This window comes from Blautia sp. HCN-1074, assembly GCF_037890165.1.
GTDB lineage: Bacteria > Bacillota > Clostridia > Lachnospirales > Lachnospiraceae > Blautia_A.
Genome location: NZ_JBBKBP010000007.1, coordinates 115,343 through 173,013 on the forward strand (window position 1 = coordinate 115,343; position 57,671 = coordinate 173,013).

At 41.0% G+C, this 57,671-nt stretch carries 46 protein-coding genes, 3 tRNA genes, 3 pseudogenes and 1 riboswitch (2 of these 53 running past the window's edge); of the genes and pseudogenes, 41 read left to right on the forward strand and 11 right to left on the reverse strand.

Translation table 11 applies throughout. The features are described 5' to 3' along the window. From WKT11_RS08320 to WKT11_RS08345, 6 genes are all read left to right on the forward strand, one after another. A protein-coding gene (locus tag WKT11_RS08320; protein ID WP_340283738.1) for an Ig-like domain-containing protein crosses the window boundary here: on the forward strand, positions 1-1,483 show its 3' portion. Its footprint begins 872 nt before the window's first position; only the last 1,483 of its 2,355 coding nucleotides appear in the window; its start codon lies beyond the left edge, outside the window; its stop codon occupies positions 1,481-1,483. A gap of 204 nt (positions 1,484-1,687) precedes the next feature. Continuing rightward, positions 1,688-2,191 carry a DUF6106 family protein gene (locus WKT11_RS08325; RefSeq protein ID WP_117675822.1) on the forward strand — a complete coding sequence of 168 codons (504 nt, stop codon included), beginning with the start codon at positions 1,688-1,690 and terminating at the stop codon, positions 2,189-2,191. Positions 2,192-2,300: 109 nt separating this feature from the next. After that, positions 2,301-3,758, forward strand: a complete 1,458-nt coding sequence (gene guaB / locus WKT11_RS08330; RefSeq protein ID WP_117675824.1) for an IMP dehydrogenase — start codon at positions 2,301-2,303, stop codon at positions 3,756-3,758. A 209-nt stretch (positions 3,759-3,967) separates the two neighbouring features. Beyond that, entirely contained in the window at positions 3,968-4,876 is a 909-nt protein-coding gene (locus tag WKT11_RS08335; protein ID WP_445291933.1) for a peptidoglycan recognition protein family protein, read from the forward strand. Positions 4,877-5,109: 233 nt separating this feature from the next. Continuing rightward, positions 5,110-5,190, forward strand: a riboswitch (ZMP/ZTP riboswitch). A gap of 59 nt (positions 5,191-5,249) precedes the next feature. Then, positions 5,250-5,963, forward strand: a complete 714-nt coding sequence (locus WKT11_RS08340; protein ID WP_117675826.1) for an IMP cyclohydrolase — start codon at positions 5,250-5,252, stop codon at positions 5,961-5,963. A 129-nt stretch (positions 5,964-6,092) separates the two neighbouring features. Continuing rightward, complete coding sequence (locus WKT11_RS08345; protein ID WP_340283741.1) at positions 6,093-7,277, forward strand: phosphoribosylaminoimidazolecarboxamide formyltransferase; 1,185 nt, start codon at positions 6,093-6,095, stop codon at positions 7,275-7,277. Positions 7,278-7,672: 395 nt separating this feature from the next. Here WKT11_RS08345 and WKT11_RS08350 read toward each other — a convergent pair. Then, positions 7,673-7,745: transfer RNA gene (locus tag WKT11_RS08350), tRNA-Gly, on the reverse strand. 243 nt (positions 7,746-7,988) lie between these two features. Between WKT11_RS08350 and WKT11_RS08355 the strand changes: the two genes are divergently transcribed. Beyond that, on the forward strand, positions 7,989-9,086 hold the full coding sequence (locus tag WKT11_RS08355; RefSeq protein WP_117844480.1) for a 3D domain-containing protein: 1,098 nt from the start codon (positions 7,989-7,991) through the stop codon (positions 9,084-9,086). Between the two features lie 256 nt (positions 9,087-9,342). Here WKT11_RS08355 and WKT11_RS08360 read toward each other — a convergent pair whose 3' ends face one another. The 3 genes from WKT11_RS08360 to WKT11_RS08370 form a co-directional block, all read right to left on the reverse strand. Further along, entirely contained in the window at positions 9,343-10,626 is a 1,284-nt protein-coding gene (locus WKT11_RS08360; protein ID WP_117675832.1) for an O-acetylhomoserine aminocarboxypropyltransferase/cysteine synthase family protein, read from the reverse strand. 319 nt (positions 10,627-10,945) lie between these two features. Next, a tRNA-Phe gene (locus tag WKT11_RS08365) sits at positions 10,946-11,018 on the reverse strand. 235 nt (positions 11,019-11,253) lie between these two features. Beyond that, positions 11,254-12,438 (reverse strand): iron-containing alcohol dehydrogenase, encoded by a 1,185-nt coding sequence (locus WKT11_RS08370; RefSeq protein WP_118629074.1) that lies wholly within the window; start codon positions 12,436-12,438, stop codon positions 11,254-11,256. 579 nt (positions 12,439-13,017) lie between these two features. Between WKT11_RS08370 and WKT11_RS08375 the strand changes: the two genes are divergently transcribed. The 7 genes from WKT11_RS08375 (at position 13,018) to WKT11_RS08405 (ending at position 23,253) form a co-directional block, all read left to right on the forward strand. Next, positions 13,018-14,385, forward strand: a complete 1,368-nt coding sequence (locus WKT11_RS08375) for an extracellular solute-binding protein (protein ID WP_243118031.1) — start codon at positions 13,018-13,020, stop codon at positions 14,383-14,385. 295 nt (positions 14,386-14,680) lie between these two features. Continuing rightward, positions 14,681-15,583, forward strand: coding sequence for a carbohydrate ABC transporter permease (locus tag WKT11_RS08380; RefSeq protein ID WP_118611330.1), 903 nt, complete (start codon positions 14,681-14,683; stop codon positions 15,581-15,583). 3 nt (positions 15,584-15,586) lie between these two features. Further along, entirely contained in the window at positions 15,587-16,435 is an 849-nt protein-coding gene (locus tag WKT11_RS08385; protein WP_118629072.1) for a carbohydrate ABC transporter permease, read from the forward strand. Positions 16,436-16,556: 121 nt separating this feature from the next. Next, entirely contained in the window at positions 16,557-18,344 is a 1,788-nt protein-coding gene (locus WKT11_RS08390; protein WP_118629070.1) for a sensor histidine kinase, read from the forward strand. Beyond that, positions 18,337-19,896, forward strand: a complete 1,560-nt coding sequence (locus WKT11_RS08395; RefSeq protein WP_340283752.1) for a response regulator — start codon at positions 18,337-18,339, stop codon at positions 19,894-19,896. The genes WKT11_RS08390 and WKT11_RS08395 overlap by 8 nt, the downstream gene beginning before the upstream one ends. An 80-nt stretch (positions 19,897-19,976) precedes the next feature. Then, the gene (locus tag WKT11_RS08400; protein WP_118629066.1) at positions 19,977-22,097 is read left to right on the forward strand and encodes a glycoside hydrolase family 3 C-terminal domain-containing protein; all 2,121 of its coding nucleotides are present in this window, start codon (positions 19,977-19,979) and stop codon (positions 22,095-22,097) included. An 85-nt stretch (positions 22,098-22,182) separates the two neighbouring features. Then, a complete protein-coding gene (locus WKT11_RS08405) occupies positions 22,183-23,253 on the forward strand; it encodes a hypothetical protein (RefSeq protein ID WP_340283755.1) in 1,071 nt (356 codons plus the stop codon). Positions 23,254-23,439: 186 nt separating this feature from the next. On the opposite strand, the gene WKT11_RS08410 is transcribed toward WKT11_RS08405, so the two are convergent. Continuing rightward, positions 23,440-25,014 (reverse strand): glycoside hydrolase family 43 protein, encoded by a 1,575-nt coding sequence (locus WKT11_RS08410; RefSeq protein WP_118629062.1) that lies wholly within the window; start codon positions 25,012-25,014, stop codon positions 23,440-23,442. A 339-nt stretch (positions 25,015-25,353) separates the two neighbouring features. Between WKT11_RS08410 and WKT11_RS08415 the strand changes: the two genes are divergently transcribed. From WKT11_RS08415 to ade, 8 genes are all read left to right on the forward strand, one after another. After that, positions 25,354-26,262, forward strand: a complete 909-nt coding sequence (locus WKT11_RS08415; protein ID WP_118247221.1) for an NAD(P)/FAD-dependent oxidoreductase — start codon at positions 25,354-25,356, stop codon at positions 26,260-26,262. Positions 26,263-26,518: 256 nt separating this feature from the next. Beyond that, complete coding sequence (gene trxA / locus WKT11_RS08420) at positions 26,519-26,821, forward strand: thioredoxin (protein ID WP_118247220.1); 303 nt, start codon at positions 26,519-26,521, stop codon at positions 26,819-26,821. Between the two features lie 6 nt (positions 26,822-26,827). Further along, complete coding sequence (locus WKT11_RS08425; RefSeq protein WP_118629060.1) at positions 26,828-28,492, forward strand: B12-binding domain-containing radical SAM protein; 1,665 nt, start codon at positions 26,828-26,830, stop codon at positions 28,490-28,492. Positions 28,493-28,632: 140 nt separating this feature from the next. Beyond that, complete coding sequence (locus WKT11_RS08430) at positions 28,633-29,316, forward strand: AIR synthase-related protein (RefSeq protein ID WP_118247218.1); 684 nt, start codon at positions 28,633-28,635, stop codon at positions 29,314-29,316. 108 nt (positions 29,317-29,424) lie between these two features. Beyond that, positions 29,425-29,925: a tRNA (cytidine(34)-2'-O)-methyltransferase gene (locus WKT11_RS08435; protein WP_117675858.1), complete on the forward strand. Its 501-nt coding sequence runs from the start codon at positions 29,425-29,427 to the stop codon at positions 29,923-29,925. Positions 29,926-29,994: 69 nt separating this feature from the next. Further along, complete coding sequence (locus WKT11_RS08440) at positions 29,995-30,579, forward strand: TetR/AcrR family transcriptional regulator (protein ID WP_118247217.1); 585 nt, start codon at positions 29,995-29,997, stop codon at positions 30,577-30,579. A gap of 225 nt (positions 30,580-30,804) precedes the next feature. Then, a complete protein-coding gene (locus WKT11_RS08445; RefSeq protein ID WP_178760957.1) occupies positions 30,805-32,781 on the forward strand; it encodes an oleate hydratase in 1,977 nt (658 codons plus the stop codon). A gap of 465 nt (positions 32,782-33,246) precedes the next feature. Then, positions 33,247-34,971: an adenine deaminase gene (gene ade / locus WKT11_RS08450; RefSeq protein WP_118247216.1), complete on the forward strand. Its 1,725-nt coding sequence runs from the start codon at positions 33,247-33,249 to the stop codon at positions 34,969-34,971. 153 nt (positions 34,972-35,124) lie between these two features. Here the strand turns inward: ade and WKT11_RS08455 are convergent, their stop codons facing one another. Genes WKT11_RS08455 through WKT11_RS08465 form a run of 3 tightly spaced genes read right to left on the reverse strand, consistent with a single transcriptional unit; the run spans position 35,125 to position 39,628 of the window. Then, a complete protein-coding gene (locus WKT11_RS08455) occupies positions 35,125-36,537 on the reverse strand; it encodes a sensor histidine kinase (protein ID WP_340283769.1) in 1,413 nt (470 codons plus the stop codon). Next, positions 36,534-37,235, reverse strand: a complete 702-nt coding sequence (locus tag WKT11_RS08460; protein ID WP_117675866.1) for a response regulator transcription factor — start codon at positions 37,233-37,235, stop codon at positions 36,534-36,536. Before WKT11_RS08460 ends, WKT11_RS08455 begins: the two co-directional genes overlap by 4 nt. A gap of 11 nt (positions 37,236-37,246) precedes the next feature. Beyond that, on the reverse strand, positions 37,247-39,628 hold the full coding sequence (locus WKT11_RS08465; RefSeq protein ID WP_340283771.1) for an endonuclease MutS2: 2,382 nt from the start codon (positions 39,626-39,628) through the stop codon (positions 37,247-37,249). A gap of 416 nt (positions 39,629-40,044) precedes the next feature. On the opposite strand from WKT11_RS08465, the gene WKT11_RS08470 reads away from it, so the two are divergent. The 4 genes from WKT11_RS08470 (at position 40,045) to rlmD (ending at position 44,089) form a co-directional block, all read left to right on the forward strand. Continuing rightward, a tRNA-Leu gene (locus tag WKT11_RS08470) sits at positions 40,045-40,129 on the forward strand. Positions 40,130-40,360: 231 nt separating this feature from the next. Then, positions 40,361-41,644 (forward strand): S1C family serine protease, encoded by a 1,284-nt coding sequence (locus tag WKT11_RS08475; protein ID WP_340283773.1) that lies wholly within the window; start codon positions 40,361-40,363, stop codon positions 41,642-41,644. 103 nt (positions 41,645-41,747) lie between these two features. Continuing rightward, on the forward strand, positions 41,748-42,695 hold the full coding sequence (locus tag WKT11_RS08480) for a 3'-5' exoribonuclease YhaM family protein (RefSeq protein ID WP_117675872.1): 948 nt from the start codon (positions 41,748-41,750) through the stop codon (positions 42,693-42,695). Positions 42,696-42,700: 5 nt separating this feature from the next. Then, positions 42,701-44,089: a 23S rRNA (uracil(1939)-C(5))-methyltransferase RlmD gene (rlmD, locus tag WKT11_RS08485; RefSeq protein WP_340283776.1), complete on the forward strand. Its 1,389-nt coding sequence runs from the start codon at positions 42,701-42,703 to the stop codon at positions 44,087-44,089. Between the two features lie 292 nt (positions 44,090-44,381). Here the strand turns inward: rlmD and WKT11_RS08490 are convergent, their stop codons facing one another. Further along, positions 44,382-44,912: a helix-turn-helix domain-containing protein gene (locus WKT11_RS08490; protein ID WP_009247529.1), complete on the reverse strand. Its 531-nt coding sequence runs from the start codon at positions 44,910-44,912 to the stop codon at positions 44,382-44,384. A gap of 448 nt (positions 44,913-45,360) precedes the next feature. Between WKT11_RS08490 and WKT11_RS08495 the strand changes: the two genes are divergently transcribed. From WKT11_RS08495 to WKT11_RS08560, 14 genes and pseudogenes are all read left to right on the forward strand, one after another. Further along, positions 45,361-45,549, forward strand: a complete 189-nt coding sequence (locus WKT11_RS08495; protein ID WP_009247528.1) for a transcriptional regulator — start codon at positions 45,361-45,363, stop codon at positions 45,547-45,549. Next, positions 45,550-46,641, forward strand: coding sequence for a site-specific integrase (locus WKT11_RS08500; protein ID WP_009247527.1), 1,092 nt, complete (start codon positions 45,550-45,552; stop codon positions 46,639-46,641). Next, the gene (locus WKT11_RS08505) at positions 46,631-46,966 is read left to right on the forward strand and encodes a plasmid mobilization protein (RefSeq protein ID WP_009247526.1); all 336 of its coding nucleotides are present in this window, start codon (positions 46,631-46,633) and stop codon (positions 46,964-46,966) included. Before WKT11_RS08500 ends, WKT11_RS08505 begins: the two co-directional genes overlap by 11 nt. Next, entirely contained in the window at positions 46,956-48,110 is a 1,155-nt protein-coding gene (locus WKT11_RS08510) for an AAA family ATPase (protein WP_009247525.1), read from the forward strand. The genes WKT11_RS08505 and WKT11_RS08510 overlap by 11 nt, the downstream gene beginning before the upstream one ends. 355 nt (positions 48,111-48,465) lie before the next feature. Next, complete coding sequence (locus WKT11_RS08515) at positions 48,466-49,605, forward strand: plasmid recombination protein (protein WP_019190307.1); 1,140 nt, start codon at positions 48,466-48,468, stop codon at positions 49,603-49,605. A gap of 26 nt (positions 49,606-49,631) precedes the next feature. After that, on the forward strand, positions 49,632-50,009 hold the full coding sequence (locus WKT11_RS08520; protein ID WP_009247523.1) for a TnpV protein: 378 nt from the start codon (positions 49,632-49,634) through the stop codon (positions 50,007-50,009). A gap of 453 nt (positions 50,010-50,462) precedes the next feature. After that, positions 50,463-52,007: an ATP-binding cassette domain-containing protein gene (locus WKT11_RS08525; protein ID WP_009247522.1), complete on the forward strand. Its 1,545-nt coding sequence runs from the start codon at positions 50,463-50,465 to the stop codon at positions 52,005-52,007. 84 nt (positions 52,008-52,091) lie between these two features. Next, positions 52,092-52,589, forward strand: coding sequence for a nucleotidyltransferase domain-containing protein (locus WKT11_RS08530; protein WP_009247521.1), 498 nt, complete (start codon positions 52,092-52,094; stop codon positions 52,587-52,589). Positions 52,590-52,807: 218 nt separating this feature from the next. Beyond that, a pseudogene (locus WKT11_RS08535) lies at positions 52,808-53,068 on the forward strand (23S rRNA (uracil-5-)-methyltransferase RumA); the annotation flags it as partial. A 31-nt stretch (positions 53,069-53,099) separates the two neighbouring features. After that, the gene (locus WKT11_RS08540; protein ID WP_340283779.1) at positions 53,100-53,471 is read left to right on the forward strand and encodes a TnpV protein; all 372 of its coding nucleotides are present in this window, start codon (positions 53,100-53,102) and stop codon (positions 53,469-53,471) included. A 211-nt stretch (positions 53,472-53,682) separates the two neighbouring features. Beyond that, a complete protein-coding gene (locus WKT11_RS08545; protein WP_015560106.1) occupies positions 53,683-53,835 on the forward strand; it encodes a hypothetical protein in 153 nt (50 codons plus the stop codon). Positions 53,836-53,859: 24 nt separating this feature from the next. Next, positions 53,860-54,714, forward strand: coding sequence for a hypothetical protein (locus WKT11_RS08550; RefSeq protein ID WP_118247211.1), 855 nt, complete (start codon positions 53,860-53,862; stop codon positions 54,712-54,714). Between the two features lie 273 nt (positions 54,715-54,987). Beyond that, positions 54,988-55,404, forward strand: coding sequence for a YjdF family protein (locus WKT11_RS08555; RefSeq protein ID WP_118247210.1), 417 nt, complete (start codon positions 54,988-54,990; stop codon positions 55,402-55,404). Positions 55,405-55,465: 61 nt separating this feature from the next. After that, complete coding sequence (locus WKT11_RS08560) at positions 55,466-55,846, forward strand: DUF4825 domain-containing protein (protein ID WP_117675885.1); 381 nt, start codon at positions 55,466-55,468, stop codon at positions 55,844-55,846. Between the two features lie 140 nt (positions 55,847-55,986). On the opposite strand, the pseudogene WKT11_RS08565 reads toward WKT11_RS08560, so the two are convergent. Together WKT11_RS08565 and WKT11_RS08570 are read right to left on the reverse strand one after the other, a co-directional pair. Continuing rightward, positions 55,987-56,646 (reverse strand): annotated as a pseudogene (locus tag WKT11_RS08565) (MobQ family relaxase); the annotation flags it as partial. Beyond that, positions 56,627-57,248, reverse strand: a pseudogene (locus WKT11_RS08570) (replication initiator protein A). The pseudogenes WKT11_RS08565 and WKT11_RS08570, both read right to left, overlap by 20 nt. A 284-nt stretch (positions 57,249-57,532) precedes the next feature. Between WKT11_RS08570 and WKT11_RS08575 the strand changes: the two are divergent. Beyond that, positions 57,533-57,671, forward strand: partial view of a response regulator transcription factor gene (locus WKT11_RS08575; protein ID WP_118247209.1) — the start only. 536 nt of this gene lie beyond the right edge of the window; the window shows 139 of its 675 coding nt (coding positions 1-139); it begins with the start codon at positions 57,533-57,535; its stop codon lies beyond the right edge, outside the window.

The window sequence follows — 57,671 nt, forward strand, 5'->3', positions numbered from 1 at the left end:
GACAGTTCACACCTGTGGAAAAGTAACGATTACCGCAAGCGACAGTGCAGGACATAAAGTAGAGACTACACTGGAAGGAAAACATAATTGGGATAATGGAAAAGTTACAAAAAAGGCAACTGCATCTACCAAAGGAGAGAAGGTATATACTTGCCAGAATTGTCATTTAACCAGAACGGAAGAAATTCCTCCACTTACAACAGATACGCCTGGCAAACCGGCATTGGACAAGATTTCTGCCCTTTCTTATAATAAGATCCAGATCAGCTGGAAAAAATCCCTGAATGTATCCAGGTATGTCATTTATTACAGAAAGACAGGAACTGCCAAATGGACACAGCTTGCTACAGTGAAATCTGGTGTAACGAAATATGTCCATACATCTTCTAAGAAATATCCAATCATAGTAGGACAGAAATATGATTATACAGTGAAAGCGTATAATCAGGTTTCAGGAAAATACAGTACCTATGACACAAAAGGCTTAACTGTAAAAACAGTTCCTGAAACTCCACAGCTGGTAAAAGCTGTAGTTAATTCTGATAATACAGTCACTGTCAGCTGGAAAAAAGCAGGGGGCTGTAATGCCTATAGAATTTTCCGCAAAACGACTATGAGCAATTGGATACAGATTGGATCTGTAAAAGCATCTGCGTTAAGTTTTACAGATAAGAATCCGGTCGCTGATATGAAGAATACTTATACAGTAAAAGCTTATTACAGCAAAACCAAAACTGCCGGAAGATATGATGAACAGGGAGTAAGTGTAAATCTGAGTAAAACAGAAAGACCGGTCACACCGACACCTGCACAGCCGGCAGTCCCGACACCGATTCCGATTCCGCCGGGAGTACATCCGACACTGATGACAGATATAACCTTAAGTCGACGTTCTATCACCATGACATCTAAAGGAGATAGGGTATTTCTTGATTCTATGGTTCTGCCGTTCAGAGCTTATTATAAAATGCTTGGATGGGTAAGCAGTGATCCGTCTGTAGTATCGGTAGATGGATATGATTATCTGGCTTCTTCAAGTACAATGCTTACGGCTGTGGGAAATGGAACAGCAGTAGTTACAGCTTATGCGCTGGATGGTTCCGGACTGACTGCTCAGTGTAAAGTAATCGTAGATTATAAAGATGACAATGGAACTTCAGAACTGCCTTCTATTCCGGATGATCAGAATACTCAGGTAATCAAAGTGAAATCGATCAAATTAAGCCAGACATCCGTAACAATCACAGACAAGAAGAAGCATTATGTTATAGAAGCAACCTACAGTCCATCCAATGCCACAGTAAAGGGATGCAGATGGACCACGAGTGATAAGTCTGTTGTACTGGTAAACAGTGGATGGGCAACGGAATTCAGTAAACATTACCTCACACCTGTGGGAAATGGAACTGCGGTAATTACAGCTCATGCGCTGGATGGTTCGGGTGTGGTTGCAAAATGTGTGGTAACAGTAAATATGAAATAAGTGTACCTGCTCAATGCTTCACAGCTACGGGTCAAAATCCATGGAATATCATCTTTTGTGATGAGATTTTCTAAACTGACAAAATCTGGGGGACTGCCGCATAGACGGCAGTCCCTTTTTGTGCTATAATACCTATTAAATCATCCGGGTTGCTGAAAATTTGATTCAGACTACCGGAAAAACAGAAGAAAAGGAGCAAAGAAGATGAGTGACCTGTATTCAGAATTATTGGTAAAACGGGAACACACAATCAAAGACAGCTTTGTAAAGTATGGCCTGATTGTGTTGACAGCAATCGCAGTAATTGCCGGACTGATTATCACTCCATTAATATGGATCGTAGCTGTAGCACTTGGAATTGCATGTTATTTCGTAATTCCTAAAACAGACGTAGAATACGAATATCTGTTTATCAACGGCGATTTCGACATCGATATGGTAATGGCGAAAACAAAAAGAAAGAGAGTAAAGAGTTTCAAATTATCAGAGGCAGATCTGGCTGCACCGTTAAATTCCCACAGAATGGACTATTATAACGGAAACCAGAAGATGAAAGTACTGGATTTTTCATCAGGAAATTCAGAGCATAAACGCTTCGGAATCATCACAAGACTGGACGGAGAATTATGCAAGATCATCCTTGAGCCAGACGAGAAACTTGCACAGGCTATGAAAAATTCAGCACCGAGCAAAGTTTTTTTGGATTGACATAGAAACTGATTTTTGTTACACTTGTTGAAAATAAAAGGGCCAGTTAATGGTTCCTTTTTATATTACAATAGTAATTCAATTTCATATACGCAAGGGAGGAAATGCAATGGGTACTATCATTGGTGAAGGTATTACTTTTGATGACGTTCTGTTAGTTCCAGCATATTCAAAGGTAATTCCGAATCAGGTAGACGTTACAACGTACTTAACAAAGAAGGTTAAACTGAACATTCCTATGATGAGTGCAGGAATGGATACAGTAACCGAGCATCGTATGGCAATCGCCATGGCGAGACAGGGTGGTATTGGTATTATCCACAAGAATATGTCCATTGAAGCTCAGGCTGAAGAGGTAGATAAGGTAAAACGTTCCGAGAACGGTGTTATCACAGATCCTTTCTATTTATCTCCTGAACATACACTCAAGGACGCAGATGAGTTAATGGCGAAGTTCCGTATCTCCGGTGTGCCGATCACAGAAGGCAGAAAACTGGTAGGAATCATTACCAACCGTGATCTGAAATTTGAGACAGATTTCGATAAGAAGATCAAAGAGTGCATGACTTCAGAGGGACTGATCACAGCCAAAGAAGGAATCACACTGGAAGAAGCCAAGAAGATTCTGGCGAAATCCCGTAAAGAGAAATTACCCATTGTAGATGATGACTTTAATTTAAAAGGTTTAATTACTATTAAAGATATTGAGAAACAGATTAAATATCCTCTGGCAGCAAAAGATGATCAGGGACGTCTTCTCTGCGGTGCAGCAGTAGGAATTACAGCTAACGTACTTGCACGTGTAGATGCACTTGTAAAAGCATCTGTAGACGTAATCGTAATCGACTCCGCTCATGGACATTCAGAGAACATACTTAAGGCTGTCCGTGAGATCAAAGATGCATATCCGGATCTGCAGGTAATCGCAGGTAACGTTGCAACAGGCGCTGCAACAAAGGCGCTGATTGAGGCTGGCGTTGATGCAGTTAAAGTTGGTATTGGACCTGGATCTATCTGTACAACACGTGTCGTTGCAGGTATTGGTGTTCCACAGATCACTGCTGTTATGGATTGCTACGAAGTGGCAAAAGAATACGGAATCCCGATTATCGCAGACGGTGGTATTAAATATTCTGGAGATATCACAAAGGCTATCGCAGCCGGTGCGAATGTCTGCATGATGGGAAGCATGTTCGCAGGATGCGATGAGAGCCCGGGAACATTCGAACTGTATCAGGGTAGAAAATACAAAGTATACCGTGGTATGGGATCTATTGCAGCTATGGAGAACGGAAGTAAAGACCGTTACTTCCAGGAGAATGCGAAGAAACTTGTTCCGGAAGGTGTCGAAGGACGTGTTGCTTACAAGGGACATGTTGAGGATACTGTATTCCAGCTTATGGGTGGTCTCCGTTCCGGTATGGGATACTGTGGTGCTGAGAATATCGAAAAACTTAAGACAACAGGCAGATTTATCAAGATTTCTGCTGCATCTCTTAAGGAATCTCATCCACATGATATTCATATCACAAAAGAGGCTCCAAACTACAGCGTAGATGATAAATAATAAAGATTTACAATAATAAATGCCCCGGTTGGCTGCTGGTGGAAGGAAAGCAAATACCTTCCGGCATATGCTGACAGGGGTGTTTTTTGTATCAAGAAATCAACTTGTCGGCACACTAGAAGATAAAAAAAGTCTCCATATATGACGGAGAGAAATTATATCGCTAAGGCGGTTATTGCAGGTATAGAATCCTGTAAGAGAAGGTAAAAATGCAAAAACAGATAAACAAAACTAAGAAATCAAGTAAAAAAGGCACGAAAACTGCGGCGAAGTCAGGGAGCGCAAAGAAGACGGGGAGAAAAGCAGGAACTTCAAAAAATGCAAAATCAGCCACACTCTATGAGGCGAAAAAAACGACTGTCAGAAAGAAAAGGGGAAAGAGCAGCAGAATAAAACAGAGAAATCAGCGAGTGTTTATAGCTGTCCTGTTAATTATTATCGTGCTTTTAGCTGGATGGATCGTGCTGAATCGTGCCGGAGAAAATGGATGGAGTATTGGGGATTTTTTACATAATTCGGATGACATGGTTTCTGATACAGAACAATCAGAAACATCCTCAGGAGACGATTCATCCGGTGGACCAGAGCAGTGGCAGAAAGAGGGAGCACCTTATATTGATGTGGAACTGCTCACACCAAATGAGTATTCCAGACCACAGATTCCTATCGAAAGTGTAAACTATATTGCAATTCATTACACTGCAAATCCAGGAGCAACAGCTATTGCAAACAGGAATTATTTTGAGAATCTGGCAAATACCCATGATACGAAGGTAAGCAGCCATTTTGTGGTGGGACTGGACGGAGAGGTGGTGCAGTGTATCCCTACTTCTGAAATGTCTTATGCGACGAATTCGCGCAATGTAGATACAATCTCAATCGAATGCTGCCATCCGGATGAAACGGGGCAATTCAATGATTCAACATATGATTCTGTAGTGAAACTGACAGCATGGTTATGCGTGCGGTTTGGGCTCACATCCGAAAATGTGATCCGCCACTATGATGTTACCGGAAAGGACTGCCCGAAATATTATGTGGAAAATCCGGATGCATGGCTTCAGATGAAAGCTAATATTGCAGCGCAGATCAATGTAGATTATGGATTGCAAGGATAATGACAGTAACGCAACAAAAATTTATTCCCAATTGACTATAGTAATAGAAACTTGGCTTGTATGTTTTGAAATTTTTTTATATATGTCAGAGCATCAAGTGGTCAATATACTTATGGGGATAGTAATGGGTGAACAATAATAATCACACAGAAAATAAGTACCGCACAAAAAAATTTGCCTTGAAATCCGCAAAAAAGTATTGTACTATAATAGCAACGTGTGAATTTTCACAACAGTACCTGCATGACTGGCGGAAGTAGGATTACCTACAGGGAGTGCAGTGTGTATATGAGCCGACCGCCTGGGCAGCCTGGAGAGAAAGGGTTTCCCAGGCTTTTTTTGACCTTATTTTTAATGAAAAGGAGAAAAAATTATGGAAATGTTATCACTGGAAAAAGAACTGAAAGAGAATTCCTATCCGGGAAGAGGAATCGTAATCGGACGTTCTGCAGACGGTAAGAAAGCAGTGACAGCTTATTTCATCATGGGCAGAAGCGAGAACAGCAGAAACAGAGTATTTGTAGAAGATGGAGAAGGAATCCGCACACAGGCATTTGATCCATCCAAACTTACAGATCCGAGTCTGATCATTTATGCACCTGTACGTGTACTGGGAAACAAAACAATCGTGACAAACGGAGATCAGACAGATACTGTTTATGAGGGAATGGATCATCAGCTTACTTTTGAACAGTCCTTAAGAAGCAGAGAATTTGAGCCAGACGGACCAAACTATACACCTCGTATTTCCGGAGTTATGCATGTAGAGAATGGAAAATTCAGTTATGCAATGTCAATCCTCAAGAGCAACAACGGAAATCCGGACGCATGCAACCGTTATACATTTGCATATGAGAATGCGATTGCCGGTGAGGGACATTTTATTCATACTTATAAATGCGATGGAAATCCACTTCCAAGCTTCGAGGGAGAGCCAAAACTGGTAGCGGTTCCGAATGATATGGATGAATTTGCAAACCTTCTCTGGAACAGCCTGAATGAAGATAATAAGGTATCTCTGTTTGTGAGATATATTGATATTGAGACTGGAAAGTACGAAAGCAAGATCATTAATAAGAATAAATAATAGTCACTTACTGAGTACAGATAGTGCTCATAGATTATTGTGGGCATAAGACGATGCTTTCGCAGTTAGAAATTATTTACAGAAATTAATTTTAAAATACTTATTTGGTTCATACGGAGGATTTATATAATGAAAGAATTCGAATTAAAATATGGCTGTAACCCGAATCAGAAACCTGCAAAAATTTATATGGCAGACGGATCCGAGCTTCCGGTAAAGATCCTTTCCGGAAGACCGGGATATATCAATTTCCTAGATGCATTCAACGGCTGGCAGTTGGTATCCAATCTGAAGAAAGCGACAGGACTTCCTGCAGCTACATCTTTTAAACATGTATCTCCTGCAGGTGCTGCTGTAGGACTTCCTCTTACAGAGACTCTGGCAAAGATTTACTGGGTAAATGATATGGACTGGAAGAATTTTTCGCCATTAGCATGCGCTTATGCAAGAGCCCGCGGTGCTGATAGAATGTCCTCTTTTGGTGATTTTATTTCTCTTTCTGATGTGTGTGATAAAGATACAGCACTTCTGATCAAGAGAGAGGTATCCGATGGTGTGATCGCACCTGGATACACAGAAGAAGCTCTGGAGATTCTGAAACAGAAGAAAAAAGGAAACTATAATGTAATCCAGATCGATGAGAACTTTGTACCGGCTCCTCTGGAACACAAAGAAGTATTTGGTGTAACTTTCGAGCAGGGACGTCAGGAACTTGTGATTGATGATGCAATGCTTTCCAATATTGTGACAGAGAATAAAGAGCTTACAGAAGAAGCAAAACGTGATATGAAGATTTCCCTGATCATTCTGAAATATACACAGTCCAATTCCGTATGTTTCGTAAAAGATGGACAGGCAATCGGTGTAGGAGCAGGACAGCAGTCACGTGTACATTGTACAAGACTTGCAGGCCAGAAGGCGGACAACTGGTACCTTCGCCAGTGCCCGAAAGTGCTGAATCTGCCATTTAAAGATACAATTTCACGTGCGGAACGTGACAATGCCATTGATGTTTATATCGGTGATGAATATATGGATGTACTTGCTGACGGTATGTGGGAGAAAACTTTCACAGAGAAACCGGAAGTATTTACAAAGGAAGAGAAACGTGCATGGCTGGATCAGATGACTGATGTTACACTTGGATCTGATGCATTCTTCCCATTCAGTGATAATATTGAGCGTGCTCATAAGAGTGGCGTGAAGTATATTGCTGAGCCGGGTGGATCTGTGCGTGATGACGCTGTGATCGAGACTTGTAATAAATATGGAATGGTGATGAGCTTTACTGGTATCAGATTGTTCCATCACTAAGGTGCTGGTACTGGTATGGGGACGCGCAGGACATTATATGTTTTTGTCCGCGGTTTCGGAGCCTAAGAAAAACTAAGCGCCAGGAAATCTGCTAAAAACATGTAAAAAAATTTCAAACTCGCCGCAAATGCGGCTCAGACAGTGAAATTTTTTTACATAACGCAGATTTCCTGGCGCTAACTTTTTCTAAGACTCCTGCAAATGCGGGCAAAAACATATAATGTCCTGCGCTGGTTATGAGCAAGTAGCGAAGCGGATTGCGAATATACGCTTGCCCCAGGGATGTTAATCAAGGACATTGGCTATAGATGTTATTGGCGGATATGGGATTGCTATAATTATGGAAAGTCATAGAAGGGGACGAAAAAAGCATCAGCTCTAGCTGATGCTCTGAGAGCGATAGACGGGGCTCGAACCCGCGGTCTCGACCTTGGCAAGGTCGCGCGTTACCAACTACGCCACTATCGCATTTATTAAATTGTTTGCTAGGATATTTTCCTCAGCGACAAGATATATATTACTATAAAAAATATTATTTGTCAAATACTTTTTATTGATTTTGAGAATATTTTTTGAAAAAAGTTATGGCTGCTTCATATCGGGGAATAAAATTTGAATATTTCGTGAAGTCTTGGATGGGAAAATTGCAAAAGAGCAGGGGCTGTGCTATGATAATTGAATGTAAAGCAATAAAGGAGATGAAATTTGCTTATGAAAAAAAGACTGATGATGCTGGCTCTTTGTTCTGCACTTGCAGTTCCGACTACAGTATCAGCGGATATCCTTGATTATGAGGGTACGATTAATGCTTACAAGCAAGACAATAAGACTGCCCAGACTTTTGAGATTGACAATGGAAGCGGGGAGAAAGTAACTGCGGTTGCCAAGACAGATATAGTTTCGATATCTGTCAAGTCTACATATATAAGCTCCAATCCTGGTAAGGACGGAAAGAAATTAAAGAAAGTTTATCTTGGAACGAGCGTGGAACGTGTTGCTGTTTGTGATAATGGCTGGAGTAAGGTGACCTATGAATATAAGAATAAGAGCGGCGAACAGAAGATCAGCGGTTATGTGCAGACAAAAAATATCAATGACAGTGATCAGGTAAAGGCCGCGAAAGGAACTTTTACAGCATTAAAAGACAGCGATATTCTGGATTATCCAGGTAAGAAGGATGGGGAAGTGGTAGGTGAGATCATTCAGGAGGATGAGGTTAAACGACTTGCTACTGTCAATGATATATGGAGTCAGATTTCCTATAAGAATGATGAGGGAAAGAAAAAAATCGGCTATATACCAACCAGTGTGCTGGAGAATGTGACAGACACGAAAGAAAGCGAGGAAGAGACAAAAATCGCAGAGGTAGATGGACAGGAAGCGGGTGTCATCCATAAAAGCGAAGGCAAGGGAGTTTTTGCCGATGCGGTGGAAGGCGTGACTGCATCTAAAGGTGAATCTGTCAATGGCGTACAGATTGGTACCCCGGTGGCAGTGTCATCAGAGGCAACTTTGAAGCCATTAGGAACATTTAAGATTACACATTATTGTCCATGCAGCATTTGTTGTGGCCCATGGGCAAACGGCATTACAGCATCAGGTGTAACAGCTACAACAAATCATACGATTGCTGTAGATCCTTCGCAGATTCCATATGGTTCCAAAGTTGTAATCAATGGACAAGTCTATGTTGCTGAGGACTGTGGCGGTGCAATTAAGCAGAATTGTATCGATATTTATGTTGCTACTCACCAGGAGGGTGAAGATAAAGGCGTGTATTATACAGATGTATATTTGCTTCAGGAGTAGAAGTCAGTCGGATATTTGCAATCCGCTTCCACTACGTGGCTCTACACCGAATAACTGCTTATTGCTCTCTGCAATTGAAGCAGGGGACTTACTCGATTCGGTTAAAGTCTGATAAATGAGAGAATAATAAAATCCAGAAGAATCCAAATATGAAATGAAATAAATCATATTTGGGATTACTTCTGGACTTTTTTATGATTTCATAGAGAAAGCGTAACTGTTCAGTGCCTTTATAGTTACGAGAAAGTTCTATATTTTATGCGTTCTGAAGTGCCTGTTCGATGTCAGCAATAATATCATCTGCGTTTTCGATACCAACGGAGAGACGGATCATTCCCGGTGATACTCCGGCTTCTGCAAGCTGTTCATCATTCATCTGACGATGCGTGTGGCTTGCCGGATGAAGAATCATAGTCTTAGATGCCGCTACATGAGTAGCGATAGTAGCAAGTTTCAGACTGTCCATAAAACGGACGGCTGCTTCTCTGCCACCTGTTAATTCAAAGGAAATAACACCGCAGGTTCTGCCTCCGTTCATGTATTTCTGAGCCAGTGGATAATATTTGTCATCCGGAAGCCCTGCATAGTTTACGTGAGAGACTTTCTCGTGGGCATTCAGAAATTCTGCGATTTTCTGTGCATTATAGCAGTGACGTTCTACGCGAAGTGGCAATGTTTCCAGTCCAAGGTTCAGAAGGAAACAGTTTGTCGGAGATGGAATAGAGCCAAGGTCACGCATCAGCTGAGAGGTTGCCTTTGTGATATACGCTTTTTTTCCAAACTGTTTCGTGTAGATTACGCCATGATAAGATTCATCTGGTTCTGTCAGACCATGATATTTATGTCCATAAGCATCCCAGTCAAAGTTGCCGCTGTCAACGATAGCTCCGCCAACTTGTACAGCATGTCCGTCCATATATTTGGTGGTGGAATGAGTAACGATATCTGCACCCCATTCAAAAGGACGACAGTTAACAGGAGTAGCGAAGGTGTTGTCTACGATAAGCGGAACTTCATGCTCGTGAGCAACCTTTGCGAATTTCTCGATATCCAGAATAACCAGAGCAGGATTTGCGATTGTTTCTGCGAAAAGTACTTTGGTGTTAGGGCGGAAAGCAGCAGCAATTTCCTCAGCACTTGCATCTGTATCAACGAAAGTGCAGTCAATGCCGAGCTTTTTGAAAGTAACGGCAAGAAGATTGAATGTTCCTCCGTAAATAGTGGAAGCAGCTACGACATGATCACCTGCTTCGCAGATATTAAAGACCGCATAGAAATTAGCAGCCTGTCCGGAAGATGTAAGGATTGCGGCAACACCACCCTCCAGATCAGCGATTTTTGCAGCTACGGCATCGTTAGTCGGATTCTGAAGACGGGTGTAGAAATATCCTTCTGCCTTCAGGTCAAAAAGCTGTCCCATTTCATCAGTGGTATCATATTTGTAAGTGGTACTCTGATAAACCGGGAGTGCGCATGGTTCACCCTTGGATGGAGTGTAACCGGAATGGAGACATTTAGTCTCGAGTTTAAAGTCACTCATGAGTCTGGTTCCTTTCTTATGTTAAATTGCTTCAATAAAATGTTGTATTAATATTGGGAAAATGATGATATTGATACAAAATTTCATGATAGTCTTAGAAAATTATACCTCTGAAATTTGTAGAAGACAATATGAAAAGGGAAATAAAAAATCTAAAAAATGTAATAAAAAGATGCCCAGGCTTTTTCTGACCAGCAGTGAGTAAAAAATATAATAAAAAATGCCCAGGCTTTTTCTGACCAGCAGTGAGTAAAAAAATATAATAAAAAATGCCCAGGCTTTTTCTGACCAGCAGTGAGTAAAAAAATATAATAAAAAATGCCCAGAGCCGGAATCGAACCAGCGACACGAGGATTTTCAGTCCTCTGCTCTACCAACTGAGCTATCTGGGCATTTGGTTTGTGATTTATTGTTTATCACGAGGTTTATAATATCATATAGATTGTTTGAGTGCAAGCAAAATTTTTGATTTTTGCGAAAAAAGAGATAATAATGTTTCTATTTAAAAAGGGACGCTGCGAAAAATAGATGTGTCAGAAAACATCTATTTTTCGCAGCTGGTAATTGGAAAAGTGTAGAAATTTCCTGCCTTAAAAATGGACTGATGCCAGATGGAAAGGTAAAGCATTACCTTGCCATCTGATAAATTTTTTCCATGTCTTTCATGTTGAGTTGTTTGAATACACCGATGGTACGGGTGTCTTCGAAGCTACATTTGAAGGCGAGGTCGTGGATTTCCTGGTCGGTCAGGTCGAGGCCGAGTTCGTGGAGGCTGGTTGGCATTTCTACGGAGCGGAAGAAGTTTTCCATTGCTTCGATTCCGGCGAGGGCGGTTTCTTTGAAATCTGTTCCGCAGGGGATATAGAATACGTTTGTTGCGAATTGGGCGAAGCGTTCCGGGTTTACTTCGTAGACGTAGCGTGCCCAGCTTCCCCAGATGGCTGCGAGGCCTGCGCCGTGAGTGACATCATAGACTCCGCCGAGTTCATGTTCCAACTGGTGGCATGCCCAGTCACCACCGCCGGTTCCACATCCTGTGAGGCCGTTGTGAGAGAGGCTTCCGGCCCACATGATTTCGGCTCTGGCGCTGTAGTTGTCTGGTTCTTTCATGAGGATACGGGCGTTGTAAATGACAGTCTGCATCAGGGATTCGCTGATACTGTCAGTGATTTCCATGGTTTCAATGTTTACGAAATAGCGTTCCATGGTGTGCATAAGGATGTCTACACAGCCACTTTCAGTTTGATACTGCGGGAGAGTGTAGGTGAGGCGCGGGTTCAGGATGGCGAATTTCGGTCTGCAGTAATCTGTTTTTGCACAGCCTCTTTTTTCTTTTGTTTCTTCATTTGTAATGACACTGGAACTGCTCATCTCGCTTCCGGAGGCTGCAATGGTAAGGACTACACCGATAGGGAGACAGGCGGTTGGGGTTGCTTTTTTCAGACAGAAATCCCAGACGTCTGTTTCTGGATTTGCGACACCGTAGCCGATGGCTTTGGAGGAGTCGATTACACTTCCACCACCGACGGCAAGAATAAAGTCTACATTTTCTTTTTTACATAATTCGATTCCCTCGCGGACCTTGGAAAGGTGAGGATTTGGAACAACGCCTCCCAGAGTGACGTATTCAAGTCCGGCTTCTTCGAGATTGGCTTTCAGCTCATCGATAAGTCCGGAACGGACAGCACTCTGTCCACCGAAATGAATCAGCACTTTTTTTGCCCCATATTCTTTCAGCAGAGAACCTGCCTGAAGGTGGGTATCTTTGCCAAAGATGACACGGGTTGGTGTATAATATTCGAAATTTCTCATAATGTATGTTATGCCTCCTGAAATTTAGAAAAATTGATAATGGATTTAACCGAATCAAGTAAGTCCCCTGCTTCAATTGCGAAGAGCAATAAGCAGTGGGTGGGGACTTGCTTGTATCAGGAGGGGTACAAGCCCCTCCTGATAAACTGCGAGGCAGTTATTCGGTGTAGAGCCACGTAGCGGAAGCGGATTGCGAATATCCGATTGACTCATTTGCATGATGTTAAAGGTAAAGCTTTGCCTTTGGTATCATTATATCTTAATTAAAACAGATAATGGGGAAATAGTCAAAGAAATAATAAGAGTAGAACAGTAACGCGGAAAATATCTGGACAGAATCATCGCACTTGAAAATGAAGATTATGAGAAATTTAGCAGAGATAACAGTATCCTTGTATGGGTATAAATTTATAATATCTATAATTTTTTGCACAGTATCTATAATTTCCTTCACGCGAAAAAAGGAAAGACAGAAATTTATAGATTTTAGACAGATTATTTTATGGGCATTGTGCGAGGGGGATGCTATGATAAATACACTTAAATATACAAAGTGAACAAAAAAGGAGGAAAAAAGAAATGAAGAAAAGAATGTACAAGATTATGGCACTTGCCATGACAGCAGCTATGGTGGTACCTATGGCAGCTCAGACAACTGCATTTGCAGCTGACGACAAAGAAATTACTTACTGGAATATCGCGGTAGAAAGCCCGGACAAAGATATTGTTACTGCAGCAGTAGACAAGTTTAACAAAGAAACAAAGTCAGGCTATACTGTAAATCAGGTAGCCATCCAGAACGATACATACAAGGAAAAACTTGTTATCGCGATGAGCTCCGGTGAGTGTCCTGATATGTACTCAAGCTGGTCCGGTGGTCCGATGTATGAATATATTGATTCCGGATTTGCTCAGCCGATTGATGATCTTCTTGATCAGTCCGATGTTAAAGATAAACTTCTGGATGCAGCTATTGAACAGGGAAGCTACAACGGACATGTATATGCAATCCCATATCTGAATGTTTCTCTGGCAGGTATCTTCTACAACAAAGATATGTTTGAACAGTACGGACTTGAAGAACCGAAGACATTAGCTGATCTGGAAAATATCTGTGCAACATTAAAAGAAAACGGAATTACACCTTTTGCACTTGCTAATGCTTCCAAATGGACAGGTTCCATGTACTTCATGTCTCTGGCAGCACGTTATGGCGGACTGGAACCATTCCAGAATGCAGTTGCAGGAACCGGTAAATTCACAGATGACTGCTTCATCAAAGCAGGTGAGAAGATTCAGGAGTGGGTTAACAACGGATACTTCCCGGATGGCGTAAACTCCTTAAGCGAAGATGACGGACAGGCAAAACAGTTAATGTATCAGGAGACAGCAGGTATGCTTCTCTGTGGCTCATGGTATACAGGAACATTCCAGACTGACAGTGAGGAATTCTATCAGAAGATCGGCTGGTTCCCATTCCCTGCAATTGATGATTCCGATGCTGATCCTACAATCCAGATCGGTACTGTAGGTGATCAGTTCATTTCCTTCAACTGTGAAGGTGATAAACTTGCAGCAGCATTTGAATGTGCAACAGATCATTTATCTGATGAAGTTGCAGACATTACATACTCTAACAACAAGATTGTTCCTGTAAAAGATGCAGGAGACCACATCAAAGACCCTGTTGTAAAGGAAATTTTTGATGCAGCTCAGGAAGCATCTTCTATCCAGTTGTGGTATGACCAGTATCTGCCAACATCTGTTGCATCTGCACATCTTGATGGCTTACAGGAAGTATTTGGTCTGACAAAGACTCCTCAGGAAGCACAGGAAGAAATGCAGAAAGCAATGGACGAATATTTAAGTACCAAATCTGATTCCGGCGCAGCAGATGATACTGCAGAAGAAGCTACAGATGATGCAGCAGCAGATGATGCTGAATAATCTTTAAAGGAAAGCAGGCATTCATTCTGACCTGAGTAAGGGTAGAAAAGAAGGGTTCTGCACATGCTGAAAGTGCAGAACCCTTTATCTTGAAAAACAATATGTGAGTACACAGAGCGTGCTTGAAAAATCATTTCAATGTCAAATTACATATCAGACAGCATGTCAGAAAATATATAAAAACCATCTCAGAAATATATCTCTAACATATTCCGAAAGCATTTTTCAAACATACTCTGGCATACGTTAGGTCAGATGATCAAATCTCAGAAAGTATTAAAAAGGAGGCACCAAAATGAATGAAAAAGGGATATCTCTGGTTCAGTTAAGACAGAGAAAAACACGTCAGACAGCAGCACTTTTTCTGGCACCTGTTATCATTTTATTAGTAGTATTTATCGCGTATCCGATTATTGATACATTTATTACAAGCGGATACCAGTGGAATGGTATTTCCGCAGACAAGAAGATGGTAGGACTTGCAAACTGGGCAAAACTGATCAAAGATACAAAATTCTGGATAGCATTTAAGAACAACGTTATTATCATGATCCTATCTATCATTATCCAGATTCCGTTAGGACTTGCAATGGCAACATTCCTTGACTTTGGCGGTAAGAAACTTACAATTTTCAAGGTTATCTGGTTTATTCCAATGCTTATGTCTTCTGTTGCAATTGGTTTCCTTTTCACATACGCACTTGCAACAAACGGAGGTATTGTCAGCACAATTTCCGGATGGTTCGGAGGGGGCAACATTGACCTTCTTGGTAATCCAAAATTAGCATTGATCACAGTTATTCTTATCATTGCATGGCAGTTTACACCATTCTACATGGTTTACTTTATGGCTGGTTATACAAACATCCCATATGATGTATTTGAAGCAGCAAGAATCGATGGTGCTACAAGAGGACAGTATTTCTGGAAGATTGCACTTCCACTTCTTATTCCGTCAATTAAGAGTGCAGCTATCCTTTCAATGGTTGGATCTCTGAAATACTTCGATCTGATCTATGTTATGACAGGTGGCGGTCCTGGTACTGCTACAGAGCTGATGGCAACCTATATGTACAAAGAATCATTCAAGAACTTTAACATGGGTTATGGCTCAGCCATTGCAGGAGGTATGTTTATCCTGATTACAATGGTATCTATGATTACTATGAAACTTATAAATGGAAAACAGGAGGATTAAGGGATGGACAGCTATAAGAAAAGTAGAAGAAAAAGCATCATAGCCTGGGTCATTGCTTTTGTTCTTGCTATCGGTGCAGCAATTGTATCATTTACACCTTTTATATTCATGGTGCTGAACTCATTCAAAGAGAAATTTGAGATGCTTACCAAGGGTGTATTCCAGCTTCCTGATCAACTGAACTGGTCCAATTACACTGAGGTACTTACAGGAGGGTTTGTAAATTACTTCAAGAACAGTGTGATCGTTCTTGCAATCTCCCTGATTCTGCTGCTGTTTATTTCAGCATGCGCTTCTTATCCTCTGGCAAGATTTAAGTTTAAAATGGCACAGCCGATTTATGCGATCATTGTAGCCTGTATGTCTATTCCTGTACATATTACATTGATCCCTGTATTCAAAATGTCAAAGTCAACAGGACTTTATGATACAATCTGGTCACTGGTCGGACCGTATGTCGCATTCGCAGTTCCGATTTCCGTATTTATCCTGACCAGCTTTATGAAAGAGATTCCGAGAGAAATCGAAGAATCTGCTGAAATTGACGGATGTGGAAAGATTCAGATGTTCTTCTCCATGATCCTGCCGCTTTCCAAACCCGGAATGGCGACACTGGCAATTTACAATGGTGTAAATATGTGGAATGAATTCTCATTTGTAAATACACTGACACAGTCTGCCCAGAATCGTACCCTGCCGTTGGCAATCTGGGAATTTCAGGGACAGTATTCTATGAATACACCAATGATCATGGCGGTTCTTACATTAACACTTTTACCAATGGTTATCATGTTTATTATTTTCCAGGATAAACTGGTAAAAGGTATGACTGCAGGTGCTGTAAAGGGTTGATTCTTTCTGCGAAATCTGTTGTATCCATTTACCATTGAACATGGTATGATATTGGGGAGATAAAATCACCCCCGATCATGTGGGTATATGTGAAATTATGTGACAGATGAGGAAAGACAACATGAACAAATGGAAAACAAAATTCAGCTACTGGAAATTTGATAAAAAAATACTTTTACTTGTGACCGTCAGTATTCTTATTGTAACGCTGACGGTTGCTGGTGTTTCTCTGACTTTTTCTATAGCATCGATGAAAGAGCAGTCTGTAGAACTTCTGCAGATGCAGAATAATACAGTTGCGGAATCTTTTAAGGGATCAATGGATTCATATAAAGAAATCGTATTGGGTACGATCATGGATGATTCTGTGCAGAATTACTGCAGGCAGGTGCAGAAAAATGAGCTGAAGACAGCAGACATTGATGCAGTTTACAGCAAGCTGGAGAATCTGAATAATATGTATGAGAGTCTGAACTTTGCTGCCATTGTCAGTTCGGATTATAAGAGTTACTACTACAGAGGAAAGGGTTCTTTATCAGTTACGCAGTTTGAAGAAGTGTATCCCCAGGCATATGAGAGATGCAAATATGCGCAGAAAGGAACGCTGAAAGTTTCCTATAACAATGATTATTATAAAGGGAACAGATATACGCTGAGTCTGTATTATCCATTATATGATACCAGAAAAGTATCTGATGCAAGAGGGCTTCTGTGCATGAATTTCGATGATCCGGCAGTACAGAGGATGCTGGCCGTGGGAGATTCTTCAGCAGAAACAAGAGTAGTTGACACAGGTGGAATGATACTGCTTTCGAATGATAAAGAGGAGACCGGCCGTTACGTAAATTACATAGATGAGATGGAAAAAGGGATACAGATATTTACCAAGAATGGGAATATGTATGTATGCCAGAAGATTAAGAACTGGAATTATTATGTAGTCAGTTCGATTTCTTTTTATAAACTGATGGAATCAGGATTCCATATAATGGTTGTTGTGATTCTGGTTCTGATCATAGTGCTGATCATAGTAAGCATTATTATAAGAGCACTGGTCAGGAAAATGTATCAGCCCCTTAATAAGGTAGTATCTAAGATGGATTATGTTGCAACAGGTTCCCTGAGAACAAGAATCAATGTTGACAATATGGGCGAGGATTTTGCCAAGCTTGCAATTGGTTTTAACTCTATGATGGATGAAATCGAGGTGTTGATGGAACAGGTAAAACTGGAACAGCATCAGCTGGAGCAGATCCGTTTTAATGCCCTTCAGTCGCAGATCCAGCCACATTTTCTTTATAATACACTGGAATGTATCCACTGGCAGGCGATTGCCGAAGGAAATAAAGAGATTTCCACAATGGTAAAGGCGCTGGCGAAATATTACAGGATCTGTCTCAGCAAAGGGCATGATGTGATCACGATCAGAGAAGAAGTAGAGCACATCAGGAATTATATGATTATCCAGAACATGAGATACGACAACATTATCGGAAGTGAGATTGTTGTAGAATCTCAGGTGGAAGAAAGCCTGATACCGAAGCTGACCCTGCAGCCACTGGTAGAGAATTCCATTTATCATGGAATGAAAGTAAAAGAGGGAAAAACAGGTACACTTTATCTTACAGCATATAAAAATGAGGATGAAGTTATCATAAAAGTATCAGATACAGGCACAGGAATGAGTCAGGAACAGATAGATGAAATGAATGAACAGCTCTCCAGATACGAGGATTCCTTTGGATATGGAGTGCGAAACGTAAACAAGAGGATTGAACTTCTTTTTGGGGCGGGATATGGTCTTAATTACCAGAAGAATGATTCGGGTGGAGTAACTGTCGTGATCCATCTGCCATATCAGACAGAAATCAAAAAGAACACAGCAGGAGGCGAGTGGACGTGTGTATAGAGTACTGATTGTTGATGACGAAAAGATGATACGCATGGGGATGAAAAATGCAATAGACTGGAAGAAACTGGGAGTAGATGACGTATTTACTGCTGCGTCAGGAAACGAAGCTTTGGAGATTCTTAAAGAAGAAGGTCCTGAAATTATGGTTACAGATATCCAGATGACAGAAATGACAGGACTGGAACTGATTAAAGCGGCCAGAGAATCAGTACCTGAACTGCGTGTGATCGTGCTTACAGGCTTTGATAATTTTGAGTATGCAAGAGAGAGCCTGCGGCTTCAGGTGCAGGATTTCTTCCTGAAACCGATTGATGAAGATGATCTTTTCAATGCGATAGAAAAGCAGATAAAAGAACTGAAAGAGCAGGAAAACAAAGAGCAGAATCAGGCCAGAGTGTGGCGCTCTCAAGGCTCTGTAGTGCAGATGAGACTGGAGCAGTGCATGAGAAATTTGGTGCATACAAAAGCAGATAAAGAGATGCAGTTGTATATTCTCCAGAAAGATTTTCAGTTTGATATTAAGCAGAAAATGAGCCTGATTCTTCTGGAACAGGGAATGTATACAGAACAGCAGAATGACGGAAAATTCCGTGCAATGACTGTTAAAAATGTCTGCATGAGCATGGTGGATTCCCAAAATAGAGGAATCACATTTGTAGATGATGACGGTACGATTGCGATTGTCTGTTTTGAAAAGGATGATGACGACAGCGTTCTGGAACAGATTGAAGAATTGTCGGATGTGCTGAAGGATGAATTTGAATATAAACCAAAGATTACGGTTGGAAGTGCTGTGCAAGGATTTGAAAATCTGGCAATTTCCTACAATGATGCCAGATATCTTCTGGAACATGAAAAAAAGAATATTCAGGACATTATACAGACGATGGGGGCTCAGAACAAGAAGAAAATCTTCTGGGAAATCTATGCAGAACTGCGAAATATCATGATTTCCAATATAGGAACTCCAGATTATGTACTAAAGGCATTTAATACCTTTACTAAGGCAACAGAATCCTATAATCTTTCCCCTTCTGCTGTGCGCAGATGTTGTTTTGAGATTGCCTCCGCTCTGATTTTTTCCTACATGGAAGAATCGTGTGAGGTAGAAGAAGGAAAGTTGGATGCACTCTCCAAGAGTCTGTCATCAGCAGGAAAAGAAGAGGCCTGTGAGATTACGAAAATGTTTATTGAGCAGCTCATTGAAAATGATGAAGAGGATGTACATTATACCATTTCCAATGCCAGACACTATATAGATGAGCATCTTGCAGAGGATATTTCGGTTTCCAGCATTGCGGAAAGTCTCTATATCACACCGAATTATTTCTCCAGATTATTTAAGCGGATTACAGGTGAAGGATGTAATGAATACATTGTCAGAAAGAGGATTGAAAAGGCGAAGAGCCTTCTGGAAACTACCAGCATCAAGACTGGAAAGATTGCTATGATGGTAGGATACAGAGATACGAATTATTTCTCACTGGCATTTAAGAAACATACAGGAAAATCTCCGACGAAATACAGAGAAGAAATGCAGAATACATAATGCAGGAGTAGCGGGCTGCGCTGAGGCTTTGTTAATACCTGCTGAATAATTATCAAATTATATAAACAGGAGGATCTGAAATGAAAGATCACAGAAAAGAAAGAGCAGAAGCAAGAAAAAAAGCAGAAAAACTGGTATCACAGATGACGCTTCTGGAGAAGGCTTCCCAGTTAAAATACGATGCTGCTCCCGTGAAAAGACTGGGTGTTCCGGCATACAATTACTGGAATGAAGCACTGCATGGAGTGGCCAGAGCAGGTGTGGCAACCATGTTCCCACAGGCAATTGCGATGGCTGCAGTATTTGACGATGAAGAGATGAAAAAAGTTGGCGATATCATTGCAACTGAGGGAAGAGCAAAATACAATGCATATTCTGCAAAAGAAGACAGAGATATTTACAAGGGTCTTACTTTCTGGTCCCCCAATGTAAACATTTTCAGAGATCCGAGATGGGGCAGAGGGCATGAAACCTATGGTGAGGATCCATATCTGACGTCCAGACTTGGCGTGAAATTTGTAGAAGGAATCCAGGGTGACGGACCTGTAATGAAAGCGGCAGCATGTGCAAAGCATTATGCAGTGCACAGCGGTCCGGAATCGCTCAGACATGAATTTGATGCACAGGCAAGCATGAAGGATATGTGGGAAACATATCTTCCGGCTTTTGAAGCGCTTGTAACAGAAGCGGATGTTGAGGCTGTAATGGGTGCTTATAACAGGACAAACGGAGAACCCTGCTGTGCACATAAATATCTTATGGAAGATGTCCTGAGAGGAAAATGGAAATTCGAAGGTCATTATACTTCTGACTGCTGGGCAATCCGTGACTTTCATGAACATCACATGGTAACTTCCACACCAAGACAGTCCGCTGCTATGGCATTAAATGCAGGATGTGACCTGAACTGTGGAAATACATATCTTCATATGATGGGAGCTTATCAGGATGGACTGGTAACAGAAGAGAAAATTACAGAATCCGCAGTAAGACTGCTGACAACCAGATACCTGCTGGGCTTGTTTGACGGAAGTGAATATGATAAGATACCGTATAGTGTGGTAGAGTGCAAAGAGCACATTGATGAAGCTCTTAAGATGGCAAGAAAGAGCTGCGTACTTCTGAAGAATGATGGAGTTCTTCCGATTGATAAAACAAAAGTAAATACTATTGGTGTCATCGGCCCGAATGCAGATAGCCGTGCAGCTCTTATTGGAAATTATCATGGAACATCTTCAGAATATATTACTGTTCTTGAAGGAATCCGTGAAGAAGCAGGTGACGATGTAAGGATCCTTTACTCTCAGGGATGTGATTTATATAAAGACAAAGTTGAAAATCTGGCATGGGATCAGGACAGAATTTCTGAGGCAGTAATTACAGCGGAAAACAGCGATGTAGTCATACTCTGCGTAGGTCTTAATGAGACTCTGGAGGGAGAAGAAGGAGATACCGGAAACAGTGATGCATCCGGGGACAAAGTTGATCTTCATCTTCCGAAAGTACAGGAAGAATTGATCGAGAAAGTAACAGCAGTAGGAAAACCTACCATCGTAGTTCTGATGGCAGGAAGTGCGATTGACCTGAATTATGCGCAGGATAACTGTAATGGAATCCTTCTTGCATGGTATCCGGGAGCAAGAGGCGGACGTGCAATAGCAGATCTTCTTTTCGGAAAAGAATCTCCGTCAGGAAAACTTCCGGTTACCTTTTATAAAGACCTGGAAGGAATGCCGGAATTCACAGATTACTCTATGAAAAACAGAACTTACCGTTATATGGAAAAAGAGGCACTTTATCCATTTGGATACGGGCTTACATACAGTGATACCTGCGTAACAGAAGCAGAGGTTGTCGGTGAAGTATCAGCAGAGTCCGATATCGTGTTAAAAGCAACTGTTAAGAACAATGGAACAGTAGATACAGATGAAGTTGTTCAGGTGTATATCAAAGACCTTGATTCTCCGCTTGCAGTTCGTAACTACAGTCTCTGCGGATTTAAGAGAGTATCTCTGAAAGCGGGAGAAGAGAAATCTGTAGAATTTACAATTTCTAATAAAGCAATGAATATAGTTGATGAAGATGGAAATCGTTACATCGCAGGAAAACATTTCCGTTTATTTGCAGGAGTATCCCAGCCGGATACAAGAAGTGCAGAACTGACAGGACATAAGCCTGCTGAGATAGAAATTGCACTTTAACCGAACGGAGTAAGTCTTCTGTTTTAATTGTGAAAAGTAACATAAAATAAAAACCATATTATATATGGACAGGAGGAACACAGACATGAAAAACAAAATTAAAAAAATATTACTTCTTGGAATGACAGCCATGTTTACTGCCGGTGCAGCAGGCACAGCAGTTATATCCTGTCCTGTATGGGCAGATGAAGCAGAACAAAACTCTGAGACTGCAGAAGAGCCAAAAGCAGAAGATGCAGCTGTGGAAGAAGAAATTGCTGATCAGACAGATGATAAAACAGAAAATACAGATTTAAAAACTGTAGAACATCCAAGAATGTCTGTCTATTCCATCCGCAGATTCTCCATTGTAAAGGACGGCGAAGAAGTATTTCAGATCAAACAGGAACCGGCAGATTATAAGATGGATTTCGACTATTGGGAAATTACCAATCCGTATGATGAGACTGCAACAGTAAACACAGAGAATATGTATGAAATGTTTGGAGTGCTGGCTGCTTTTGATCTCAGCAACGGCGTCGATGCAGCAAATACAGATACCGGATTGGATAATACAAAGACATATTTTACAGTAGATTTTGTAAATACAGTTAACGATGACACAGCAAAAGAAACGCAGGATGCAGATGCAACAGCAACGATCCTTATTGGAAATAAAGATGAGAATGGTGACTATTATGCATGTGTAAAAGGATACGAAGAGGCTGTTTATATGCTTTCAAAAGAGTCGGTGAACAGTCTTCTGGAGCTGAAACCGTTTAATTTGATCCTGAAGATTCCGGCATTGGTAAATATTGATACACTTGACAGTGTGGATATGAGCATTGGAAAGAAAACCTATACCATGAAGCTGGATGGCAGCGATTATAAATTTGGAAAGAAAACTGTAAAGAAGGAGAAATTTACTGAATTGTATCAGGCGCTTCAAAGTATAATGCTTGATTCGGAAGTTGAAGAAACAAAAGATGCAGCAGATAAGGAAGAAGTGCTGACTGTAACATTCCACAGAAACACAGAAGAAGCTCCGGAAGTAACTTTGAAATATTATACATATGATGATACTTATGATAGTCTGGAAATCAATGGAACCGAGAGATTTCTTGTAAAAGCGGAAGATGTGGATGCACTGGTAAAACAGATTAAAAAAGCGTTTTAATCGAATAAATTGTGGAACAGTTATTTGGTTACGGGTAAGTGGAGAAGCGGATGATTTTATCTGATTGATTAAAGAGATATAGATATTGCAAACAGTAAAAACGGATTGCGAAGTTCACGTTGAACGGCAATCCGTTTTTGCGTTATATTTTAAATTTTTTATGGATTTGTTAATTGTAAACAGTGATTATTCTCCCTGATAGTTGAACCAGTCAAAGTCAGCATAATTAGTACTTGGCTGATGGTTGGAACTTGTATACATACCGATGTATGTTCCGGTAAATCCGTTATTTACTACAGAACTTAACAGAGAAGCATCCAGCCCTCTGACAAGCGGGAGCATTTCCTGATCTGTGTATCCGTAATAGAAGTCATAATCAGTAGTATTACCCTGAACACTGAGGTAGAGGCGTTTTACATCTTTGATCTCAGTTTCTGCAAGCAAAGATTTTGTACCATTTTCTGTTTGGTAAGCCTGAAGGAATGGCTTTCCGTCTTTCTGAACTAATACCATAAGATAATGGAAACGGTCATCCTGTACAAGAGCAATTCCGGCCTCTTCATTCTCGTTTGCAGGAGTAAATTCCATAGCTGTTTTTGCCAGGAATACTTTGTGACGCTGTCTGCGTCCTATGAAAGAAGGAAGACATATTTCGTTCAGAACTTCTTTTCTTGTATACAGACGCAGATATCCGAAGCGGTCTGTCAGAGAATAAATTTGTTTAACTGGCGGATGAATGGTATTCCACTGCATCTGCAGAGTATCACATTCGAAGTTATCAGATTCAGGCATTAATGGATAAATGGTCTTAGGTAGATCCGGAAGACGGTCTTCTGTCTGGACAAGTCCTGTTTCGTTATCAACCATAGGCCATCCGTCCTCGGCCCATATAATTGGAACCATAAAGGTCTCGCGGCCAAGATTATAATGTCCTCCTTCATATGGACGCACAGCCAGAAGGACCATCCACCATTCACCATTCTGAGTTTCTACGATATCAGCATGTCCTGTAACAGAAATCGGGTTCAACAGAGGCATGTGTCTGTGACTAACAATCGGATTTCTCGGGCAGATTTCGTAATTTCCCTGAATTGTACGGCAGCGGGCCATCTGTACACTGTGATTTACGAAAGTACCACCCTCTGCAACAAGGAGATAATACCATCCGTCCTTCTTGTAAATATGCGGAGCCTCAATCCATTTACTGCGTGTTTTTACACCATCCCAGATAATGTAACGAGGTCCCTTGAACTGGAAGGTTTCCGGATCAAGCTCGTTCAGATAGATACCATGATGTCCTTCATAAAGGCAGTCAGGACTGATGTAGTTGCCTACATACCACAGAGAACCGTCATCATCAAAGAAAAGACTGGAGTCGATGCCGTCTGCACCTTTTACAACAATCGGATTACTCCACGGGCCGGCAGGATTTTTTGCTGTAATAATATAATTGTCACGGTCTGCTTCACGTCCTGCAGATACGAAAGTGTTAATGATGTAATAAGTTCCGTTATGATAACGGATACTTGGTGCCCATAATCCTTCAGAAGTTTCGCAGTTTTTATAGTCAAGCTGCTCAGGTCTGTGGATTCCATGACCAACCTGTTCCCAGTGAACCAGATCCTTACTGTGGAAAATCGGCAGTCCCGGATAATAAATGAATGAAGAAGTAACCATATAATAATCATCTCCTACTCGGCAGATAGAAGGGTCAGGATAAAAACCGGGAAGAAGCGGATTGTGATATGTATTTTGAAGCATAAAAAGAACCTCCTTAAAAAAACTATAATCATTTTAACTATAGGGCAAAATTATAAGAAGTAAAATAGAAATAAGTTTCTATCTGATGGAAAAAACAGCACAGTTTTTGCTGTTTAACCGAATCAAGTAAGTCCCCTGCGGAGGTTACAAAAAGCAATAAGCAGTGGGTGGGGACCTTAACCAAATTATACCAAAATTATCCAAATAAAATCATGGATTTTTTTCAGAAAACGTAGTATAGTAACAATAGCTGATAATAAGTTACTGAGAACAGAGTGAACAGTAACGATGATATATCACAGTATATTGAAAACAATAACAGAGAGCAGGTGACAGAATTTGGAAAAAGTGATAATCATAGGTGCCGGACCTGCAGGAATTTCCGCTGCGCTTTATGCAGTTCGTGGAAATCTGGATCCCCTGGTGATCAATAATGGGATTGGTGCTTTGGAAAAAGCAGAGAAAATAGAAAACTATTATGGACTGGAACATCCGCTGTCCGGTCAGGAATTATATGATACAGGAATCGCTCAGGCGAAAGCACTGGGCGTACGAATATTGGATGCACAGGTTCTGGGAGTCGGCGGGTTTGATACTTTTGTGGTAAAAACTACAGAAGGTGAATTCGAGACTCAGAGTCTGATTCTTGCAACAGGAAGTAAGCGCGCTGCACCGAAGATCCCGGGTGTTAAAGAATTTGAGGGAAAAGGTGTCAGCTACTGTGCAATCTGCGATGCTTTCTTTTACAGAGGCAAGGATGTAGCAGTTCTTGGAAACGGTGATTTCGCCATGCATGAAGCAAAGGAATTGTCTAATACTGCTTCTACAGTAACCATTTATACAAACGGTGAAGAACCGGAATTTACACCTGAAGAAAATATCAGTGTAAACACAATGAAGATCCAGTCTGTAGAGGGCGATGATTTAGTATCCGGAATCCGTCTTGAACCTGATGTGCAGGCAGAGGAAATAAAGGCAGAAGCAGGTCAGCAGGCAAATGATTTCTGTCCTGCAGAGGGTGTATTTATTGCAATGGGAACTGCAGGCAGTACTGAGATTGCCCGCCAGATGGGAGCTGAACTTACGGAAAAAGGCAACATTAAAGTTAATGAAAATATGGAAACAACCATCCCGGGACTCTATGCGGCAGGTGACTGTACAGGTGGACTTCTTCAGGTGGCGAAAGCTGTCTATGAGGGAGCACAGGCTGGTATTAATGCAGGAAAGTATGTAAGAGCTTTAAAATAAAAACTGAAAATTTAACCGAATCAAGTAAGTCCCCTGCTTCAATTGCGAAGAGTAATAAGCAGCGGGTGGGGACTTACTTGTATCAGGAGGGGTACAAGCCCCTCCTGATAAACTGCGAAGCAGTTATTCGGTTATGAGCAAGTAGCGAAAGCGGATTGCGAATATCCGATTGACCAGAGTTATAGTGTTGATATTATAAAATCAGAGAACTTACATTGTAAATTTTTATAAAGAATAAGCAAAGGAGATATGAATTATGGCAAAAGAGATTACAACAGCAAATTTCGAGGCAGAAGTATTAAAATCAGAGAAACCAATTCTTATCGATTTTTGGGCAACATGGTGTGGACCATGCATGCGTCAGGGACCGGTTGTAGAAGAACTGGCAGAGGAAGGATACGCAGTTGGTAAAGTAGACGTAGACCAGAATATGGCACTTGCACAGCAGTTTCGTGTTGTGAGCATCCCGACACTGATTCTGTTCAAAGACGGTGCAGAAGCACAGCGTTTCGTTGGCCTTACTTCCAAAGAAGAACTGAAAAGTGCACTGGAAGGCTAAGGATTTATGAAGATTTTATTAGCGGCATGCAATGCCAAATATATTCATTCCAATCTCGCGGTTTATGATCTTCAGGCATATGCGGCGAAATATGCGGACCATATTATATTGAAGGAATATACTATTAATCAGCAGAAAGATGATATCATGCGTGATATTTATCTGGAGCATCCGGATGTGGTATGCGTGTCCTGTTATATCTGGAACATTTCTTTTGTAAAAGAACTGATGGCAGATCTGACGAAGATTCTTCCGGACGCCGACTTCTGGGTCGGCGGTCCGGAAGTTTCTTATGATGCAGAGAAATTTCTTGCAGAGAATCCGGAATTTACAGGTGTTATGGTCGGAGAAGGGGAGGAAACTTTCCTCGAACTTTCCGGACATTATATAGAACAGTCACCGGCAGATCTGAAAGATATAACAGGAGTCTGTTACAGGGACGGGGAAAAAATCGTACATAATGGATGGCGTCAGATTATGGGTCTTAGCAGTATTCCGTTTATTTACAAAGATCTGGCAGACTTTAAGAACAGGATCATTTACTATGAAAGCAGCAGAGGCTGTCCGTTTTCATGCAGTTATTGCCTTTCTTCCATAGATAAGAAGCTTCGCTTCAGAGACACAGAGATGGTGAAGAAAGAACTTCAGTTTTTTATAGACAATAAAGTTCCGCAGGTGAAGTTTGTAGACCGTACGTTTAACTGTAAGCATGACCACGCGATGGCAATCTGGAAGTATATCAATGAACATGATAATGGGGTAACAAACTTTCATTTCGAAATTTCTGCGGATTTATTGCGTGAAGAGGAATTACAGGAGATGTCCACTATGCGTCCGGGGCTGATTCAGCTGGAAATCGGAGTACAGTCCACAAACCCGGACACCATTAAGGCAATTCACAGAACTATGGATTTTGAAAAACTGAAGGGAATTGTGAACAGAATCCACAGTTTCGGAAATATTCATCAGCACCTGGATCTGATTGCAGGACTGCCTTATGAAGATTATGACAGCTTCAGGAAATCCTTTAATGACGTATATGCACTAAAACCTCAGCAGTTACAGCTTGGATTCCTCAAAGTACTGAAAGGCTCTCATATGATGGAAATGTGTCAGGAATATGAGATCGTATACAAAACACGCGAGCCATATGAGGTGCTTTCTACAAAATGGCTGGATTATGATCATGTATTAAAGCTGAAAAATGTGGAAAATATGGTGGAAGTGTACTATAATAGTGGTCAATTCCAGAATACATTAGAATATCTGGAAGGCTTTTTCCCGGATGCATTCTCTATTTATGAGGGACTTGGCAGATTTTACATGGAAAAAGGTTACGGAGATGTTTCTCATACAAGAATGCGCCGATATGAAATTCTGTTGGAATTTCTGGAAAATGTGCCGGAGATTTCTATGGATAAGGTGAAAGACCAGATGGTCTATGACCTGTATCTGAGAGAAAATTTAAAAAGCCGGCCGGGTTTTGCAAAAGACCAGAAACCTTTTGAGAGACAGATATGGGACTTCAGAAAACGGGAAAAAGTGGCAAAGAATGCACATGTGGAAGTATTTGCAGATGGAAAGGTGCTGCTGTTTGATTATGCAGACCGCGATCCGCTTACCAATAATGCGCATGTGGAAGATATAACTGAGAAAGTCAGCAGAATTTAAAGAGGTGAAGAAAAATGGGTATGTTTAATCCGAAGAACCGTAAAATAATTACCGCGATTATTGCAATCATTTTAGTACTTGCAATGGTAGTGCCGACAGTTCTGTCTCTACTTGTATAAGAATTTTTCAGGAGAAAATAAATGAGACTTGGACAGGCGGCAATGGAGGCTCTTAAGGCAGAGATAACAGGATGCCTGCAGCCGGGAGATGAGTTGGTAGTAGCATGTCCGGTTGCCTTAAAAGGAACCTCTGTCATTGCAGAAAATAAAAAAGATATATTGGCAGAACGCTTTTCAGCCGGATTTATCCGGAATTGTATTTCTTTGTGGGAAGAATACGGAGCGCAGAAAGAGGTGGAGGATCAGACTGTACCGAATGAACAGGATACTGATCAGATTGAAACTGGAAGCGCGCAAAGAGAGAAGAAAAGTATTGTCTGGAATATTGCACAGGAAGCAGGTGCCAGCGCATTATATGACATGGGCGAAGGCGGCTTCTTAAGTGCGCTCTGGAAGATGGCAGAAGCCTCAGAAGTAGGGCTGGAAGCAGACTTTCGAAAAGTTCCGGTCCGGCAGGAGACGATAGAGGTATGTGAAATTTTTGATCTGAATCCATACAAACTTCAGGCAGAAGGTTCCGTGCTGATCGGAATCCGGGGAGGCGAAGCTCTGGTGCAGAAACTTCGAAATGCAGGCTTTATGGCAGAGATTATCGGTCAGACAAATAATGGTAATGACAGGCTTCTGTACAGCGGCGGCAGTGCCCGTTACCTGGAACGTCCTGCTGAAGATGAGATATACCGTATATTGAAGAAATCTGTATAATGGATATAACTTTGCAACTGTAAAGATATAGAATATTAAGGTGATTTTCTGAGAATAGAAAATATAAGTATATCTAATAAATTAGATTAAAAGAGGAATGAAACAAAAATGGCAAAGTTAAATATTGTACTTCATGAGCCGGAGATTCCTGCAAATACAGGAAACATCGGCCGTACCTGTGTGGCAACAGGAACCAGACTTCATCTGATCGAGCCACTTGGCTTTTCTTTAAGTGAGAAAGCATTAAAGAGAGCCGGCATGGATTACTGGAAAGATCTGGATGTGACCACATATCTGGACTTCGAGGATTTCCTGGAGAAGAATCCCGGGGCAAAGATTTATTATGCAACGACAAAAGCACCGCAGACTTACACAGATGTTCATTATGAGGAAGACTGCTACATTATGTTTGGAAAAGAGAGTGCCGGAATCCCGGAGAATATTCTGGTAAACAATCAGGAAACATGCGTGAGAATCCCAATGATCGGAGACATCCGTTCCCTGAATCTGAGCAATTCTGTGGCAATCGTTCTGTACGAGGCATTACGTCAGAATAATTTTGATCATATGAATCTGGAAGGACATTTAAGAAATTACGACTGGAAATAAAAGATTGTTTTTCATTTCGTGTCGAGTAATTATAAAACAGACGGTTTGTAAAGAAACAGGAGGTGTTATATGCCAAATGCAACCAAAGCAGCACTGGAAGAATCTTTGAAAAGACTTCTTCTGAAGAAACCACTGGATAAGATTACAATCACTGATATCACTACAGACTGCGGAATCAGCCGTATGGCTTTTTACTATCATTTTAAAGATATTTATGATTTGGTAGAATGGTCTTGTGTTGAGGATGGAACGAAAGCACTTCAGGGCAAAAAAACGTATGATTCATGGACAGAAGGACTGACTCAGATTTTTGAGGCAGTACTGGAAAACAAACCGTTTATTATGAATGTTTACAGAAATGTAGACAGGGAGAGGATGGAACGTTATCTTTACCATCTTACATATGACCTGATCGTGGGTGTAGTGCAGGAAAAGAGTAAAGATCTGGATATCAGTGGAGAAGATAAGAAATTCATTGCGAACTTTTATAAATATGGATTTGTTGGTATCATGCTTGAGTGGATTCAGGAAGGCATGAAGGCGGATATAGAGGAACTGGTAAATAAGATGAGCCTTACTCTTCATAATACGGTGACAACCTCTATCCACAATTTTCAGAAAAATAGCGAAGAATGCTATTCGGAAATCGGTTAACTTCGAGGGTACTGAATAGTTGTAAAAACTTTACAAAAACCGCAGGGTGATAAAAAACTTATCATTCTGCGGTTTTTGTAAATTGAGAAAAGATATTTTTGCTGTTAATATACAGCCATAGCAACAAGAAAAAAGAAAATTCGGATGGATGAAATCCTTTAAATATGGGAAAAATATAAATCTGAAAGAACGTCCGAAAAAATCTGAGAAAGGTGGATGTGTATTATGAGTAAAAATAAAGGTTTAGGACTTGTATCCGCATTAGCAGTAGGAGCCGGCGTAGCAGCAGTGGTAGCAGGAAAGAAATATAAAACAACTGAGACAAAGAAAAAAGAAGAATATGATGCACTTCACAACACGAGTGAATACCGCAATACAGAGCGTGGAAAATATGAAAAAAACAGCAAGGGAATTTATTATTCCAATGGTAACTACGAAGCATTTGCGCATCCGAGAAAACCAGAAGGCGTAGATGATAAACATGCATATATCGTCGGAAGTGGTCTTGCTTCTCTTGCAGCAGCTTGTTTCCTGGTTCGTGACGGACAGATGCCTGGAAAAAATATCCACATTCTGGAAGCAATGGATATTGCAGGCGGTGCATGCGATGGTATCTTTGACCCGAGCAGAGGATATGTAATGCGTGGCGGACGTGAGATGGAAAATCATTTTGAATGCTTATGGGATCTTTTCAGAAGTATTCCATCTATCGAAACACCAGGTGTGTCTGTACTTGATGAATATTACTGGCTGAACAAAGAAGATCCGAACTATTCTCTTTGTCGTGCAACAAAAGAGAGAGGCAAGGATGCACATACAGATGGTAAATTTAACCTGAGTCAGAAAGGCTGCATGGAGATTATGAAGCTGTTTATGACAAAGGATGAAGACCTTTATGATAAGACAATCGAAGATGTATTTGATGATGAGGTATTTGATTCTACATTCTGGTTATACTGGAGAACTATGTTCGCATTTGAGAACTGGCACAGCGCACTGGAAATGAAACTGTATTTCCAGAGATTTATCCATCATATTTCCGGACTTCCGGATTTCAGTGCTCTTAAATTTACAAAATATAATCAGTATGAATCTCTGATTCTGCCAATGCAGAAATATCTGGAAGAAGCAGGTGTTGAATTCCAGTTCAATACAGAGGTTACAAACGTACTCTTTGAGTTTGAAGGCAATAAGAAGATTGCAAAAGCTATTGAGTGCAAGGTAAACGGCGTAGAAAAGGGAATTGTTCTTACAGAGAATGATCTTGTATTTGTGACAAACGGAAGCTGTACAGAGGGAACCATCTATGGCGATCAGAATCATGCACCGAACGGAGACGCAGAGGTTCGTACAAGCGGATGCTGGAGTCTCTGGAAAAATATCGCAAAACAGGATTCGTCCTTCGGACATCCTGAGAAATTCTGTTCTGATATTGCTAAGACAAACTGGGAGTCAGCAACAGTTACAACTCTGGATGATAAGATCATTCCGTATATCACAGATATTTGCAAACGTGACCCGAGAACTGGTAAGGTTGTTACAGGTGGTATTGTCAGCTGCCAGGATTCCAGCTGGTTATTAAGCTGGACGATCAACAGACAGGGACAGTTCAAAGATCAGGACAAAGATAAAGTCTGCGTATGGGTATATGGTCTGTTTACAGATGTACCTGGCGACTATGTCAAGAAACCGATGAAAGAGTGTACAGGTAAGGAAATCACAGAAGAGTGGCTGTATCACCTTGGTGTTCCGGTTGAGGATATCGAAGATCTGGCTGAGAACAGTGCAGTTTGTGTACCGACAATGATGCCTTATATCACTGCATTCTTTATGCCGAGAACAAAGGGTGACAGACCTGATGTTATTCCGGATGGCTGCGTAAACTTCGCATTCCTTGGACAGTTTGCTGAGACACCCAGAGATACTGTATTTACTACAGAATATTCTGTGAGAACTGCTATGGAAGCGGTATATGGTCTGCTTGGTGTTGACAGAGGTGTGCCGGAAGTATGGGGAAGCGTTTATGATATCAGAGAGTTACTGGACAGCAGTGTGAAGCTGATGGACGGTAAATCTCCACTGGAAATCGAACTTCCGGGACCGCTCAATGCATTGAAGAAACCGCTTCTGAAAGTGGTTAAGGGTACCGTAATCGAGAAGGTATTGAGGGATCATGATGTGATCAAAGATTATATGATGTAATCGCTTTTGAAGATCTGAATAATATATTAAATTATGAAAAGACTGTGGGGAAGCCTGCAGTCTTTTTTGAATAAGGGACGTGTAGAAAAATATATCTCTTCCGGCACGGCTGCGGGGGAAAGTAACTCTAAGCCTTTGGGAATTTGCTAAAAGCGTGTCAGAAAAATTCAAACTCGCCTGCGGCTCAGACAGTGAATTTTTCTGACACAACGCAAATTTCCAAAGACTAAGAGTTACTAATCCCCCTGTAGATGTGCCGGAAGAGATATATTTTTCTACACTGTTTAGTTCAAAGGACTAAAAATGAAAAGTGTACAGGAAAAATGAGTTGCATATTGAGAGGACAGATGATAATATATAATGAAATATAAAGAAAAAATAAGTATTAGCAAAAAAAAGTCTGAAAATACATGAGCTTTTATATGCGCATGATGTGTTGCAAGGATTGAGAAAGGAGGGTGTTTTATGGAACTGGAGGTTTATCGTAGATATTCGCAGATGGCAAGAGGTCTTGAGAAGGCGGAGCTGGTGTTTAAGAATGGGCGTGTGTTCAGTTCTGGTACGGGTGAGTTTATCGATGGTGATGTGGCTGTCGCGGATGGGATTGTGATTGGTGTTGGTACATATGAGGGGGAGACGGAGATTGATCTGGATGGGAAGGTGATCTGTCCGGGATTTATTGACAGTCATCTGCATCTGGAGTCCACTTTGGTGACACCGGGAGAGCTGGTACGTCAGGCGGCGCAGTGTGGAACTACTACATTTATTGTTGATCCGCATGAATCGGCGAATGTATCGGGTACGGATGGAATTGATTATATTCTGGATCAGACGGAGGAGGCACCGGCGAATGTGTATGTGATGATGCCGTCGTGTGTTCCGGCTACTCATGTGGATGATAATGGATGTCTGCTTACCGCGGGGAAGATGAAGGGATATCTGGATCATCCGAGGATTCTGGGACTTGGGGAAGTGATGGATGCACCATCAGTGATTAATGGAAGTATTGCCATGCATGAGAAGCTTCATCTGTTCCGGGACAGAGTGAAGGATGGTCATGCACCGTTTCTGGCGCCTGGTGATCTGGCGGCGTATGTGCTTGGTGGGATTGATACAGATCATGAGTGTGTGGATTATGAATATGCAATGGCTGAAGCGAGAAATGGTATGCAGGTGCTTATCCGTGAGGGAAGTGCGGCGCGGAATCTGGATGCGATTGTGAAGGGAATTGTGGAGCATCATACGGATACTTCCGGTTTTTGTTTCTGTACGGATGATAAGCATATTGAGGAAATCCGTAAAGAGGGGCATATTAATTATAATGTGAAGCGTGCGGTGCAACTGGGGCTTCCGGTTGAAAAGGCTTTGCAGATGGCAACGATACAGCCGGCAAGATGTTATGGGTTGTATCAGCTTGGTATGATCGCGCCCGGACGTCAGGCTGATTTTGTGATTCTGGATAATGTGACAGATCTGAATGTGGTAGATGTGTATCATTGTGGAAAGAAGATTATTAAGGATGAGAAAGCTGAAGTGAAACCATGTCCGCCACATTTGAAGAATACGGTTCATGTTTCGGGATTTAGTGAAGAACGTCTGAAACTGAAACATTCAGGAGAGAAGGCACATGTGATTCAGATGCTGGAGAAGCAGATCGTGACGAAAGATGTGGTGGAAGATGTTCCTTGGGTGGAAACAGATGGTGAGAGATATTTTACTTCAAATGAGGAATATCAGAAGATTGCTGTAATTGAAAGACACAAAAATACAGGAAAGATGGGCGTTGGCATTGTAAAGGGCTATGGAATCCATGGAGGTGCGATTGCCTCGAGTGTATCACATGATTCTCATAATATTATCGTAGTGGGAGACAATGATCACGATATGGCTCTTGCGGTGAAAGAGATGATACGGACTCAAGGTGGTTACACCTTGGTATGTAACGGAGAGATTTACGGAACTCTGCCGCTTCCAGTGATGGGACTTATGAGTGATGCGGGATATGAAAGTGTAAATGAAGCCCTGGCAAGAATGATTCCGAAAGCTCATGAGATGGGAGTAAAAGATGGATTTGATCCGTTTATTACACTGTCATTTATGGCATTGCCGGTTATTCCTGAAATAAGGATTACTCCGAGAGGCATTTATCTGGTAAATGAAGACAGGATGCTTAGAACTCCGTTTAGCTGAATGTCATATAAATCAAAATCTTATCGCTGACAGCGCTTTTCAAAGAGGTTTGACACGTGGCTGTTGAGGCGTGTTGAATAGCTGCGAAATGATTATAAATATAAAAATACCGTAGTGAGAGCAAAATAGCTTTCGTTACGGTATTTTGTATGTTTATTTTGTTTTTTCTAAGGTAAAGATAAATTCTGTTCCTACTCCTTCGGTGCTTATTACATCGATGTTCTGATTATGCGCATTGATGATTTCTTTGACAATAGAAAGTCCAAGTCCGGTACCTTTGCGGTCTTTTCCGCGGGAGGCATCAATCTTGTAGAAACGGTCCCAGATCTTGTTGAGACTTTCTTTCGGGATTCCTGTGCCATGGTCTTTAACTGATACAAAGACTTTGCCATTTTTGACAGTTGTTTCTATCTGGATAGAGGAATTGTCATTGCTGAATTTAATCGCATTGTCCAGAAGGTTGTAGAGAACCTGCTGAATCTGCTCCATATCAGCTTTGACATAGAGTTCATGTCCGGACAGAAGAAGTTCAAGCCGAATCTGGCGGTTTGTGCAGATTCCCTCAAAGGTAGCCGCGGTATTTTTGATTGTATCGTTGATATCGAAACGATGAATATGCATCATACGTTTCTTCATATCCAGTTCATTCAGAGTCAGAAGACTGCGGGTGAGTTTTTCCAGACGTTCGGACTCAAAGGCAATAATTTTCAGATAACGTTCCTGCATCTCATAAGGAATCGTTCCATCCAACATGGCGTTGACATAGCCCTTGATGGATGTGAGAGGAGAACGGAAATCATGGGAAACATTGGCGATGAATTTGCGCTGGTATTCGCCGTTTTTATTTAATTCATCCGACATATAGTTCAGGGTATTTGCCAGATAACCCATTTCATCTTCTGATGCAACATCAATTTTGTATTCAAGATTACCACCGGCATATTCGCTGGCACCTTTCATGATTTTCGTGAGAGGTTTGCGGATATAATGACTGTAAACCCAGAGCAGGAGACTGGTAGCTGCATAGCAGATAAGGAAAATAAACTGCATAATAAACAGGATGCTGCTTCGACTCTGATACAGGTTAGTCATTGCGTAGTGAATCGCAACGTATCCTTTTGTAGTCATATCTGAAGTAATGGGAGCTATGACACTAAGCTGGTCAGTATCAAAATAGCCATAAAATTTACCGACCTGATAATAGTTACTTCCCCATTTGGCAGCATCAAATTCGTCAAATGGAATCGGTTCATCGATAGCTATATTTTTACGTGTGCTGACAATGATTTCACCATTATTATTGATAATCCATAGTACTGCATCCTGAAAATCCGCGATTGCAGACAGATGTTCCTGAAGGCTGTCTACAGTAGCAGAGGAAATATTGTTTTTTACCGCTTCATTAGAGGCAATATTATGTGCCTCAGTATAAAGAGCGGCACTTAAGGAATGCTCGAAATGCCTTTCTACCATATAAGAGCCGCCCAGGGTTACGAGAAAAAATCCAAAAACTCCGATGAAGATATAGAACACCAGAAATTTTGTGGAGAGATGATGCTGTTTCATGGATTTTTTACCTCGAATTTATAGCCGATTCCCCATACAGTAGCAATAGCCCAGTGTGGGTTGTCTTTGATTTTTTCTCTCAGACGTTTGATATGAACGTCTACGGTACGGGTGTCGCCAATATATTCATAGCCCCAGATGTGATCCAGAAGCTGTTCGCGGGTAAATACCTGGTTTGGTGAGGATGCAAGGAAATAGAGAAGTTCCAGTTCCTTTGGAGGCATATCTACCTGATGTCCCATATAAGTGACTGCATAGTTTGTCAGATTAATGGTCAGGTCAGGATAGTTGACGCACTTTTCATTAGAAGAAACAACAGGCTGCTTTACCTGGAAGCGCCTCAGGACAGCGCGTACACGGGCAACCAGTTCTTTGGAATCAAATGGCTTGATCATGTAATCGTCTGCGCCAAGCTCCAGACCAAGGACTTTATCAAAAGTTTCGCCCTTGGCAGAGAGCATAATGATCGGCACATCAGAGGTGTGGCGGATCTCGCGGCATACCTGATAACCGTCGATTCCCGGAAGCATCAGATCCAGAATAATCAGATCCGGACGAAAGGAAGCAAATTCTTTCAATGCCTCTTCTCCGTCATTTACGATTTTTGTCTCAAAACATTCTTTAGTAAGATACAGGGCAATGAGCTCTGCGATATTATTATCATCATCAACGATAAGAATTTTCTGTTTGGAAACCATGGCAGTACCTCCTATTTCTTAAATTCTACGATTGTAACACCTGCATCGCCTTCGCCGAATTCACCGAGGCGGAAAGATTCCACGTGTTTCTGACGTTTGAGGTAATTGTGAACACCTTTTCTCAGGGCACCGGTTCCTTTTCCGTGAACGATACGGACGGATTTAAGATGTGCGATATAAGCATCATCCAGATATTTATCAAGTTCGGCAACGGCCTCATCTACTGTTTTTCCTAACAGGTTGATCTCTGTAGATACGTGGGCAGATTTAGACATACGGATCTTTCCGGCGCCTGTTCGCTGCATGGTCGGAGTTGTGATCTCTGCTTCGTCGATCAGTTCCAGATCAGAGATATGAACCTTGGAACGGATGATACCCATCTGTACAAAAAGGAAACCTTTATTGTCGGGACGGCTGCTGACTGTTCCCTTCAGGTTCATACTGAGAACTTTAACTGCATCACCAAGGGAGATGTCCTTGGCGGTAAGCTCTTTTTTAGGCTTCTTCGCAGCTGTTTTCTGGGACATGCCTTTCTCTGCTTTGTTCATACGTTTGCGCAGATCCTGACGTTCTTTTTCTACAGCAGAGAGATCCACATGGTCTTTCTGGAATTTATGGAACATTTTCATGGTCTTGTCTGCATATTCTTTGGCTTCACGGAGAACTGCATGAGCCTCCTCATTTGCCTGACGGATAATGCGGTCGCGCTGTTCGTTCAGCTTCTCCTGTTTGGATTCCATCTCGGATTTCAGGGAAGCAACTTCTTTCTTGTACTGCTCAATTTCACGACGCTCATTTTCGATAGTCACACGACTGCTCTCCAGAGAACTGAGGACATCCTCAAAGGATTCGTCCTGTTCACTGATCTGTTCTTTGGCCTTGTCGATGATGTAGTCTGGAAGACCAAGCTTGGAGGAAATGGCAAATGCGTTACTCTTTCCTGGAACACCGATCAGCAGACGGTAAGTCGGGCGGAGTGTTTCAACATCAAATTCACAGCAGGCATTTTCCACACCTGGAGTGGAGAGTGCATATACCTTCAACTCACTATAGTGGGTGGTCGCCATGGTACGGATGCCCTGTTCGTGAAGATGGGAAAGGATTGCGATGGCAAGTGCCGCACCTTCTGTCGGGTCAGTACCGGCTCCGAGCTCATCGAAAAGGACGAGGGAGTGGCGGTTTGCTTTCTTAAGGAAAGAAACTACGTTGGTCATATGTGAGGAGAAAGTACTTAATGATTGTTCAATACTCTGCTCATCACCGATATCTGCGTAAACCTCCTCAAACAGTGCCAGCTCAGAACGGTCCAGTGTCGGAATGTGAAGTCCGGACTGTCCCATCAGGGTCAGAAGTCCGACCGTCTTTAAGGATACTGTTTTACCACCGGTATTCGGACCGGTGACAACAAGCAGATCGAAATCATCACCAAGACGGATATCAATCGGAACGGCCTTCTTTTTATCAATGAGAGGATGGCGTGCCTGTTTCAGACGGATCCGGCCTTCATCGTTGAAGATTGGTTCGGTGGCATTCATATCCATTGCCAGGGAAGCTCTGGCGAAAATTACGTCAAGCTGTACCATGATATTCAGGTCAGCGCGGATAGAGTCTGTCTGCTCTGCAGTCTGCTGGCTTAAGTTGGAGAGAATCACTTCGATTTCTTTCTGTTCTTCCATTTCCAGTTCGCGAATATCATTATTTAATTTTACAATGGCCATAGGCTCGATAAATAAAGTAGAACCGGTAGAGGACTGGTCGTGTACCATACCGGGAACCTGTCCCTTGTATTCTGCCTTGACCGGGATACAGTAACGGCCATTTCTCATGGTGATAACGGAATCCTGCAGGTAATTGCGTGCGCTTCCGTTGACGAGAGAAGAAAGCTGTGTATGGATTCTGTCTCCGGTAAGTTTCATATTTCGACGAATCTGACGGAGATTACTGCTTGCGTCATCGCTGATTTCGTCCTCTGAGAGGATACATCTGCGGATTTCTGTTGTGAGTGGCGTCAGTGGCTCCAGTGCCTCGAACATTCCATCCAGAGAGTCAGGGAGGGAATCTCCACGTTCACTTCTGGAGTAAGCTTTGACACGATTGGTATTTTCCAGCAGGCTGCAGATTGCAAGAAGCTCACCGATTCCAAGGGAACTTCCGATTTCCAGACGTTTCAGAGAGCCACGCACGTCCTTTACGCTTCCGAAGGAGATGTTTCCCTTCTGGAAGAGACGGGTCAGGGCATCTTTGGTCTGAGTCTGCATATGACGAATCTCATCAATATCTGTAGATGGCTCTGTCTTTCGGCAGATATCCTTTCCCATGGAAGAGTAAGCTTTATCTGTCAGCATATTGATGATCTTATAATATTCAAGTGCTTTATATGCTTTTTGATTCATTGTTGATTTAAATCTCCTGATTTTTTATAACATTTTATTTTTATACGACCGAAAAAAGGCGGATATCTGTTTTCGGTGATTTGTAATAGTGGGAGTATTTTAGACGTTTTTTGGGTATCGCTAAAATACCGTTCTTATTATATATGATTTTTGTAAGTATGAAAAGTGAAAAATAGGTTAGTACTTACCTCGTTTCCTAAATGAAGATATGACGATACTTATGGGAACCAAAAAAATGGGAACATTTTCAGCTTGTCGTCACGCCGATACACCGCCTTAAAGTGTAAAAAATAATAGTTTTTATAAAAAAATAAAAAAAATTCAAAAAAACTATTGACACTTTATATAGTTTTTGGTATAGTACCAATTGTCGCAACAATAAGTAAAACTTATGAGAGAAAAATGAAATGCGATATGCGGAAGTGTCGGAACTGGCAGACGAGCAAGACTAAGGATCTTGTGAGCATTGCGCTCGTGTGGGTTCAAGTCCCATCTTCCGCATGTGAAACCTTGTATCTTAACTGATACAAGGTTTTTTTATGCCATTTATCAGGGTCAAAAGACTTTTTGCCCCTAACATCATAATATAAAATTACTTATAGTATATTCATAAAAAATTCATATCTCTTTGGTAAAATAACACGTAGATTTGTTAGTCCTGACAGATGGAAGCAATCGGAGATGTTATTTGTGTACTGGACCTGAGTGGAGTGCAACAGGAGAATGAATTTTATGAGACAGGACATTGAGAGAAATAAGAATAAACAAGAATATCAGTTTATGCAGGAAACCATAAAGAAACGACCGACAGAACGAAGAAGTATGGCACACAGACTGCTGGCAGTTGCCGGCTGCGGAATTCTTTTTGGCGGATGTGCAGCAGTTACATTTGCAGAAGTGTTTCCTGTCCTGGCAGATAAAGAAGAGAATGCACAGCAGAAAATAGAACTGACAGAAACACAGACAATGGAGAAAACAGAAGCAGTATCAGAAGAACAGACAGTAGAGAGTGAAGATACGGCAGATGAATCTCAAGAGAGAGAAAAAGGCCCATTGGCTCTTTATGAAGATACATATAAAGAGGTGTTAAAAATCTCCCAGAAAGCCCAGAAGTCATTGGTAACTGTTCGTGGAATTTCCAAGGAAGAGGATTTGCTGAATAATTCTTATATGCAACAGGGCGATTCGGAAGGCCTGATTTTTCTGGAAACAGATACACAGTTTTATATCCTTACCTATGAGGAAGAACTGGAGAACTTGCATGAATTGCAGATTACTTTTGCAGATGGCTCTACCGTTTCCGGTGAGTTATGTAAGGGTGATGCGGATACAGGTCTGGCTGTTGCAACAGTAAAGAAAAGCCAGCTTAATGACAGTACGAGAGAGGAAATCGTAGTATCTGATCTGACGGATATTGACAGTCCAAAGCAGAGTGATATGGTAATCGCAATCGGAAGCCCGGCAGGTGACGATGATGCGGTCGTTTATGGAATGGTTACTTCTATATCGGAGAAGCTGATGGCTGCTGATACGGAATATGAAGTACTGGCTACGGACATGCAGGGAAGTGAAGACGGAAGTGGTATTCTTCTGGATACTTCTGGAAATGTGGCAGGTATGATTCTCAAAGAAAGTGAGAGTGATGGAGCGAATATTCATGCACTTTCCGCCGAACAGATTCTTCCGCTGGTAGAGAGACTGGCTAATAACGAGAAAGTCAGATACACAGGAATTTATGGCACACAGATTAATCAGGCACAGTGCAGCCAGCTGAAAATCAATCATGGACTATATGTGGAACGCACAGAAACAGATTCACCGGCAATGAAAGCCGGGATTCAGTGCGGTGATATCATCAGCAAGATTGATGGAAATGAAATAGAGAGTATGCAGTCCTATTATACATATCTGCAGACAAAGAAAGCAGGAGAAAAGGTTACAGTAACGGTCCTGCGGAAAAGTTCCAATGGAAATTATATGGAAAAGGATTACAAAATAGCAGTTACTGAGAAATAGTTCAGGAGAGTCTGGTTGAGTATGAGAATTCACAAATAAGTGAATGGAATGATCTCAGAAATGAACTGCTGAAAATTATAGGATAGATAGAGAGGCAGATTTTATGCGTTTTTTAAATGAATTACATGAGGGAGACAGAATCAACGGAATTTATCTGTGCAAGCAGAAACAGTCCGCTGTAACGAAGAACGGAAAACCATATGAAAATATTATTCTTCAGGATAAGACCGGAGTTATGGATGGTAAGATATGGGATCCGAATTCTCTGGGAATTGATGATTTTGATGCACTGGATTACATTGATGTTGTGGGAGATGTGACCAGTTTTGCAGGTGCTATGCAGCTAAATATCAAGCGTGTACGTAAAGCAGCCGAGGATGAATATAATCCTGCAGATTATCTTCCGGTAAGCGAGAACAGCACAGACGATATGTACAGCCAGCTGAAAGCATTTATTGACAGTGTGGAGAATGTTTATCTTTCTGCGCTTCTGAAGAAATTATTTGTGGAAGACGAAGAATTTATCAAAGCATTCGAGGGACATTCCGCAGCCAAAACCGTACATCATGGATTTATCGGTGGTCTGATGGAACACACGCTGGGAGTGACCAGACTTTGTGATTATATGTCAAAGGCATATCCGGTCATTAACAGAGATTTATTGATTACTGCTTCCCTTCTCCATGATATCGGAAAGACGAAAGAGTTATCTTCCTTTCCATTAAATGATTATACAGATGAAGGCCAGCTTCTGGGACATATTTATATCGGAGCACAGATGATTCATGACCTTGCAAGTCAGATTCCGGAATTTCCGGAAGTGCTTAAGAATGAGCTGATCCACTGTATTCTGGCTCATCACGGAGAACTGGAATATGGTTCACCGAAGAAACCTGCACTGGTAGAAGCGGTAGCTCTGAATCTTGCAGATAATACAGATGCAAGGATGGAAACCATCACAGAGATTTTTGCAGCAGATAAAGGAAAGAAAGACTGGCTTGGATTTAACAGACTTTTTGACTCAAATTTAAGAAGAACTAAAGAGGTGTAATCTTTATGGAATTTCGTAAGAACGATCTTGTTACGTTAGAGATAGAAGATTGCGGAATTGACGGTGAAGGTATCGGAAAAGCCGATGGCTTCACCGTTTTTGTCAAGGACGCAGTAATCGGGGATACAGTAACAGCGAAGATTATTAAGGCAAAGAAAAACTATGGATATGGCCGTCTGATGGAGGTAGTGAAACCATCACCTTACAGGGTCGAGCCGAAATGTGCATTTGCCCGTCAGTGTGGCGGATGCCAGCTTCAGGCGCTTTCATATGATCAGCAACTGGAATTTAAAACAAATAAAGTAAAAGGACATCTGGAGAGAATCGGAGGCTTTACCGATATTCCGATGGAGCCGATCATTGGAATGGACGAGCTGTTCCATTACAGAAACAAGGCACAGTTTCCTGTAGGAAGAAATAAAGAAGGAAAGATCGTCACAGGTTTCTATGCGGGAAGAACTCATAACATTATCGAAAACCGTGACTGTGCACTGGGGGTGTCTGAGAATAAAGAGGTACTTGACCGTGTGATCAGCCATATGGAAAAGTATGGAATTGAGCCATATAATGAGGCAACCGGCAAGGGACTGGTGAGACATATTTTGATTCGTTATGGGTATTTTACGAAAGAAGTGATGGTCTGTCTGATTCTGAACGGAAATAAACTTACGAAAGAGGATATTCTGGTGGAATCTCTGCGTGAAATTCCGGGAATGACAAGTATTACGATTAATGTGAATAAGAAACGCAGCAATGTAATCCTCGGTGAAGAAATCCGTCTGCTCTGGGGACAGGAATATATTACGGATAAGATCGGAGATATTTCTTATCAGATTTCTCCTCTGTCATTTTATCAGGTAAATCCGAGACAGACACAGAAACTCTATGCAAAAGCACTGGAATATGCGGATCTTCACGGAGAGGAAACTGTCTGGGATCTGTACTGTGGAATTGGAACGATTTCCCTGTTCCTCGCACAGAGAGCGAAATTCGTCCGCGGCGTAGAAATCGTGCCGGCGGCAATTGAAAATGCAAAAGAGAACGCGAAACTTAACGGGCTGGAGAATACAGAATTCTTTGTAGGCAAAGCGGAAGAAGTACTGCCGAGAGAATATAAGAAAAATGGCGTTTATGCAGATGTTATAGTAGTAGATCCGCCGAGAAAAGGATGCGATGAGACTCTGCTGGAGACAATGATAGAGATGAACCCGGAGAGGATTGTGTATGTAAGTTGTGACAGTGCTACACTGGCCAGGGATTTGAAGTATTTATGCGGGAGAGGGTATGAACTTAAAAAGGTCTGCCCAGTTGATCAATTTGGTATGACCGTCCATGTAGAGACGGTTGTTCTTTTGTCCCAACAGAAACCAGATGACACAATAGAGATCGAATAAATCGAGTTGCTTAAAAAAGCCAGTGTTTATGCGGGTTTCAGCGATTTCGATTAGTCTTTTGATAACAAATTGATAACAGTCATAGCAAGTGCCATTATTCTTGTTATCCAGTGGTTTATGGGTAACGGAACAATTAACAGGTGGCTTGCAGACTAAAGTTCGGAGCTTGGCTCTGAACAAATTCCATATTATAAACTAAGCCCTTAGCTGTGGTTAATAACCATAGTTAAGGGCTTTTTTGTCGTTGCCAAAGCATCTGTAGGGAGCTGCCAGTGGCAGGTCCTGTAGGTGCTTATTTATCTTTCAAGTGGTCTTTGAATGCTTCCACGAGAGCGTCACTTAATTCCTGTGATGGAACTTTTGCCCAACGCTGTGTGGTGTCGAACTCTGGATAATGGTAACGCCAGTTATCGTATTCTTCTCTGTTGATTTCTTCGGAAGATAGCTTGTCTGCCTGTTCTTTCCAAGCATACAGCATTTTGAGGAGTTCATATGCTTCTCTGCCTTTGTCCTTGTTGACCTTTAAGCATACCTCTCCGTCTGCTTCACTGACAGTAAGACCGTAAATATCTTCAAGGGTAAACAGAGTGTGCATAAGACCGATATAGCTGTCTATGTCAGGAACATCAAGAGCCTGTGGAGAAACATCAAGCACCTGTGCCAATGCATTTGTAAGGTCTGCTTTCGGTTTGCGTGTACCAGTTTCGTACTGTGCCAAACGCACATCAGCACTCTTTTCTGGAAAACCGATTGCTGTACCGAGATACTTTTGTGTCATACCACGCATTAGTCTGAAAAAATGTATTCTTTCGCTGATAGCCATAATGATACGCTCCTTTTATATTTAGTGAAATAAGTATAGCAGAAATGTTTAGTGGAAGTCAAGAAAAACCGAAACAAAAATGTTTAATATTTTCTTTGCAACCACTTGACAATAGCAAATATGTTTAGTAAAATAAATTACGAATTAAACAAATATGCTTAATGCGACAACTGAATGACCGTCCGAAAAGCCAAACCGCCAAGACCTCGTCGGAGCAAGTTCCGTATCGTTCGCTTGTGTGCAAGCACAAAAGCTCATTCGCTGCACTGCTCCTCCTCTTCCCCAAAAGTCTCCGACTTTTCGGGAACCCCTATACGAGCGAGCGCCTGATGTACTGCGGTGCATTGGGACAGCACAGCGCCTGCCGACAAGCAGGAGTGCCTGTTGGAACTTTAACACGGAGAAAGCGGCAAGCAAAAAATTATTTTAAGAAAGGAAGAAAAAGGATATGGAAAACAGATTTATCCGAGCCGAAGATGTGGCTCAGGAACTAAACGTATCAAAACCTTATGCATATAAACTCATCAGACAATTAAATGAGGAATTGAAAGCAAAGGGCTTTATTACGATTGCAGGGCGTGTAAATCGCCAGTATTTTTACGAAAGGCTCTACGGAGCAGGAAAGGGGGAAATGTAAATGCCGGTATTTAAGAATGAAGATAACGGTACTTGGTATGTGATGGCAAGGTATGTGAACTGGAAAGGGGAACGCAAGCAGAAATGCAAGCGTGGCTTTGCTACCAAACGAGAAGCACAGGAATGGGAAAGAATGTTCAAATTGCAGACTTCTTCAGACCTTGATATGAGTTTTGAAGCCTTTACGGAGCTTTATATCAATGATGTGAAGAACCGTTTGAAGGAAAACACGTGGCTTACCAAAGAGCATATCATACGCACAAAGATACTTCCGTATTTCGGGAAACTGAAAATCAGCGAGATTTCCACAAAGGAGATTATTACTTGGCAGAATGAAATGCTTGCCTATCGTGATGAGAAGAAAAAGCCTTATTCACAGACGTATCTGAAAACGCTGCACAATCAGTTGTCCGCCATTTTCAATCACGCTGTCCGCTACTATGAACTGCGTTCCAATCCTGCGGCAAAGGTGGGAAATATGGGACGTGAGGAACACAAGGAAATGCTGTTCTGGACAAAGGAAGAATACAAGAAATTCTCTTTTGAGATGATGGACAAGCCTGTTTCCTTTTATGCGTTTGAAATGCTTTACTGGTGCGGTATCCGAGAGGGCGAGCTGTTAGCTTTGACTCCGGCAGATTTCAACTTTGATAAGGAAACAGTCACAATCAATAAATCCTATCAGCGTTTGAAAGGGCAGGATGTGATTACTTCTCCGAAAACGAAAAAGAGCAACCGCACGATTAAAATGCCGAAGTTTCTGTGTGAGGAAATGAAAGAATATCTCGGTATGCTTTACGGATTGAAGAAGAAAGACCGTATCTTTACGGTGACGAAAAGCTATCTTCATCACGAGATGGACAGAGGGGCAAAGGCGGCAGGCGTGAAGCGTATCCGCATTCACGATCTCCGTCACAGCCACATTTCACTCTTGATTGATATGGGCTTTTCTGCGGTGGCGATTGCTGACCGAGTTGGTCACGAAAGTATTGATATTACTTATCAGTACGCACACCTCTTTCCGTCAAAGCAGATTGAGATGGCAGAAAAATTAGATGATTTAGGGAAAGGAGATTTTGAAAATGTCAGCTAAGAACAGAGATAACAAAAATCGTTGGAGGAATATCACAGTAGGGTTTCGAGTATCGCCCGAAGAAAACGAACTCATTAACAGAGCTGTAGCTCTATCAGGATTGCCAAAACAGGAGTATTGTTACCGCCGTTGCTTAAATCAGGATGTGGTGGTACAGGGCAATCCGAGAGTGTATAAGGCGTTGAAAACGGAATTTGCCACAGTCCTTGCGGAACTGAAAAGGATTGAAGCAGGAAAAGGTGTGGATGATGAACTGCTGAGTGTAATAGAACTGATTTCCATTATTCTCGGCGGTTTGAAAGGAGAGGATGCGAATGGAGAATAAAAAAGAAATGACTATTCCAAATGTATCTGCGGCAACAGATGCGGAACAGTCACTTTCCAAATGTACTGACAATAGTATAGTCAATCAGGATACGGATTTCAAGGGGTACGAGCAATCTTTTGAAGAAATGCAAAGGGAAATACTCAGACAGTTAGACCCTTCCTATCTGAAAACAGTATCAATGACAACGCTGTATGATACGGTGTTTGAGGTTCAGACACCACTTATCGACGGTCTGCTCCAAAGGGGAACTTACCTTTTCGTAGGTTCCCCGAAAGTGGGAAAGAGCTTTATGATGGCACAGCTTGCCTATCATATCAGCACAGGCACACCGCTTTGGGAGTATAAGGTGCGTAAGGCAACGGTGCTTTATTTTGCCCTTGAAGATGATTACCCACGTTTGCAGAAGCGATTGTTTCAGATGTTCGGTGCAAAGGAGACAGGCAATCTGTATTTCGCAACGGAATGTAAAACGGTCAATGGCGGACTGGAAGAACAGATAAGAGGGTTTATGAGGGAACACCCAGACACAGGCTTGATTATCATAGACACCTTAAAGCGTGTGCGTGAAGCAGGCGGAGCAGATTACAGCTACGCAAGTGATTATGATGTTGTGGCAAGGCTGAAAGCGTTGGCAGACAGTTACAAGGTTTCAATGCTTATTGTTCATCATACACGCAAACAAAAATCGGAAGATATATTCGATATGATTTCAGGCACGAATGGTCTGATGGGTGCGGCAGACGGTGCATTTGTTCTCAGTAAGGACAAGCGTACTTCCAACAATGCCACACTTGATGTTGCTGGCAGAGACCAGCAGGATATGAAAATCCATCTTGTAAGGGACAGCGAGCGATTGGTGTGGAACTTTGCAAAATCGGAAACGGAGATGTGGAAAGAACCGCCCGAACCTCTGCTTGAGAAGATAGCGGATACGCTCTTTTCGGAAAGTGACAGATGGGAAGGAACTGCTTCGGAACTTTGCGAAAGGCTTGCGGTGGATATAAAGCCGAATGTACTTTCTTTAAGGCTCAGTATCAACGCAAGCAGGCTGTTTCGTGATTACGGTATCCGTTATCAGAACAGCCGCACACACGACGGAAGAAAGGTTTCACTTTGGAAAGAAACCGAGCAGACGGCGTGACAAACGGTGTCAAAGGTGTCAATGTTTTTGAGAGCAGCACGCTGTGAAAAACATTGTCACCATCGTCACACTTTGACACCGGATAAAGTTTAGGGGAGTGTGCAGAGAGTGCCTTTTCAAAGGCGGCTCTTTGGTCTCGCCTGCTGGCTCGGTCGGTTCGCAGGCGTGTGTGCCACCGGCACACGCTCACCCCTCGGAGAGCCTTCGGAGAACGCAAAACCTGTTTACAGGTCGCATTTTTGATGGGTGTACCCGTCAAAAGTGCTTTTGCGTTACTTTTGACAAAAGTAACAAAACCTGAGAATGTTGAAATTTACAGATGGGAGATGAAAAAATGCAGAGAACGATAAGTGCAATGGTCGGTAAAGGCTCGGTCAATCACAATAGCCGAAAGTTCCGAGCAGAAAATGTAGACGGAACTCGTACTCATCTCAATATCGACTACTGCAATGAAAATATAAAGACAGTTTATCACGAATTGTTTGATGAAGCATTGGAAAGATACAATGCCAAGCAGATAAGGTCAGACCGAAAGATAAAAGATTATTATGAAAAAATCCGAAGTTCCAAGCAGGAAAAACCGTTCCACGAAATCATTTTACAGGTGGGCGGTAAGGGAAATATGAACGCCGATACGGAAAACGGAGAACTGGCAAAGCAGATTTTAGATGAATACTATCAGGGTTTTCAGGAGCGAAATCCACAGCTTCGGGTGTTCTCGGCTCATCTGCATATGGATGAAGCTACACCACATCTGCACATAGATTTTGTACCTTTTACCACAGGCAGCAAGCGTGGACTTGATACAAGAGTGTCACTAAAGCAGGCTCTTGCAACGCAAGGTTTTAAGGGCGGCAGTCGTGGCGATACGGAGTGGTCGCAATGGATACAGTCCGAAAAAGAACAGCTTGCGGCGGTGATGGAACGTTATGGGATTGAGTGGGAACATTTAGGCACACACGAAAAACATCTTTCTGTTTTGGATTATAAAAAGCAGGAAAGAGAAAAAGAAGTGGCGGCATTAGGTGCGAAAATCGAGCAGAAACAGATTGAATTTGATGTGTTGTCGGAACGAGTATTGAACTATGATAAGGCAAAAGACGAGCTGTCAAATCTTGAAATAGAGCTTGATACTGCACCGAAATATCAGTTGCCAGAACCAGAGAAATTTATGACTGCAAAGGCATATAAAACCAAAATGGCAGAGCCGGTTGTAAGGAAATTGAAGCAACTTGTCAAAACGGTGCTTGCCCGCTGCTTTGAGGGGTGGGACAACTATCATAGGCTGAATACAGCGAATGCACAGTTATACCGCACCAATCAGCGTTTGGAGAAAGTCAATGAAAGATTGACCGAAGAAAACAAAATCCTAAAAGCAGAAAATAAAGATTACAGCCTGCTCCGTAAGGTTTTTGGTCGCAAACAGATAGATGATTTGTTGGAGCAGGCAAGAACAGTTAAAGGTCGCAAGCGTGATAATACACGATCACGATAGACAAAAATCACAGGAGGAAAAGGAAAATGACAAAGACAATTTTTGAAGAAATGGGCGGAACTTATAGACAGGTGGGTGATTATTTATTGCCGAACATCACAGTACCAGCCGAAGAAGAAATAGAGCCGATTGGTTTATGGGGGAAACGACATGCAAGGCATTTAAAGGAACACTATAAAGTGTTATATATGAACCTGCTGACAAGCGGAAAGCTGCATAGTTATCTTGCAGAAGTCGATAAGCAAGCAGAGGATATGTTTCTTCGACTGGTAAAGGAATATGCCGACAGACAAGATGTGACGGAACAATTAAAGAAAGATAATCCCTACGAATGGATTGGAAGAATGAATAATATTCAGGCTTGTGTGAGGGAAGTTGTAGGAACGGAGTTGATTTACACATAAGCGTTTTACGGTATGGTGCTCCTGCGTTTGCTGGAGTGCTGTGGTTGTGGTTGTAAAGAGGTTGTGAAAGATTGAATTTCGTAATGGTTGGATGTATAATTAGGAAGTGAAAATTTTAATTTGCACTTCCATAAGGTGAAATGTATTGACACAAAAAATACAGTATGATAGTATTGCCATTAGAAGAAAGAAAGGCACATTTTGTGTAAGGTGAGGAAATGATTAATAGATAATTTGATTTAAGTAAGACACATATAGTTATTGAGCCTGTAGAGAATAGGTTTGTTTTGTGTACGCTTAAGTTGGATTATCGCAAGAGGCATTTCCTTTGTTTTCCTTTTGGAAAAGAAATAAGGGGCTATTTAGCGAGTCTATTTTTGCGTATGCAAAAAAGACTCGTTTTTGTGTGTTCAAAATAATAATTGGCTCAGACTTCGAAAAGGAGAAACTTTAATGTTGCAGATAAAAAAATTAAATTTAACACATAAAAAAGACCTGAGAATAATTCTTAATGATTTCAACCTTGTGCTAAATGATGGAGATAAGGCAGTTATTATTGGAGAAGAGGGAAATGGGAAATCGACATTAATGAAGTGGATATACAATCCGTCGCTTGTAGAAAACTATATAGAAGCAGATGGGGAAAGGATAATGGGACACGAACGTCTTGGTTATCTTCCGCAGGAGATGCTCGATGAAGATAAGGAAAAAACAATATACGAATATTTTTCTGAAGAGGAAATATTCTGGGAGAAAACGCCTAAAGAATTGTCTGTTATTGCGGGAAAATTTGGAATGAAAAATGATTTTTTCTACAGTAACCAGACAATGGGTAGTCTTTCAGGAGGCGAAAAAGTCAAGACACAACTTATGAGGCTTTTCATTCGCGATGTTTCTGTGCTGTTGTTGGACGAACCTTCCAATGACATCGACATTGCGACGCTTACATTACTGGAAAAAATCATAAATGACTGGAAGCACATTGTGCTTTTTATTTCACACGATGAAACGCTGATAGAGCGTACTGCCAACATGGTGATACATATCGAGCAGATTATACGAAAAACAAAGGCGAGATATACCGTGGCAAAGCTTCCCTATAGACGCTATGTGGAAGAACGGCTTCATAAATTTGAAATCCAAAAACAGCGGGCACTGAGTGACCGTAGGGAGAAAAAGATTCGCGATGAAAAATATCAAAGAGTTATGCAGAGTGTACAAGGTGCATTAAGAAGTTGTACCAGACAAGCACCGTCTGTTGCCAAAAACTTAAAGGACAAAATGCATACGGTTAAGGCAATGGAACGAAGATTTGAAAAAGAAGATGAAAATATGACTCAGATGCCGGAACAGGAAGAAGCAATCTTTGTCAAATTAGGGGATGAAAACTCACACATTCCCGCAGGAAAAACGGTCATAGAATATGAACTTTCAAAGCTTGTGACTCCGGATGGCAAAAGAATTTTAGCAGAAGGAATTCATTTAAAAATAAAAGGTTCAGAAAAAATCTGTATGATAGGAGCCAACGGGGCAGGAAAAACGACTCTTCTAAAAAAGATAGCGGAAGAACTCCTAAATCGGAATGACATTAAAGCAGAATATATGCCTCAAACTTATGAAGACCTGCTGGATTTGGATGTTACACCGGTTGATTACCTTGATAAAACAGGAGATAAAGAAGAGCGTACAAGAATTAGAACATACCTTGGTTCACTTAAATACACACCAGATGAAATGGAGCATCCGATTCGGGAGTTATCAGGCGGACAAAAGGCGAAAGTGCTTCTCTTGAGGATGAGCTTAAGTGGTGCAAATGTTCTTATTCTGGATGAACCGACAAGAAATTTTTCACCATTGTCCGGTCCGGTAATAAGAAAAATGCTCCGAGAATTTCCGGGGGCTGTCATTAGCATTTCTCACGATAGAAAGTATATTGAAGAGGTGTGCGATAAAATATATCAGCTAAATCCTAATGGATTACAGCTAATTGGTGATTGATAACAAAAAGGATGAAAGACTGACAAATTTCAGGCTTTTAGTGAGTTGGAAAGCATACAAAGATTTGAATTTGGAGGATAGATTATGGTACGTACAGAAGATGCATGTGAAATTATAAAATATGCTTTGCAAAACGAAATTAAAGTATATTTAGATGGCGGATGGGGTGTTGATGCACTTCTTAAAAGAGAATCAAGAATACACAATGATATTGATTTGTTTGTTGAACTGAAACATTATCATGATTATATTTATGTGATTAAGCAGCATGGATTTGAGGAAGTAAATACTGATTATACAACGGATGGTCATACTGTCTGGAAAGATGATAAACAAAGAATCATTGATTTACATTGTTTTGAATTTACAGATGACGGAATTGTTTATGAGGGAGATATATTTCCATCAAAAACTTTTTCCGGTATTGGAAAAGTTGGAGATATAACTGTTTCTTGTATTGAACCATTGAGTCAGGTAATGCTTCATTTGGGATATGAACACGATAAAAATGATGTGCATGATGTGATGCTGTTGTGTGAAACATTTCAAATAGCAATACCAGATGAATATAAGGAAAAGTAAAATTTCAGTTTTGTGTTGAATCTCTAAGCAAAATAGCTTATAATTTGACATGCTACATATAGTTATTATCCACAGTTATCGAGTAGGTGTTATCAATGCCGATAACAAAATGATAACATTAGCTCGTATAGGCAGGATAATATGGATATATCAAATAATCAAAAGAACGAGAAACATTACAGAGAATAATTCCTAAACAAAAAGCGTTAGTCTTTGTAGAGTTTGACTTAGACTTAGATGAACTGGATGCAACCAGTGCAGAGACGAAAGCGACCTATCAGGAAATCAAAGATTATGTGCTGAAAGAATTTGGCTTGAAGGTTTCAAATTTATATATTTCTCAAATCAAAAGGAAATGTGGAATCGAAGTAGGAGAGAACTATAATCTGCCAAAGACAGAAAATCCAAAAGTGCCACAGTGTCCGAAAGAGAAAGAAGATGCCATTAAGGCTGCCCTGAAATATTTTGCGATGATCTAAGGATATCGCTGATTTCAAGGAGGAATAACACATGAAAAGCACATTTGAAAAGATGGGTGGAACCTACACACTGGGAGCAGACGGAATTTACTATCCGAATCTTGTCAGTACAGATGAAGAACCGCATTATGGGAAATATGGAATGATTCGGAAAACGTATCTGAAAGAGCATCGTCCGGCAATGTATTCACTGTATATGTTGGAAGACAGACTGGTGGAACATCTGAATCTTGTGGATGATGAAGCGCAGGAGAGAATGGAAGTTCTGGTGCATCAGATGATGGAGAAGCAAGGCGTTACAGAGGATTTAAAAGCTCGTGATCAGATGGCGTGGGTTGGAGTTGTAAATAACATCCGGAATGTAGCGGAAGAGATTGTGTTAAAAGAATTGGTCTATATTTAAAGTGTGGAAAGCTCCTTCGGGAGCTTTTTACCGTTTCTACAAACAATTTTTTCACGTGCCGGAAAGCAATCTATTTACACGGAACAGATGCAGAGCGAGAAAATATTGGAAGGTTATGATTCTTGATCAGCTTTTTTGCTATTGCTCTTTTGAAGATGGTAAAAAAACAAGTGATATGGTAAAATAATACTATTAGATTGAACAGACAGAAATGAGGAAAGTTGATGAATTAAGAAATGTAATTGCAAATCAATTTGCCTGCGAATATAAGGCTTATGACTTTGGGGAAATCTGTAATGCATTCATTGATGATTTGATTAGATTAATGGAAAATAGTATTAAAAATGAACAAGGCAATTTTTAGTTGACATAAGGAGAACAGAAAAATATGAAAAAATATTACGCAGAAAGACATGGTTTACTTACAAAGCAACTACAGATAGATTTTGATGAGTTATTACAGTATTTCAGACAGGTATATCAATATTTTTGTGATAAAGAGTATTTTGAAGTGGCTACAAGAGGAGTGTGGAGGCAAATTCCTTATACACAGGATTCGGAGCAGATTTTACCACCAAGTTTGTTGCCATCACCGGAAGTGTATTTTGCAACATGCTTACAGGATAAAGAGGTTTGGCCAATTTGGCAATATCTTGAAGAATATGATGAGCAGACATTGTTTTCAGTGATTGAGATTTTATACGACCATATTGGTGTTTATAACTATGAAACAGATCAGTTTGAAAATGAAGCACAAAAGGAAGAATTTGCTGAACAAATTAATAATATCTTACGTGCATATAAAGAGGGATATTATCTTGAACCGACAAATGGATTTATAATGCAAATACCTAACGGTGCGTTGCGTGAACAGTTAGAATATGACGGGTCTGATTTACCCGATTCAGTATATGAGCAATTAGTAACAGCCACAGAAATGTATTATCGTTTTGATGCCAATTTGGAACAGAAAAAGAAAGCTATTAATATTCTTGCCGATATTTTGGAAAGTGAACGTGAAGAAGTAAAAGATACTTTAAATGCTGAGTATGAAGTTCCTAAAAATGAACATGATAAGTTGATTTTTGGTATAGTTAATGGTTATAATATTCGCCATAATCGTGCAGATCAAAAGAACGATTATAGCAAAGAAATATGGTATGATTGGATGATGCAATATTATACAAGCGTAATAATAGCATTTTACAAGTTGAAAAATAAGTATACCGATATTGATTTTTAAATGGTGAGTTAAATGATATCTCCCTAAGTGGAGTATAAACCTTTTCTCAAAAGGTGATGGTTTCGCTATTTAGCATAAAAAGTAACTTAGAAGTTTCAGAATTAAGTTAATCGTGCCATATGGCTTGATTATAAAAGCAAAGATAAAAACGCAACGTACATCTTTGATGTGCCAGAGCCGGTAGGTAGCCCGGCCGTCCTATATAAATAGGGTAAGTAACCTGCCCCTCCGGGTTGTCCATTCTTTGTTCAATCAATTTTAGGAGGGATTCTTATGGACAAAGTAAATGGAAAGCTGACAGTATTTTTTGAAGAGCCGTTTTGGGTGGGAATCTTTGAACGCATCGAAGATGGCAAACTATCTGTGGCAAAGGTAACATTTGGTGCAGAGCCAAAAGATTATGAAGTACAGGAATATATTCAAAAGTGCTATTTCAGTTTGAAATTCAGTCCGGTTGTTGAAACTGTTGTAAAGGATATCAAAAGAAATCCGAAACGGATGCAGCGGGAAGCAAAGAAGCAGATGCTGGAAATAGGCATTGGTACAAAATCGCAACAGGCGTTGAAATTACAGCAGGAACAGAACAAGCAGGAACGCAAAGAGAAAAGCCTCAAGAAAAAAGAGGCAGAAGAGCAGCGAATGTTTGAACTGAAACAGCGAAAGAAAAGAGAAAAGCATAAGGGACATTAAAGTCCCTTGGACTTTTACTCAAATCGAAAAGTGTTGAATAAAGCTTTCGTGAGGTGTTTCTATGAAGAAAAAAGTACTTGCAATTATGTTAGTTGCCGTATCAATCATGTTGATTTCAGCGTGCGGAAAAAAAGAAAAACTGTACGAAATTCCTGATTTATCGCAGTATAAGACAGATTATGTAGGAGATTCTTCAAATGTTATAAATATTGTAAGCGGTCAAGAGTATCCAGAGGGATACTCATATGACAGTATAGAGATACAGTCTGAAACAGAGCCTTATGGATTAACAGTTTTTCTAAAAGATGAGCCGTCGGCAGTCAAACTTGAAGATCAATTGCAGGTTAATGCAGATATGACATTTGACTTGATTGGTAATTTGGGAACAATTGATTATAAAACAGCAGATAGCAAAGAAATTATTGCATCATATGAACGGTGATATATTTTTAGTCAACTTTTAGACAATTTGAAGAACGGAATATAAAAAGGCGTATGGAAGTTTTAGATCCATACGCTTTTTTGAAAAAACTCATTTTTGAACAAGAGATTTGTAAGAACATATTATCTATTCAAAGACGGTTACAATTCTATATCATATGATTTTTTCTTAGTCCGAGCAGGCTGATTTCGCCGTATTTCCCGTTTCCTCTGATATTCCAGTTCCCATGCACGATGGGAGAAGACATCAGGATCTTCTACATTGAGATAATCCACCTCATTGGCTGCAATATCACGACGGTGATAGTCATAATATTTACCGAAAGTACCTTTGAGTTGCTCTATCAGCTTATCCTGAAAATCAGGACGTATCTGGATTCTGGTGTCCAGCAATTCTGTGTATTGTTCTGGATCAGGACGAAATTTTTCTTCCCGGAAAGCAGCGGCGTCTTTTTCGAGCTGTTTTTTAAGGGAGATGTCCTGAGAATCAAGAATATCAAGATTGTTATTCATCTGGTCATATTTCTTGGATAGATTTATCATATCTTTATCAGTAGAGCATTGTGCCTGGAAGATTAGCTGCTCTTTCCTTGATTTCAGTTCTTCAATTTCTTCGGTAACGGTTGTAAGCTGCTGATTCAATTTTATATGCTGGATGGGATTCAAAATACTGGTTTTATCCTTTTGCACATTCAGTTTTTTCCGTTCCGTAACTTTAGCTTTGAGTTTCTTTTTAACGGTGTTGTATTTATTCAGTATTGGATTAAAATGATTCATCCAATCATGAATTACTTCTTTTTGCCCAACTGATGATGGTAGCTGCGTGGTTCTGATATTGCTTTCCGGTAGAAGCCATATAACCGGATAAGCGTTCAATATAATCCTTCCAGTCAGGGATTGTCTGCTGTATATCTTCCAGCTCTTTCTCTGACAGAAAAACATTTTGAAATTTTCCATAGGGTGAGAGTGGCTCCTTACTCCCTCTTATTGCTAAATTGTTCTTTTTTATCTCTTTCTTATTACCAGACAGTTTTCTGTCTGTCTTAGGGAAAGAAATCTGTCTGTATAGTGGATGGTTTCTTTTGGAAGTTTTACATAAATCCGATTGGGTTGTCCGGGTCCCTGCCGTTTTCGGAAGATAAGTTCCTGTTTTCCAGTACTGCCAGAGCAGTTTTAACCGTCATCTGGCTTTTGTGGAGAACTTCTGCCAGCGCTTCAATCGTAAAGTAAATGAACACATGACCATCTGTATCTGACCAGCCCTCATTTTTCTGGGAAAGCCTTGCCCGGTCGAGCAGGATAATATAAAGCATTTTGGCAGTTTCGTTTATTTCCATGTCCAGAAGGAAACGGGGAAACATCATATAAGATGGCAGGTTTGTGTTGCGGATATTGTTCTGCATGGTTTATCCCCTCCTTTTCAGGTACATCTACAGCAATGATTTTTGTGTTTCTGAGTTCTCGCATAAAAAATACCTCCGTTTTCGTATTGATTGATTCAGCAGGTCATACCGGTGTGGTACTGCTTTGCTGTGAGATAAGCATACGAAAATCGGAGGTAAAAGACATTGAGTGGAAATTGAGCAGGAATTGAGAAAAAAGATATATTATGCGTACGTTCTTCATGTACTCTTGTTGTGATTTCATTGTTTTTTATCGTATAATATGGATACTGGAGGTGGTTTGGATGAACTACAAGATTTTAGTTGTCGATGATGATAAAGAATTGGTGAAAATGCTTTGTAGTTATTTTAATATGAAACAATATGAAACCATTACGGCTACAGATGGAATGGAAGCATTAAATAAAATAAAAATGAAACCGG

Excerpts from the sequence above, each read along its gene's own strand:
- WKT11_RS08460 (WP_117675866.1), bottom strand. The coding sequence starts at position 37,235 with ATGGTTTCCAAACAGAAAATTCTTATCGTTGATGATGATAATAATATC.
- WKT11_RS08525 (WP_009247522.1), top strand. The coding sequence starts at position 50,463 with ATGTTGCAGATAAAAAAATTAAATTTAACACATAAAAAAGACCTGAGA.
- WKT11_RS08505 (WP_009247526.1), top strand. The coding sequence starts at position 46,631 with ATGTCAGCTAAGAACAGAGATAACAAAAATCGTTGGAGGAATATCACA.
- WKT11_RS08400 (WP_118629066.1), top strand. The coding sequence starts at position 19,977 with ATGAAAGATCACAGAAAAGAAAGAGCAGAAGCAAGAAAAAAAGCAGAA.
- WKT11_RS08325 (WP_117675822.1), top strand. The coding sequence starts at position 1,688 with ATGAGTGACCTGTATTCAGAATTATTGGTAAAACGGGAACACACAATC.
- WKT11_RS08430 (WP_118247218.1), top strand. The coding sequence starts at position 28,633 with ATGAGACTTGGACAGGCGGCAATGGAGGCTCTTAAGGCAGAGATAACA.
- WKT11_RS08475 (WP_340283773.1), top strand. The coding sequence starts at position 40,361 with ATGAGACAGGACATTGAGAGAAATAAGAATAAACAAGAATATCAGTTT.
- rlmD (WP_340283776.1), top strand. The coding sequence starts at position 42,701 with ATGGAATTTCGTAAGAACGATCTTGTTACGTTAGAGATAGAAGATTGC.
- WKT11_RS08410 (WP_118629062.1), bottom strand. The coding sequence starts at position 25,014 with ATGCTTCAAAATACATATCACAATCCGCTTCTTCCCGGTTTTTATCCT.
- WKT11_RS08495 (WP_009247528.1), top strand. The coding sequence starts at position 45,361 with ATGGAAAACAGATTTATCCGAGCCGAAGATGTGGCTCAGGAACTAAAC.
- WKT11_RS08560 (WP_117675885.1), top strand. The coding sequence starts at position 55,466 with ATGAAGAAAAAAGTACTTGCAATTATGTTAGTTGCCGTATCAATCATG.
- WKT11_RS08465 (WP_340283771.1), bottom strand. The coding sequence starts at position 39,628 with ATGAATCAAAAAGCATATAAAGCACTTGAATATTATAAGATCATCAAT.
- WKT11_RS08540 (WP_340283779.1), top strand. The coding sequence starts at position 53,100 with ATGAAAAGCACATTTGAAAAGATGGGTGGAACCTACACACTGGGAGCA.
- WKT11_RS08550 (WP_118247211.1), top strand. The coding sequence starts at position 53,860 with ATGAAAAAATATTACGCAGAAAGACATGGTTTACTTACAAAGCAACTA.
- WKT11_RS08335 (WP_445291933.1), top strand. The coding sequence starts at position 3,968 with ATGCAAAAACAGATAAACAAAACTAAGAAATCAAGTAAAAAAGGCACG.
- WKT11_RS08510 (WP_009247525.1), top strand. The coding sequence starts at position 46,956 with ATGGAGAATAAAAAAGAAATGACTATTCCAAATGTATCTGCGGCAACA.
- WKT11_RS08360 (WP_117675832.1), bottom strand. The coding sequence starts at position 10,626 with ATGAGTGACTTTAAACTCGAGACTAAATGTCTCCATTCCGGTTACACT.
- WKT11_RS08355 (WP_117844480.1), top strand. The coding sequence starts at position 7,989 with ATGAAAAAAAGACTGATGATGCTGGCTCTTTGTTCTGCACTTGCAGTT.
- WKT11_RS08375 (WP_243118031.1), top strand. The coding sequence starts at position 13,018 with ATGAAGAAAAGAATGTACAAGATTATGGCACTTGCCATGACAGCAGCT.
- WKT11_RS08435 (WP_117675858.1), top strand. The coding sequence starts at position 29,425 with ATGGCAAAGTTAAATATTGTACTTCATGAGCCGGAGATTCCTGCAAAT.
- WKT11_RS08385 (WP_118629072.1), top strand. The coding sequence starts at position 15,587 with ATGGACAGCTATAAGAAAAGTAGAAGAAAAAGCATCATAGCCTGGGTC.
- WKT11_RS08370 (WP_118629074.1), bottom strand. The coding sequence starts at position 12,438 with ATGAGAAATTTCGAATATTATACACCAACCCGTGTCATCTTTGGCAAA.
- WKT11_RS08555 (WP_118247210.1), top strand. The coding sequence starts at position 54,988 with ATGGACAAAGTAAATGGAAAGCTGACAGTATTTTTTGAAGAGCCGTTT.
- WKT11_RS08440 (WP_118247217.1), top strand. The coding sequence starts at position 29,995 with ATGCCAAATGCAACCAAAGCAGCACTGGAAGAATCTTTGAAAAGACTT.
- WKT11_RS08545 (WP_015560106.1), top strand. The coding sequence starts at position 53,683 with ATGAGGAAAGTTGATGAATTAAGAAATGTAATTGCAAATCAATTTGCC.
- WKT11_RS08345 (WP_340283741.1), top strand. The coding sequence starts at position 6,093 with ATGAAAGAATTCGAATTAAAATATGGCTGTAACCCGAATCAGAAACCT.
- guaB (WP_117675824.1), top strand. The coding sequence starts at position 2,301 with ATGGGTACTATCATTGGTGAAGGTATTACTTTTGATGACGTTCTGTTA.
- WKT11_RS08520 (WP_009247523.1), top strand. The coding sequence starts at position 49,632 with ATGACAAAGACAATTTTTGAAGAAATGGGCGGAACTTATAGACAGGTG.
- WKT11_RS08340 (WP_117675826.1), top strand. The coding sequence starts at position 5,250 with ATGGAAATGTTATCACTGGAAAAAGAACTGAAAGAGAATTCCTATCCG.
- WKT11_RS08405 (WP_340283755.1), top strand. The coding sequence starts at position 22,183 with ATGAAAAACAAAATTAAAAAAATATTACTTCTTGGAATGACAGCCATG.
- WKT11_RS08515 (WP_019190307.1), top strand. The coding sequence starts at position 48,466 with ATGGTCGGTAAAGGCTCGGTCAATCACAATAGCCGAAAGTTCCGAGCA.
- trxA (WP_118247220.1), top strand. The coding sequence starts at position 26,519 with ATGGCAAAAGAGATTACAACAGCAAATTTCGAGGCAGAAGTATTAAAA.
- WKT11_RS08490 (WP_009247529.1), bottom strand. The coding sequence starts at position 44,912 with ATGGCTATCAGCGAAAGAATACATTTTTTCAGACTAATGCGTGGTATG.
- WKT11_RS08530 (WP_009247521.1), top strand. The coding sequence starts at position 52,092 with ATGGTACGTACAGAAGATGCATGTGAAATTATAAAATATGCTTTGCAA.
- WKT11_RS08390 (WP_118629070.1), top strand. The coding sequence starts at position 16,557 with ATGAACAAATGGAAAACAAAATTCAGCTACTGGAAATTTGATAAAAAA.
- WKT11_RS08380 (WP_118611330.1), top strand. The coding sequence starts at position 14,681 with ATGAATGAAAAAGGGATATCTCTGGTTCAGTTAAGACAGAGAAAAACA.
- WKT11_RS08425 (WP_118629060.1), top strand. The coding sequence starts at position 26,828 with ATGAAGATTTTATTAGCGGCATGCAATGCCAAATATATTCATTCCAAT.
- WKT11_RS08445 (WP_178760957.1), top strand. The coding sequence starts at position 30,805 with ATGAGTAAAAATAAAGGTTTAGGACTTGTATCCGCATTAGCAGTAGGA.
- WKT11_RS08500 (WP_009247527.1), top strand. The coding sequence starts at position 45,550 with ATGCCGGTATTTAAGAATGAAGATAACGGTACTTGGTATGTGATGGCA.
- WKT11_RS08455 (WP_340283769.1), bottom strand. The coding sequence starts at position 36,537 with ATGAAACAGCATCATCTCTCCACAAAATTTCTGGTGTTCTATATCTTC.
- WKT11_RS08480 (WP_117675872.1), top strand. The coding sequence starts at position 41,748 with ATGCGTTTTTTAAATGAATTACATGAGGGAGACAGAATCAACGGAATT.
- ade (WP_118247216.1), top strand. The coding sequence starts at position 33,247 with ATGGAACTGGAGGTTTATCGTAGATATTCGCAGATGGCAAGAGGTCTT.